The organism is Methylobacterium pseudosasicola (assembly GCF_900114535.1).
GTDB lineage: Bacteria > Pseudomonadota > Alphaproteobacteria > Rhizobiales > Beijerinckiaceae > Methylobacterium > Methylobacterium pseudosasicola.
In genome coordinates this window covers 55560-111417 of sequence record NZ_FOTK01000014.1, presented here as the reverse complement: position 1 = coordinate 111417, position 55858 = coordinate 55560, and the positions used below count along the sequence as shown (strand labels likewise).

Annotated in this window: 55 protein-coding genes (2 of these 55 only partly in view); 30 read left to right on the top strand and 25 right to left on the bottom strand. The window is 69.7% G+C overall.

Going from position 1 to position 55858, the window contains the following annotated elements:
- The 4 genes from BM228_RS15320 to BM228_RS15305 all read right to left on the bottom strand — a co-directional run.
- Positions 1–726 carry the 5' portion of a glycosyltransferase gene (locus BM228_RS15320; protein WP_092042021.1) on the bottom strand. 1248 nt of this gene lie to the left of the window's left edge, so 726 of the gene's 1974 nt are visible here — the first part of the coding sequence; its start codon is at positions 724–726; the stop codon falls past the left edge of the window.
- Between the two features lie 79 nt (positions 727–805).
- Positions 806–1852, bottom strand: coding sequence for a selenide, water dikinase SelD (gene selD / locus BM228_RS15315; RefSeq protein ID WP_092042020.1), 1047 nt, complete (start codon positions 1850–1852; stop codon positions 806–808).
- Positions 1853–1873: 21 nt separating this feature from the next.
- On the bottom strand, positions 1874–2593 hold the full coding sequence (locus tag BM228_RS15310; RefSeq protein WP_092042018.1) for a cytochrome c biogenesis CcdA family protein: 720 nt from the start codon (positions 2591–2593) through the stop codon (positions 1874–1876).
- Between the two features lie 132 nt (positions 2594–2725).
- Positions 2726–3472: a glucose 1-dehydrogenase gene (locus BM228_RS15305; RefSeq protein ID WP_092042017.1), complete on the bottom strand. Its 747-nt coding sequence runs from the start codon at positions 3470–3472 to the stop codon at positions 2726–2728.
- Positions 3473–3579: 107 nt separating this feature from the next.
- Here BM228_RS15305 and BM228_RS15300 point away from each other — a divergent pair, with 107 nt between their 5' ends.
- The 4 genes from BM228_RS15300 to BM228_RS34690 all read left to right on the top strand — a co-directional run bounded on the left by BM228_RS15300 (position 3580) and on the right by BM228_RS34690 (position 5211).
- Positions 3580–3933: an ArsR/SmtB family transcription factor gene (locus BM228_RS15300; RefSeq protein ID WP_092042015.1), complete on the top strand. Its 354-nt coding sequence runs from the start codon at positions 3580–3582 to the stop codon at positions 3931–3933.
- Positions 3934–4001: 68 nt separating this feature from the next.
- Positions 4002–4511: a metallophosphoesterase gene (locus BM228_RS15295; protein ID WP_092042013.1), complete on the top strand. Its 510-nt coding sequence runs from the start codon at positions 4002–4004 to the stop codon at positions 4509–4511.
- Positions 4512–4640: 129 nt separating this feature from the next.
- Positions 4641–4982 carry a hypothetical protein gene (locus BM228_RS15290; RefSeq protein WP_425284948.1) on the top strand — a complete coding sequence of 114 codons (342 nt, stop codon included), beginning with the start codon at positions 4641–4643 and terminating at the stop codon, positions 4980–4982.
- Between the two features lie 88 nt (positions 4983–5070).
- Entirely contained in the window at positions 5071–5211 is a 141-nt protein-coding gene (locus tag BM228_RS34690) for a hypothetical protein (RefSeq protein WP_167367742.1), read from the top strand.
- Between the two features lie 500 nt (positions 5212–5711).
- Here BM228_RS34690 and BM228_RS15285 read toward each other — a convergent pair whose 3' ends face one another.
- The 4 genes from BM228_RS15285 to paoA form a co-directional block, all read right to left on the bottom strand.
- Positions 5712–7253 carry a class I adenylate-forming enzyme family protein gene (locus BM228_RS15285; RefSeq protein ID WP_092042011.1) on the bottom strand — a complete coding sequence of 514 codons (1542 nt, stop codon included), beginning with the start codon at positions 7251–7253 and terminating at the stop codon, positions 5712–5714.
- A gap of 94 nt (positions 7254–7347) precedes the next feature.
- On the bottom strand, positions 7348–9570 hold the full coding sequence (locus BM228_RS15280) for a xanthine dehydrogenase family protein molybdopterin-binding subunit (protein ID WP_092042010.1): 2223 nt from the start codon (positions 9568–9570) through the stop codon (positions 7348–7350).
- A 21-nt stretch (positions 9571–9591) separates the two neighbouring features.
- Positions 9592–10566 carry an FAD binding domain-containing protein gene (locus BM228_RS15275; protein ID WP_092042008.1) on the bottom strand — a complete coding sequence of 325 codons (975 nt, stop codon included), beginning with the start codon at positions 10564–10566 and terminating at the stop codon, positions 9592–9594.
- A 10-nt stretch (positions 10567–10576) separates the two neighbouring features.
- Positions 10577–11239 carry an aldehyde dehydrogenase iron-sulfur subunit PaoA gene (gene paoA, locus BM228_RS15270; protein WP_092042007.1) on the bottom strand — a complete coding sequence of 221 codons (663 nt, stop codon included), beginning with the start codon at positions 11237–11239 and terminating at the stop codon, positions 10577–10579.
- 205 nt (positions 11240–11444) lie between these two features.
- Between paoA and BM228_RS15265 the strand changes: the two genes are divergently transcribed.
- Complete coding sequence (locus BM228_RS15265; protein WP_092042005.1) at positions 11445–12275, top strand: aldo/keto reductase; 831 nt, start codon at positions 11445–11447, stop codon at positions 12273–12275.
- Positions 12276–12334: 59 nt separating this feature from the next.
- Here the strand turns inward: BM228_RS15265 and BM228_RS15260 are convergent, their stop codons facing one another.
- On the bottom strand, positions 12335–13210 hold the full coding sequence (locus tag BM228_RS15260; RefSeq protein ID WP_092042004.1) for an oxidoreductase: 876 nt from the start codon (positions 13208–13210) through the stop codon (positions 12335–12337).
- A 448-nt stretch (positions 13211–13658) separates the two neighbouring features.
- Between BM228_RS15260 and nadA the strand changes: the two genes are divergently transcribed.
- The 10 genes from nadA (at position 13659) to lptB (ending at position 24529) form a co-directional block, all read left to right on the top strand.
- The gene (nadA, locus tag BM228_RS15255) at positions 13659–14669 is read left to right on the top strand and encodes a quinolinate synthase NadA (RefSeq protein ID WP_092042090.1); all 1011 of its coding nucleotides are present in this window, start codon (positions 13659–13661) and stop codon (positions 14667–14669) included.
- A 2-nt stretch (positions 14670–14671) separates the two neighbouring features.
- Complete coding sequence (locus tag BM228_RS15250; protein WP_092042002.1) at positions 14672–16195, top strand: L-aspartate oxidase; 1524 nt, start codon at positions 14672–14674, stop codon at positions 16193–16195.
- Positions 16192–17064: a carboxylating nicotinate-nucleotide diphosphorylase gene (gene nadC / locus BM228_RS15245; RefSeq protein WP_092042000.1), complete on the top strand. Its 873-nt coding sequence runs from the start codon at positions 16192–16194 to the stop codon at positions 17062–17064. Before BM228_RS15250 ends, nadC begins: the two co-directional genes overlap by 4 nt.
- A 175-nt stretch (positions 17065–17239) precedes the next feature.
- A complete protein-coding gene (locus tag BM228_RS15240; protein ID WP_092041998.1) occupies positions 17240–19225 on the top strand; it encodes a potassium transporter Kup in 1986 nt (661 codons plus the stop codon).
- Positions 19226–19303: 78 nt separating this feature from the next.
- On the top strand, positions 19304–19537 hold the full coding sequence (locus tag BM228_RS15235; RefSeq protein WP_208612040.1) for a DUF4160 domain-containing protein: 234 nt from the start codon (positions 19304–19306) through the stop codon (positions 19535–19537).
- The gene (locus BM228_RS15230; protein WP_139234096.1) at positions 19524–20057 is read left to right on the top strand and encodes a DUF2442 domain-containing protein; all 534 of its coding nucleotides are present in this window, start codon (positions 19524–19526) and stop codon (positions 20055–20057) included. The genes BM228_RS15235 and BM228_RS15230 overlap by 14 nt, the downstream gene beginning before the upstream one ends.
- Positions 20058–20151: 94 nt before the next feature.
- Positions 20152–21984 carry a molecular chaperone HtpG gene (htpG, locus tag BM228_RS15225; protein WP_092041997.1) on the top strand — a complete coding sequence of 611 codons (1833 nt, stop codon included), beginning with the start codon at positions 20152–20154 and terminating at the stop codon, positions 21982–21984.
- 312 nt (positions 21985–22296) lie between these two features.
- Complete coding sequence (gene lptC / locus BM228_RS15220; RefSeq protein WP_092041995.1) at positions 22297–23016, top strand: LPS export ABC transporter periplasmic protein LptC; 720 nt, start codon at positions 22297–22299, stop codon at positions 23014–23016.
- A complete protein-coding gene (locus tag BM228_RS15215) occupies positions 23013–23672 on the top strand; it encodes an LptA/OstA family protein (RefSeq protein WP_092041993.1) in 660 nt (219 codons plus the stop codon). The genes lptC and BM228_RS15215 overlap by 4 nt, the downstream gene beginning before the upstream one ends.
- Complete coding sequence (lptB, locus tag BM228_RS15210; RefSeq protein WP_092041991.1) at positions 23669–24529, top strand: LPS export ABC transporter ATP-binding protein; 861 nt, start codon at positions 23669–23671, stop codon at positions 24527–24529. The genes BM228_RS15215 and lptB overlap by 4 nt, the downstream gene beginning before the upstream one ends.
- Here lptB and BM228_RS15205 read toward each other — a convergent pair.
- Both BM228_RS15205 and BM228_RS15200 read right to left on the bottom strand, forming a co-directional pair.
- Entirely contained in the window at positions 24519–25700 is a 1182-nt protein-coding gene (locus BM228_RS15205) for an MFS transporter (protein WP_244537156.1), read from the bottom strand. The two genes, lptB and BM228_RS15205, sit on opposite strands and share 11 nt — an antisense overlap.
- A 526-nt stretch (positions 25701–26226) precedes the next feature.
- Positions 26227–27378: a dimethylmenaquinone methyltransferase gene (locus BM228_RS15200; protein WP_092041987.1), complete on the bottom strand. Its 1152-nt coding sequence runs from the start codon at positions 27376–27378 to the stop codon at positions 26227–26229.
- 226 nt (positions 27379–27604) lie between these two features.
- Here BM228_RS15200 and BM228_RS15195 point away from each other — a divergent pair, with 226 nt between their 5' ends.
- Positions 27605–28891 carry an MFS transporter gene (locus tag BM228_RS15195; RefSeq protein ID WP_244537155.1) on the top strand — a complete coding sequence of 429 codons (1287 nt, stop codon included), beginning with the start codon at positions 27605–27607 and terminating at the stop codon, positions 28889–28891.
- Between the two features lie 210 nt (positions 28892–29101).
- Here the strand turns inward: BM228_RS15195 and BM228_RS15190 are convergent, their stop codons facing one another.
- From BM228_RS15190 to BM228_RS15175, 4 genes are read right to left on the bottom strand one after another with little or no spacing between them, the layout of a single operon-like run.
- Positions 29102–30229: a glycosyltransferase family 4 protein gene (locus tag BM228_RS15190; RefSeq protein ID WP_092041983.1), complete on the bottom strand. Its 1128-nt coding sequence runs from the start codon at positions 30227–30229 to the stop codon at positions 29102–29104.
- Between the two features lie 2 nt (positions 30230–30231).
- Positions 30232–31602, bottom strand: a complete 1371-nt coding sequence (locus tag BM228_RS15185; protein ID WP_092041981.1) for a right-handed parallel beta-helix repeat-containing protein — start codon at positions 31600–31602, stop codon at positions 30232–30234.
- Positions 31602–32543, bottom strand: a complete 942-nt coding sequence (locus tag BM228_RS15180) for a glycosyltransferase family 2 protein (protein WP_092041979.1) — start codon at positions 32541–32543, stop codon at positions 31602–31604. Before BM228_RS15180 ends, BM228_RS15185 begins: the two co-directional genes overlap by 1 nt.
- Positions 32540–34030, bottom strand: coding sequence for an oligosaccharide flippase family protein (locus tag BM228_RS15175; protein ID WP_092041977.1), 1491 nt, complete (start codon positions 34028–34030; stop codon positions 32540–32542). Before BM228_RS15175 ends, BM228_RS15180 begins: the two co-directional genes overlap by 4 nt.
- Positions 34031–34158: 128 nt before the next feature.
- Here BM228_RS15175 and BM228_RS15170 point away from each other — a divergent pair, with 128 nt between their 5' ends.
- Positions 34159–34770, top strand: coding sequence for a serine acetyltransferase (locus BM228_RS15170; RefSeq protein ID WP_092041975.1), 612 nt, complete (start codon positions 34159–34161; stop codon positions 34768–34770).
- Positions 34767–35375 carry a serine O-acetyltransferase gene (locus BM228_RS15165; RefSeq protein ID WP_092041974.1) on the top strand — a complete coding sequence of 203 codons (609 nt, stop codon included), beginning with the start codon at positions 34767–34769 and terminating at the stop codon, positions 35373–35375. The genes BM228_RS15170 and BM228_RS15165 overlap by 4 nt, the downstream gene beginning before the upstream one ends.
- 22 nt (positions 35376–35397) lie before the next feature.
- Here BM228_RS15165 and BM228_RS15160 read toward each other — a convergent pair whose 3' ends face one another.
- The gene (locus tag BM228_RS15160; protein ID WP_244537154.1) at positions 35398–36585 is read right to left on the bottom strand and encodes a DUF1972 domain-containing protein; all 1188 of its coding nucleotides are present in this window, start codon (positions 36583–36585) and stop codon (positions 35398–35400) included.
- Between the two features lie 24 nt (positions 36586–36609).
- Between BM228_RS15160 and BM228_RS15155 the strand changes: the two genes are divergently transcribed.
- Entirely contained in the window at positions 36610–37347 is a 738-nt protein-coding gene (locus BM228_RS15155; protein WP_092041972.1) for a class I SAM-dependent methyltransferase, read from the top strand.
- 12 nt (positions 37348–37359) lie between these two features.
- On the opposite strand, the gene BM228_RS15150 is transcribed toward BM228_RS15155, so the two are convergent.
- The 5 genes from BM228_RS15150 to BM228_RS15130 are packed head-to-tail and all read right to left on the bottom strand — an operon-like array spanning position 37360 to position 43001.
- Entirely contained in the window at positions 37360–38292 is a 933-nt protein-coding gene (locus BM228_RS15150; RefSeq protein WP_092041970.1) for a glycosyltransferase family 2 protein, read from the bottom strand.
- Entirely contained in the window at positions 38289–39803 is a 1515-nt protein-coding gene (locus tag BM228_RS15145) for an O-antigen ligase family protein (protein ID WP_092041969.1), read from the bottom strand. Before BM228_RS15145 ends, BM228_RS15150 begins: the two co-directional genes overlap by 4 nt.
- The gene (locus BM228_RS15140; protein ID WP_092041967.1) at positions 39800–40438 is read right to left on the bottom strand and encodes a CpsD/CapB family tyrosine-protein kinase; all 639 of its coding nucleotides are present in this window, start codon (positions 40436–40438) and stop codon (positions 39800–39802) included. Before BM228_RS15140 ends, BM228_RS15145 begins: the two co-directional genes overlap by 4 nt.
- A complete protein-coding gene (locus BM228_RS15135; protein ID WP_092041966.1) occupies positions 40435–42006 on the bottom strand; it encodes a GumC family protein in 1572 nt (523 codons plus the stop codon). The genes BM228_RS15140 and BM228_RS15135 overlap by 4 nt, the downstream gene beginning before the upstream one ends.
- The gene (locus BM228_RS15130; RefSeq protein WP_244537153.1) at positions 42006–43001 is read right to left on the bottom strand and encodes a polysaccharide biosynthesis/export family protein; all 996 of its coding nucleotides are present in this window, start codon (positions 42999–43001) and stop codon (positions 42006–42008) included. Before BM228_RS15130 ends, BM228_RS15135 begins: the two co-directional genes overlap by 1 nt.
- Before the next feature lie 687 nt (positions 43002–43688).
- On the opposite strand from BM228_RS15130, the gene BM228_RS15125 reads away from it, so the two are divergent.
- The 5 genes from BM228_RS15125 (at position 43689) to BM228_RS15105 (ending at position 47063) form a co-directional block, all read left to right on the top strand.
- Positions 43689–44825, top strand: coding sequence for a helix-turn-helix transcriptional regulator (locus BM228_RS15125; protein WP_244537152.1), 1137 nt, complete (start codon positions 43689–43691; stop codon positions 44823–44825).
- A gap of 74 nt (positions 44826–44899) precedes the next feature.
- On the top strand, positions 44900–45100 hold the full coding sequence (locus BM228_RS15120; protein ID WP_092041962.1) for a hypothetical protein: 201 nt from the start codon (positions 44900–44902) through the stop codon (positions 45098–45100).
- A gap of 243 nt (positions 45101–45343) precedes the next feature.
- Positions 45344–45553, top strand: coding sequence for a hypothetical protein (locus tag BM228_RS15115; protein WP_092041960.1), 210 nt, complete (start codon positions 45344–45346; stop codon positions 45551–45553).
- A 155-nt stretch (positions 45554–45708) separates the two neighbouring features.
- Entirely contained in the window at positions 45709–46239 is a 531-nt protein-coding gene (locus BM228_RS15110; protein WP_092042084.1) for a GNAT family N-acetyltransferase, read from the top strand.
- 209 nt (positions 46240–46448) lie between these two features.
- Positions 46449–47063: a DUF2147 domain-containing protein gene (locus BM228_RS15105; protein WP_092041959.1), complete on the top strand. Its 615-nt coding sequence runs from the start codon at positions 46449–46451 to the stop codon at positions 47061–47063.
- A 16-nt stretch (positions 47064–47079) separates the two neighbouring features.
- Here the strand turns inward: BM228_RS15105 and BM228_RS15100 are convergent, their stop codons facing one another.
- Positions 47080–48303, bottom strand: a complete 1224-nt coding sequence (locus BM228_RS15100; RefSeq protein WP_092041957.1) for a serine hydrolase domain-containing protein — start codon at positions 48301–48303, stop codon at positions 47080–47082.
- 58 nt (positions 48304–48361) lie between these two features.
- A complete protein-coding gene (locus tag BM228_RS15095; RefSeq protein ID WP_092041955.1) occupies positions 48362–48871 on the bottom strand; it encodes a DUF427 domain-containing protein in 510 nt (169 codons plus the stop codon).
- Between the two features lie 118 nt (positions 48872–48989).
- Between BM228_RS15095 and otsB the strand changes: the two genes are divergently transcribed.
- The 4 genes from otsB (at position 48990) to BM228_RS15075 (ending at position 51513) form a co-directional block, all read left to right on the top strand.
- On the top strand, positions 48990–49733 hold the full coding sequence (otsB, locus tag BM228_RS15090; protein WP_092041953.1) for a trehalose-phosphatase: 744 nt from the start codon (positions 48990–48992) through the stop codon (positions 49731–49733).
- 81 nt (positions 49734–49814) lie between these two features.
- On the top strand, positions 49815–50822 hold the full coding sequence (locus BM228_RS15085; RefSeq protein ID WP_092041952.1) for a glucokinase: 1008 nt from the start codon (positions 49815–49817) through the stop codon (positions 50820–50822).
- Between the two features lie 65 nt (positions 50823–50887).
- On the top strand, positions 50888–51130 hold the full coding sequence (locus BM228_RS15080; RefSeq protein ID WP_092041951.1) for a type II toxin-antitoxin system Phd/YefM family antitoxin: 243 nt from the start codon (positions 50888–50890) through the stop codon (positions 51128–51130).
- The gene (locus BM228_RS15075; protein ID WP_092041950.1) at positions 51127–51513 is read left to right on the top strand and encodes a type II toxin-antitoxin system VapC family toxin; all 387 of its coding nucleotides are present in this window, start codon (positions 51127–51129) and stop codon (positions 51511–51513) included. The genes BM228_RS15080 and BM228_RS15075 overlap by 4 nt, the downstream gene beginning before the upstream one ends.
- A gap of 78 nt (positions 51514–51591) precedes the next feature.
- On the opposite strand, the gene BM228_RS15070 is transcribed toward BM228_RS15075, so the two are convergent.
- The gene (locus tag BM228_RS15070; RefSeq protein ID WP_092041949.1) at positions 51592–53064 is read right to left on the bottom strand and encodes an MFS transporter; all 1473 of its coding nucleotides are present in this window, start codon (positions 53062–53064) and stop codon (positions 51592–51594) included.
- Positions 53065–53223: 159 nt separating this feature from the next.
- Between BM228_RS15070 and BM228_RS15065 the strand changes: the two genes are divergently transcribed.
- On the top strand, positions 53224–53514 hold the full coding sequence (locus BM228_RS15065; protein WP_244537151.1) for a hypothetical protein: 291 nt from the start codon (positions 53224–53226) through the stop codon (positions 53512–53514).
- Positions 53515–53619: 105 nt separating this feature from the next.
- A complete protein-coding gene (locus tag BM228_RS15060; RefSeq protein ID WP_092041945.1) occupies positions 53620–54561 on the top strand; it encodes a 2-hydroxyacid dehydrogenase in 942 nt (313 codons plus the stop codon).
- Between the two features lie 212 nt (positions 54562–54773).
- Here the strand turns inward: BM228_RS15060 and BM228_RS15055 are convergent, their stop codons facing one another.
- Positions 54774–55858, bottom strand: partial view of an acyl CoA:acetate/3-ketoacid CoA transferase gene (locus tag BM228_RS15055; RefSeq protein ID WP_092041943.1) — the 3' portion only. 895 nt of this gene lie beyond the right edge of the window; only the last 1085 of its 1980 coding nucleotides appear in the window; its start codon lies beyond the right edge, outside the window — the gene reads right to left on this strand; its stop codon occupies positions 54774–54776.

Below are 55858 nucleotides of genomic sequence, written 5' to 3'. Positions count from 1 at the left end.
GCCGGCCAGCGCCAGCGCGTCGGCCAACCGTCTCTGGGCGACACCGGCGCCGCCCTGGGTGCCCGTGCCGGTGAGGGAGACGATCGACAGGCTCTTCGCCGCCGCCGGCGCCTCGCTCACGCGCTGGAGTAATACAGGGCGGCCGATGCGTCCGCGGGCGGATTCCGGCAGCGCCGACCAGGTGGCTGACGCGTCCAAGTGGCCCTCAGCGTGGAGCACGACATGAGCCCGCAGGGCGTCGCGTATCCACAGCACCTCGCCGCCGGTGAACGGCACGCCGCCCGGCGCGTCGGAGGCCGTGAGCCCCGGGATGTCCAATCCCAGGACCGTTTCAGCGAACAGCACCCGCAGGCCCGCCACCGCGACCGCGCCGGTCAGGGCGGCCTCCAGGGCCATGGCGGTGAGGGCACCAGGGGCCAAAAGATCGCCCGGGCGCAGCCACAGCAGGGCGTCGCATCCGGGCTCGGCCAAGATCTTCTGGATGTGGGAACGCCCCGAAAAACCCGGTGGCACGAGGTCGTGCCGGAGCTCCGGGTAATCCTGGCGCAGGACAGACGCGACGGTCCCGCCCGCCTCTGCGCCCGCCGTCATCATGGTGACGATGCGGATCCGCGGCCAAGGGCGTCCATCCGGCAGCGCGGTCGGCCGGGCGGCTCCGGGGGCGGCAGATCCGAACGGCCAGCCGGCGACGCCGTGGGCGGGCGGTGGGGATGCGGCGTTGGTCAAGGTCGGTTCGCGGGTCGGGCGGGACCGGCACTCTGCGCGCGAAGGATGAAAAAGATTGCCCCTCCGGTCCCGTGCCCCATCAGCCGTCGACGCGGATGCGGGCGGGGCCGGCCGCCATCCGGCCGATCCGGGTCGCCGCCGCGTAGCCGGCGTCCCGGATGCGCGCGAGCACGGCATCCGCCTGGGCCGCCGCGCAGGTCACCAGCAGGCCGCCGGAGGTCTGCGGGTCGGTGAGCAGGTGGCGGCGCCAGTCGGGGAAACCCGCGGGCAGATCGACCTCCGCCCCGAAGGCGTTCCAGTTGCGGTGCGAGGCGCCGGTGACGAAGCCCTCCTGCACCAGCGCCTCGGCGCGGGGCAGGAACGGCAGCGCGCCGGCCTCGAGCGCAAAGGTCAGCCCGGCGCCGCGGGCGATCTCGAGCCCGTGGCCCAGGATGCCGAAGCCGGTCACGTCGGTGAGCGCGTGCACGGACGGCTCGGCAGCGAGCGCGATGCCGATGGTGTTGAGCCGCGTGGTGGTGGCGATGAAGTCGCGGTAGCCGGCCTCGTCCAACGCGTCCCGCTTGATCGCCGCGGAATAGACGCCGACGCCGAGCGGCTTCGTGAGGATCACCGCATCCCCGGCCAGCGCATCGGCGTTGCGCCGCACCGCCTCCCGGCGGCAGGTGCCGATCACCGCTAGGCCGTAGATCGGCTCCGGCGTGTCGATGGAATGGCCGCCCGCCACCGGGATCCCGGCCTCGGCGCATTTTTCCGCGCCGCCCCGCAGGATGCTCGCGACGATCGCGGGCTCGATCTTACCCACCGGCATGCCGAGGATGGCCAGGGCGAAGATCGGCTTTCCGCCCATGGCGTAGACGTCCGAGATCGCGTTTGTCGCGGCGATCCGGCCGAAATCGACGGGATCGTCCACCATCGGGGTGAAGAAGTCGGTGGTGGCGATCACGCAGGTGCCGTCGTCCAGCTCCCAGACCGCCGCGTCGTCGGAGGTCTCGTTGCCGACGAGCAGGCGCTCGAACGGCCCGGCGGCCGGCTGCTCGGACAGGAGCCGGCGCAGGATCGCCGGATCGAGCTTGCAGCCGCAGCCGCCGCCATGGGCGAGACTGGTCAGGCGTGGGGCGTCGGTCATCGCGGGACTCCGTTCCGGATATCAGTAACGCGTGGTCACCGCGTTGAGCCAGTCCGGCGACGCAGCGACCGCCGCAGCCTCGACGCGCTTGTCCGTGCCCGTGAGGATCAGGAGGCCGAGCACCACCATCACGGCTCCCAGGGCGGCCTTGATGCCCTTGCCGGCCGTGGCGAGCCCGCCCCGCCAGCGCATCAGCGCCTCCCGGGAGACGAACCCGAGCAGCATCAGCGGCGCGGCGGCGCCGATCCCGAAGGCCAGCATCGTCAGCGCCACGCTCCCGAGATGCTCGCCCCGTGCCGCCAGCAGCGAGGCGGCCCCGAGGGTCGGCCCGACGCAGGGGCTCCAGGCCGCCCCGAGCAGCAGCCCGACGCCGAACTGCCCGGACAGGCCCCCGGACCGGAAGCCGCCGAACCGCTCTTCCGCCCAGGCCCCCACCGGCCCCGCGACCGTCGCGACCTGCGCCTGAAGCCGCGGCAGCATCAGCACGATGCCGAGGATCACCAGCAGCACCGCGCCGGCGCTGCGGAACACGTCGCCGTCGAGCCCGATGGAGAAGCCGATCGTCGCCACGAACAGGCCGATGGCGGTGAAGGAGATGGCGAGGCCCAGCGCCAGGGCCACCGGCCCGAGGCGATGCTCGGACGCCGCGGTCCCGAGCACGATCGGCACCAGCGGCAGCACGCAGGGCGAGAGCACCGACAGGAGCCCCGCCAGGAACGCGAACCCGACCGTCCCCAGCATCGCCGCGCTCCCCGCCGGTTCATGTTTGTTCGGTCGCAGGCTTCGCGCCGGTGAGCGCGGGCGTCAACCGGGCGCGATGTCCGGCCCGCCCGGGTGCCTCCAGGGCAGCCCGCGCGGGCGCGCCTCACGGCCTCAGCGGATGCCGCCGCTCGCCGTGATCACCTCGCCGGTCAGCCAGCGGGCGTCATCGGAGGCGAGGAAGGCGACGACCCCGGCGATGTCGTCCGGCTGGCCGGCGCGGCCCAGCGGCGTCTGCGCGACGAGGCTGGTCTCCATGTCGGAGCCGACGACCCCGGCCGTATGCGTACCCTCGGTCACCACGAAGCCCGGGCTGACGGTGTTGACGCGAATCTTCCGGGGCGCCAGCTCGTTGGCGAGGACGCCCGAGACCGCGTTGAGGGCGCCCTTGGTCCCGGCATAGACCGCCGCGGACGGCGTATGCACATGGGTGATGGCCGACGAGATGTTGATGATGGTCCCGCCTTCGCCGAGATGCTTTGAGGCCGCCTGACTCGCCAGCAGGACGCCCAGCACGTTGACGTCGAAGAGCCGGCGGTAATGGGCCTCGGTGATTTCCTCCAGCGCCGCGAATTCGTAGACGCCGGAATTGTTGACCAGCACGTCGAGCTTGCCGAACTGCTTCACCGCCGCTTCGATCAACCCCTGCGCCTGCGCGGCGTCGGACACGTCGCCCTGGACTGCGACCGCCCGGCCGCCGGCGGCGGTGATGGCGGCGACGACGGCCTCCGCGCCCGCCTTGCTCGACGCGTAATTGACCACGACCGCCGCCCCCTCTTTCGCCAATCCCTTGGCGATGGCGGCCCCGATCCCCTTCGACGCGCCGGTCACGACGGCGACCTTGCCTGCGAGCTTCGACATCTGTGCTAACCTTTGGCCGGGACAGGCGCCGGAATAGCAACCTAAGTCCCATAGTTCAGAACTTCGGAACTAACGAAGCGCGGTTCAAGCCCCCACATGCGGAAATCATGAGGCCGTTCGTTCACCCCGCGATCGAGGACGTCCAACCCGAGGCGATCCTGCACGCCCTGTCGGATCCGAACCGCGCGGCGATCTTCGCCAAGATCATGACGGCCGGTTGCGTCGAGGCCTGCTCGGCGGTCTCCGCGCTCGGGGATCGGGTCATCCCGAAATCGTCGCTGTCCATGCATTTCAAGGTGCTCCGCGAGGCCGGGCTGATCCGGAGCGAGCGCCATGGCGTCGAGATGCGCAACCATTCGCGCTGGGACGAGGTGGAGACCCGCTTTCCCGGCTTACTGGCCGCGATCATCAGCGCCTACGCGGCGGATGCCGGCACCGGTCCCTGCCGGTCCGGGGCGTGATTGCCGGACCGCCGATCCGGGTATCCAGCGACTAAAAAGGCGGGTCGAACACCGCACGGAGCGAACGCGTGGCCATCTTCTTCACGGGCGACACCCATTTCGGCGACCCACGCGCCCTGCGCTTCGACCACCGGCCGTATCCGGATCTCGACGCCCACGATGCCGGCCTGATCGCCGCCTGGAACGGCGCGGTGGCGCCGACCGACACGGTCTGGCACCTCGGCGATTTCGCCCTCGGCCCGAGCGGGGCGCGGATCCGCGAGATCCTCGACGGGCTCAACGGCGAGAAGCATCTGATCGTCGGCAACAATGACGGGGCCGACACGCTCCAGGCCCCCGGCTGGGCCTCGGTGCGCCACTACGCGGAACTGCTGGTCGAAGACCGGATGGTGGTGCTCTGCCACTACGCGTTCCGCACCTGGAACGGGATGGGCAAGGGCGCGCTCAACCTGCACGGGCATAGCCACGGCAAGCTCAAGCCGATGCCGAAACAGTACGATGTCGGGGTCGATCCGATGGGGCCGGCCCCCGTCGGCCTCTCAGCAATCCTCACCTCGCGCCTCCGCCGGAAGGCGTAGCCGGGCCGGAACCTTCACAGCAGCTTCACCGTTTGAGCGGACAGACAGGGGATGGATGCGCTCCACCCCCGAGACACCCGCCACCCCCGTCCGCGGGGCTGCACCAGAAACCGATACGCGAGTCAGCCCGTGAGTGCCTGTTCGGCCTCTCTGCTCCCTTCCGGCCTCGCCAAAACGGCGCTCGCCGGGGCCTTCGCGATCCTCGCTCTGACCTCCTCGGCGCTGGCCCTGCCGGCGTGCCTGGAGGCCCAGCGCAAGGTCGACGAGGCCAATGCCCTGCGCTTCCAGGCGCGCCAGGAGGCGCGTCTGGGTAATCACGACCGCGTCTGCGACACGCTGGACGAGGTTGGTGACCGCTACGACGACGCCCGCGACGCCTTCGAGCGCTGCGGCGAGGGCGTGGTGGCCATCGACCTCCGCAGTGAGCTGCGCGGCCTCCGCATCGCCAAGAAAATCAATCGTTGCGACTGACCGGGTGCGTCCGCGCACCTCATACGTTCAGACCCCGCAGCATCATCCCCACACAAGCGACGCACGTCGCCGACAAGGTTATGCGCCGATGACCACCGCCCTGCTGTCGTCCGACCTCGACACCGCCAGCGCCACCCGCACCGGCCCGTCCTTCGCGGCCGCCCTCTGCGGCTTCATCAGCACCACCGTCGCCACGACGATGCTGCTCGTGCTGATCGGGACGCTCTGAACCGGGCTGCGCTATTCGGTCGTCGCAGACGAGTTAGGGTCGGGAACAGGAGCACATACCTGTCCCTCTCCCGCACCGGCTACGATGTTCACACATCGTCGTCTGGAAGGCGGAACGCGCTCTCCTCCCCCTTGTGGGGAGGAGTTGGAGGTGGGGGTGGTGCAGAAGGCACCACTGAGCCTCATTCGGCACCACCCCCACCCCTGACCCCTCCCCACAAGGGGGAGGGGAGAAAGCGCGGTGTCTCTAGCGCTTACTGCCGAACGCGATATGTGAATCCGCTAGCCCGTACCGGAGAGGGGACCCGCGCCTTATGCGCCAACGGCGTGAAGCGGTTACGGTCGAAACCTGTGTAGGCCGCGGCGCAAGGGGGAAGGACGGCGCGTATCATCACTGGACCGCATGCGCTGTTGACCACGGATGATCCGCTTCGCGCCGTGTGAATGACAGCGCCAGTACGAGCGTCGGGGCGCCTCACGCATCGCAGAAGACGAACCCCGTTACCCCGCGGCATCCACCAGCCGCTTGCGCTGCACCTTGCCGTTGGCGGTCCGGGGGAGCGCGTCGAGAAAGCGGATCTCCCGCGGGCGCTTGTAGGCGGCGAGCCGGCTCTCGCACCAAGCGAGCAGATCTGCCGCGTCGGGCACGGCGCCGGGCTGGAGCACGACGAAGCCGCAGATGACCGAGACGTCGGCGCGCACCGGCAACTCGGCCACCCCGACCTCCGCCACGGATGGGTGGGCGGAGAGCACGACCTCAACCTCGTTCGGCGAGACCCGGTAGCCCATCGCCTTCATCAGGTCGTTGTTGCGGCCCTCGAACCAGACGTAGCCGTCGGCATCGAGCCGGGCGAGGTCGCCGCCGACGAACCAGTCGCCGCGCATCACCTCGGCCTCCTCGTCGGGGCGGTTCCAGTAACCGAGCATCAGCGCCGGCTCCGAGCGGTGGACGGCGAGCAGCCCGGTCTCGTTGGCGGGTAACGGCTCGGGCGGGCCCTCCACAGGCAGGATTGCCACGCGCCGCCCGGGCTGCGGCCGGCCCGGGGAGCCTGGGCGGACCGGGATGGTCGGGCCGCTGGAGATGTAGGTGGAGATCTCGCTCATCCCGAGGGCCTCGTAGAGCGGCTTTCCCGTCGCCCGGGTCCAGGCTTCCAGCAACTCCACCGACAGGGGCTCGCCAGCGGTGCAGCCGTGGCGCAGGCTCGACAGGTCGTGGTGGGCGAGGTCGCCGTATTTGAGGATCTGGCGGTAGAGGGTCGGCACCGCGGCGAACAGGGTGGCGCCGTATTCCGCGATCAGGCGCGGCCAGACCGCAGGGTCGCGGGGGCCGTTGTAGAGCACCGCGGTAGCGCCCACCGACCAGGGATCGCTCAGGCCCACGCCGAGCGTATAGGTCCAGTTCATGGTGCCGGCGTGGAGCATCACGTCGGATTCGGTGAGCCCGATCCAGTGTTCGATCATCGGCCAGCGGCCGAAAGCGGCCCGGTGGGCGTGCAGCACGCCCTTGGGCCGGCTGGTGGTGCCGGAGGTGTAGATCAGCATCGCCGGATCGTCGGCGGCGGTGTCGGCGTAATCGGGTAGCGGCGGCCCCGCCTTGAGGGCGGCGACGGCTGCGGCATCGAGCAGGAGCCGGTTGCCCAGGGCCTCCGGCGGGACCGTGCAGCCGCCGCCGACCACGATGGCCGCCGCACCGGAATTCTCCATCAGGAACGCAGCCTCGCCCTCGGTCAGCTGCGGCGAGGATGGCAGCGCCACGAGGCCCGCCGCAAGCGCGCCGAAATAGACCAGGACGTAATCGGCCTCGTTGCCCATCCGGATCATCACCCGGTCGCCGGGCTTCAGCCCGAGCCCGAGAAGGCCCGCCGCGATGCTCCGCACCGCCCGGTCCACCTCGGCGAAGCTGAGCCGGCTTGCGGTGCCGTCGCCGACCAGCACCAGGGCGGTCTTGTCGGGGCGCAGGCGCGCGTTCTCGGCCAGGCAGTACCGGGCGGCGTTGAAGCAGGCCGGCGGGTCACGAGGTTCGGGCTGTGTGGCGTCAGGCAAAGGGCGTCCCCCGGATCAGGGTTTTGCCCGGGTGTCCCGCATCGGCGCGCCGTCCGTCAACCGTGGGTCGCGACAGGCGCCGATGCGACCACCGTCAGGTCCGGCGCTGGGCCTGGCCCTCCTGATCCTCGAAACCCTTGAGCACCTTGTCGAGGGTCATCGGGTATTCGCGGATCCGGATGCCGGTGGCGTTGTAGATCGCGTTGGCAAGCGCCGCCCCGGCGCCGCAGATGCCGAGCTCGCCGAGGCCCTTGCTCTTCAACGGATTCGCCTTGTCGTCGAGCTCGGGCAGGAACACCGCCTCGATCACCGGGACGTCGGCATGGACCGGCACGTGGTACTCGGCCATGTCGTGGTTGACGAAGAAGCTGTAGCGCGAATCCACGACCGCATCCTCCATCAGCGCCGCGCCGATGCCGAAGGTCATGCCGCCGATCGCCTGGCTTCGCGCGGTCTTCGCATTGAGGATGCGGCCGCCGGTGAAAACGCCCAACATTCTTCGAAGGCGGATCTCGCCGGTATCGGCATCGACGCCGATTTCGGCGAAGTGGGCGCCGTAGGAGTACTGCGAGAATTTTTCCTTCATCTCGCCCGGCTTGATCTCGCCGGACGCCTCCAAACCATTCTTAGCGAGGTCGGTGAGCGACTCGGTGCGGTTTCCAGAGGTGACCGCCCCATCCCGGAACGTCGCGCCTTCCGGGTTGAGATCGCCCGCCTTCAGCAGCGCCTGCCGGAGGTTGTCGCAGGCGACGTAGAGCGCGGAGCCCGCCGAGCCGGCGCCGAACGAGCCGCCGGACCCCGCCGCGAACGGGAAGTCGGTGTCGCCCATCTCGACCCGGACCCGGTTCGGAGGCAGGCCCAGCATCTCGCCGGCGATCTGCGTCAAGATCGTGTAGGTGCCGGTGCCCGGATCGGTCATCGCCATGCGGACCACCAGCACGCCGTCCGGCCCGAGCCGCACCTTGGCCGAGGACGGCATCAGTGGGTTGAGCCGGGCGGCCGCCGACATGCCCATGCCGACGAGCCAATTGCCCTCGCGCCGGCTGCCCGCCGCCTGACGCTTGTCCCAGCCGAACAGGCGGGCGCCCTCGCGCATGCACGGCACGAGCTGGCGGGTGGAGAACGGCACCTTCTTCTCGGGATCCTCGGTGGGCTCGTTGCGCACCCGCAACTCGATCGGATCGATCTTCAGATGCTCGGCGAGCTCGTCCATGGCGCATTCGAAGGCGAGCTGCCCCACGGCCTCGCCCGGCGCGCGCATCGATGACGCGATCGGCATGTTCAGGTTGACGAGGCGGTGCCGCGTGACCCGGTTCTGCGCCGCGTAGAGCGAGCGGGTGACGTTGGCCGAGGTCTCGAAGAAGCCGTCGCCTTCGGCGGTGTCGGACCAGGATTCGTGGCCGATCGCCGAGAGCTTTCCGTCCTTGTCGGCCCCGAGCCGGATCCGCTGGATCGTGTCGGTGCGGTGGGTCGCGACGTGGAATTCCTGCTGCCGGGTCATCGCGACCTTCACGGGCCGCCGGATCACCTTGGAGGCCAGGATCGCCAAGGTCGCCTCGGGCTGAACCTGCAGCTTCGATCCGAAGCCGCCGCCGATATAGGGGCTGACGATCCGCACCTTCTCGGGCGCCAACTTGAGCACCGAGCCCAGGGCCTTCTGGCCGCGGTTCGGCATCTGGTTGGACGTGTGCAGCACCACGCCGTCGCCCTCCCAGGACGCGATGGTGGCGTGCGGCTCCATCTGGGCGTGGATCTGCGGCGGGGTCGTGTATTCGACGTCGAGCTTCACCGGTGCAGCGGAAAAGGCGGCGTCGAAGTCGCCGAGCTTCGAATCCGGGGGCGAGTTGACGGGCTTCGGCTCGTAGGCCACCGCCATGTTGTCCTTGAGTAGGGCCTTGGGCTTGGCCGCGTCGTAGCGGACCTTGACCAGCATCGCGGCGGCCCGGGCCTGCTCGAAGGTCTCGGCGACCACGAAGGCCACGGGCTGCCCGTAGAACTTGATCTCCTTGCCCTGGAGCTGCGGCCAGACCTGCTCCTTCTTCTCGCCCTGCTCGGGCACGTTCTCATGGGTCAGGACCAGGATCGTCCCCGGGGCCCGGCGGGCGGCCTCGGCATCGATCGCCTGGATCGTGCCGGCCGCAACGGTGGCCGGCACGATGTACCCGTAGGCCGGGTTCTTCAGCGCCTTGGTCTCGTAGGCGTAGGGCGCGTGCCCGGTGACCTTCAGCGGGCCTTCGACGCGGTCCAGCGGCTTGCCGACGAGGCCATCGGGCCGGTCGTCGAGGGGCGTCCGGCCGATCGGCTGGTTCATCTCCATGGGGTCAGTCCTTGCTGGATTTTACGCGCGAATCGCCTGCGCCATCACGGCGCGCAGAGTCCGCCGCGTCAGCGGGATCTTGAAGTCGTTGGCGCCGTAGCCGCGGGCGCCCTTCAGGACGGCGTCGGCGGCGGCATCGGCGGAGCCGGTCCGCATCAGCGCCTCCTCGGCCTCAGCTACGCGCCAGGGCTTGTGCGCCAGCCCCCCGAAGGCGAGCCGCGCCGTGGTCGGCTTGCCTCCCTCGGCGCCCGCGATGACCGCGGCCACCGACACTGTGGCGAAGGCGTAGGAGGCCCGGTCGCGGACCTTGCGGTAGATGTGCTGGCCGGCCACCGGCTTCGGCAGCGTCACCGCGGTGATGATCTCCCCCTTGCGCAGGTCGGTCTCGATCTGCGGCGTGTCACCTGGCAGCCGGTGGAAATCGGCGATTGGGATCCTGCGCGCTTGGCCCGCTGGATCTACGGTCTCGACTGTGGCGTCGAGCGCCCGCATCGCGACGTTCATGTCGGACGGGTTGGTGGCGATGCAGGCGTCGCTCGTGCCCAGCACCGCCATGATCCGGTTGAACCCACCGATCGCCGAGCAGCCCGAGCCGGGCTCGCGCTTGTTGCAGGGCATCGCGGTGTCGTAAAAATAGTAGCAGCGCGTCCGCTGGAGCAGATTGCCGGCGGTGGTCGCCTTGTTGCGCAGCTGACCCGAGGCGCCGGCGAGCAGCGCCTTCGCCAGGACCGCGTAATCCTTCCGGACCCGCGGGTCGGCCGCGAGGTCGGAATTGCGCACCAGCGCGCCGATGCGCAGGCCGCCCTCCTGCGTCGCTTCGACCTTGTCGAGGGGCAGCCGGTTGACGTCGATCAGCGTCGCCGGGGTCTCGATCTGGAGCTTCATCAGATCGAGCAGGTTGGTGCCGCCGGCGATGAACTTGGCGTTCGGCCGCTCGGCCGCGAGCTTGGCCGCATCCTGCACGGTGGCGGGACGCTCGTAGGTGAAAGCCTTCATGTCCGCCCCCTCAGAGGTTGCTGGCGGCGGTATCGCGGATCGCCGCGACGATGTTCGGATAGGCGCTGCAGCGGCAGATGTTGCCGCTCATCCGCTCGCGGATCTCGGCGTCGCTGAGGCTCGGCGTCGCCGCGATGTCCTCGGTGACGTGGCTCGGCCAGCCGGCCTTGGCCTCGCTGAGCATGCCCACCGACGAGCAGATCTGGCCGGGGGTGCAGTAGCCGCACTGGAAGCCGTCATGCTCGAGGAAGGCCGCCTGCATCGGGTGGAGCTTGTCGCCGGAGGCCAGGCCCTCGATCGTCGTGATCGCGTCGCCCTCGTGCATGGCGGCGAGCGTCAGGCAGGCATTGATCCGCCGGCCGTCCACCAGGACCGTGCAGGCGCCGCACTGGCCGTGGTCGCAGCCCTTCTTGGTGCCGGTGAGCGCGAGGTTTTCGCGCAGGGCATCCAGCAGGGTCGTGCGTGTGTCGAGAACCAGATCGCGCGGCTGGCCGTTGATCGTGAGCCGCACCGGCATGGTCTGCGGAGCGGGATCGCCGGGCGCCGCGGCTGCGGGAGCCGGTCGGAAGCCGAGGGCTCCTAGCGCACCCGCCACCGTGCAGCCTTCCACGACGGCACGGCGGGTCAAAGGAAGCGACTTGGCGAACGGCTTCGTCGGAATTTCGTCGGTCATGCTGGTATCCCGCCCATGCGCGACGCTCGGCGGCGCGGCGCAGCCTGGAATGCAATGTCCCAACTCCAGCATTTGCGGTTTAGATCCGGTCCAGACTGCGCCCCTTCACCGCGGGTTCGTGCTCGATCCGGGTCGTTCCGGCCTTGGTTGACGCTGCGTCCGAACCCCATGAACCTGTGGGAATAGATTCACCGGAGTCTTCAGAATGGTCGTCACCGTCCCGACCCTGCCCCTCAATGACGGGCGCCGCATTCCGCAGATCGGCTTCGGCTGCTGGCAGCTCTCGGATGCGCAGGCGCCCGATCTCGTCGGCCATGCGCTCAAGGCCGGCTACCGGCTGATCGATACCGCCGCCGCCTACGGCAACGAGGCGGGCGTCGGCCGCGGTATCCGGGAGGCGGGCGTGCCGCGCGAGGAGGTGTTCCTCACCACCAAGCTGTGGAACGACCGCCAGGGCCGCGACGCGACCCGCCAGGCCTTCGACGAGAGCCTGAAGCGCCTGGGGCAAGATTATGTCGACCTCTACCTCATCCATTGGCCGTGCCCGCAGCGGCGCCTGTTCGTGGAGAGCTGGCGCACGATGATCCAGATCCGCGACGAAGGCCGCGCCAAGTCGATCGGCGTCTCGAATTTCACGCCGGAGCACATCGCCACGCTGATCGGTGAGACCGGCGTGACACCCGCCGTGAACCAGATCGAGCTACACCCGCATTTCCAGCGCGCGGAGCCGCGAGCCGACGATTCCCGTCACCGGATCGTGACCGAATCCTGGAGCCCGCTGGGCCAGGGCAAGGAGCTGAACGACCCCGTGATCGTCGCCATCGCCAAGTCCCACGGCAAGAGCCCAGCCCAGGTGGTGCTCCGCTGGCAGGTGCAGATCGGCTGCGTGGCGATCCCGAAGACCGCCCGGCCCGAGCGCATCGTCGAGAACGTTTCGGTGTTCGACTTCGTACTAAGCGACACCGAGATGACGCAGATCGCCGCCCTCGACCGGCCGGACGGGCGGATCGGGCCGGATCCGGCGACCTTCTGCTGAGCGGACGGGCATCGTCGTGCTCTGAAGCGAGAGTCGATGATGCCCGAGTTTGCACTACGTCATTGTGCCGTCGTGTTTTCATTCGGGAAATCGGCACTCTTTGTCACGTCGGCCCATGTCTCAACATCCCGCGTCAAAGACTCTATTTTCGCGCGGGCACCTTCCAGAGCGACATTGCCCAGCAGCAGGCGCATCGGCGTGTTCTCGGAAGATGCTGCGTCGATGATCGCCGCGGCGGCGCGAAGAGGATCTCCGGCCTGTTTACCGCTTCCATTCCGGATTTGCTGCCGGCGAGCATGGGCTGTGGCAGCATAGTCATCGATCAAAGTGGTTGCTTCAGCAGCCGAACGGCCTGCCCAATCGGTTCGGAAGCCGCTCGGCTCGACAAGCATCACTTTGAGGCCCAACGGGAGAAGTTCCGCTGCAAGCGCTTCGGACCATCCTTCGACTGCGAATTTAGTCGCGTTATAGTAACCGACCGCTGGACCACCGCGTAAACCGCCGATCGACGATATATTGATGATGCGGCCTGCGCGCTGTGCCCTCATGGCAGGCAAGAGGGCACGTGTCACACGCGCCAGACCCCAAAAATTCACTTCGAACATGTCGCGGACCGCGGACTCCTCGCTTTCTTCGATCGCGCCGAAGTAGCCGAAGCCCGCATTGTTGACGAGAACATCAATGCGCGCAAAACGATTGTAAGCTTCCGCGACGGCGCGCTCGACCTCTACATCTGAAGTGACGTCAAGCTTTGCACGAAGCAATTTATCTTCGTCGAAGGAATGAATGTTTTCCAGATCCGCTGGCTTCCGCGCCGTCGCAACAACGCGGAAGCCTCGCGCGAGGGCAGTTGTCACAATGGCGCGTCCAAAACCGCTTGAACATCCGGTAATGAACCAGACAGGGTGTTTCACCATATTCGGTTGGCTGCTCATTTCGTCTTGAATCCAGACAAAAACGAATCTGTTGTCAAACGGCAACGGCAATGTTAATCAAAAGACATAACAATTATTCTTAAGATAGATCAATATATGCAATAAAAAATCTTGCATTATTAGAATTTTATTGTAGAAAATCGAGCCATAGGAATGCTAGATTGATTCGTCTTTTAAACTATCATTGAACATGTTTGCTGTCGATTGCCCGCCTGCACGATTTAAGATCCCTCCGAGAAACGTCTCTGCAGGCTACCGACATATCGTCCCGCATCGCTGATGCCGGACCCAAGCCGACGATCGTCGCTCGCCATCGTTTGTTTCCGCAGCGCAGCATAACACCGCGCCGCAAAAGATTTATGCTCAAGGCTAGCATATCTAGACAGGCGGGTCCGACGCCCATAAGTTAGACGGCACAATGCTCAAACTGAGCATAATGGAGGACGCCATGACGGCGACCGTGTCACCCGTCTCTCGTATGTCGGCTCCGGGCCTGCCGCTGCCGGATCTCTACGCCCGTGTCAGCCGCCACATCCCCGCGATTGAGTGGCCGGCGCTCGCCCCCGATATCGAGGCGATCCTGCGGCTGAAGCGCGAGCGCAACGCCGTGATCCTGGCGCACAATTACCAGGCACCGGAGATCTTCCACACGGTGGCGGACATCGTCGGCGACAGCCTGGCGCTGGCCCGCGAAGCCGTGAATGTCGATGCCGACGTGATCGTGCTGGCCGGCGTCCACTTCATGGCCGAGACCGCCAAGCTCCTGAACCCGGGCAAGACCGTCCTGATCCCCGATATGGGCGCGGGCTGCTCGCTGGCCGACTCGATCACCGCCGCCGACGTGCGCGGCCTGCGCGCCAAGTACCCGGGCGTGCCGATCGTGACCTACGTGAACACCTCGGCCGCCGTGAAGGCCGAATCGGACCTATGCTGCACCAGCGGCAACGCCGTCGCGGTGGTGCGGTCGCTGAACGCGCCCCGGGTCCTGATGATCCCGGACGAGTTCCTGGCTCAGAACGTCCAGGCCGAGATCCCCGAGGTCGAGATCCTGACCTGGGCCGGCCATTGCGAGGTGCACGAGCGCTTCACGCCCGGCGACATCCGCGACGTGCGCGACAGCTACCCCGGCGTCACCGTGATCGCGCATCCGGAATGCCCGCCGGACGTCGTCGCCGAATCGGACTTTTCCGGCTCGACCGCGATGATGATGGATTTCGTGCTCCAGAAGCGCCCGAGCCAGGTCGTGCTGGTGACCGAATGCTCCATGGCCGACAACATCGCGGCCGCGAACCCGGACATCGAGTTCATCAAGCCCTGCAACATGTGCCCGCACATGAAGCGGATGAGCCTGAAGAACATCCGCCGGGCTCTGGAGACGCTCACCCACGAGGTCACGGTCGATCCCGCTCTGGCCGACCGCGCCCGGGCGGCGGTCGAGCGCATGCTGCTGGTGCGCTGACGATGAACGCCATTTCTCCCAACATGGCCGACCGCGTCGTCGTGGTCGGCGGCGGCGTCGCCGGCCTCAGCGTCGCGCTGCGGCTCGCGCCGCGTCCCGTGACGCTGATCACCGCCTCGGCCCTCGGGCTCGGCACCGCCACCGGCTGGGCACAGGGCGGCATCGCCGCCTCGGTCGGGGCCGACGATGCCGCCGCGCTGCACGCCGCCGACACCGAGGCCGCCGGCGCCGGGCTGACCGAGCCCGACGTGGCCCTCCGGGTCGCCCAGGCGGGCCCGGGGCTGATCGACTGGCTGGTGCGGATCGGCGTCCCGTTCGACCGCACCGAGGACGGAGCCCTCGCCCTCGGCTTGGAGGCGGCCCACGGTCGCCGCCGCATCGTGCGTTCCGGCGGCGACGCCACCGGCGCCCGGGTCCTCGAAGGGCTGGTGCGGGCAGTCCTGTCCGCGCCCTCCATCGAAGTCGTCGAGGCCCGCGCCTGCGACCTGCTGCGGGACACACACGGCGCGGTGGCCGGCATCGTGGCCGAGCGCGACGGCGCCCGCTTCCGCATCCCGGCCAGGGCCGTGGTTCTGGCCACAGGCGGTGTCGGGGCCCTCTACGCGGCGACCACCAACCCGCCCGGTGCCATCGGCGGCGGGCTGGCGCTGGCTGCCCGGGCCGGGGCGGTGATGCGCGACATGGAGTTCGTGCAGTTCCACCCGACCGCCATCGCGGCCGGCGCCGACCCGATGCCGCTCGCCACCGAGGCTTTGCGCGGCGAGGGCGCCCGGCTGATCGACGAGACCGGCGCGGCCGTCATGGCCGGAATCACTGGCGGCGACCTCGCGCCCCGAGACGTGGTCGCCCGGGGCATCTTCCAGGCGCTGCAGCGGGGCCGGACGGTCTATCTCGACGCCCGCGGCGCCCTCGGAGCGGCGATGCCGACGCGCTTCCCGACGGTGGCAGGTCTCTGCGCCGCCGCCGGCATCGACCCGGCCGTGCAGCCGATCCCGGTCCGCCCGGCGGCGCATTACCACATGGGCGGCGTGAAGGTGGACGCCTACGGCGCCACCTCGGTGCCGGGCCTCTATGCCTGCGGCGAGGTCTCCTCCACGGGCCTGCACGGCGCCAACCGGCTCGCCAGCAATTCCCTGCTGGAGGGTTTGGCCTATGCCGGCTTCATTGCCGACGCCCTCGACGCCCCGCTCCCGGGCGCGATCGTGCCCGAGACGGCGGCGCCCCGGTCGGTCGCCGACCTGCCGTCGATCCGCAGGCTGATGGAGGCCAAGGTCGGCGTCGTGCGCGACGCCATCGGCCTCGCCGAGGCGGTGTCGGTCCTCGAGCCCCGTGCGGAGCACTGCGACGCCGCTCTGGTGGCGCTGATGATCGCCCGGGGTGCGCTGTCCCGCCAGGAGAGCCGCGGCGCCCATTGGCGCAGCGACTTCTCGCATATGGCCCCAGCGGCACACACGGAGACGACCCTTGCCGCGCTGAAGGCCGAAAGCCGCGAGACCATCGAAGCAGGGACGGAGCTGACGCCATGACGCAATCGGTCCTGCCGGACGGAATCCTGCCCCTGCCGCGGCTCCTGGTGGAGCCGATCGTGCGCGCCGCCCTGGTCGAGGATCTCGGCCGGGCCGGCGACATCACCACCGACGCCATCGTGCCCCAGGGCGAGCGGATGCGCGGCGTGATCGCCTCCCGTCAGGACGGCGTCATCTCCGGCGTCGACGCAGCGTCCATCGCCTTCGCGCTCATCGATCCGGCCGTGACCGTCACGGTCGAACGCGGCGACGGCGCCCGCGTGTCGCCCGGCGACGTGGTCCTGCGCCTCGAAGGGCCGGCCCGGGCGATCCTCACCGCCGAGCGCGTCGCCCTGAACCTGCTCTGCCGCATGTCCGGCGTCGCCACGGCGACGAACGGCCTCGTCGAGGCGGCGCGCCCGCACGGGAAGGCCTCGATCGTCTGCACCCGCAAGACCACCCCGGGCCTGCGCGCTTTGGAGAAGCACGCGGTCCGGGCCGGCGGCGGCTCGAACCATCGCTTCGGCCTCGACGACGCGGTGCTCATCAAGGACAACCACGTCGCGGTCGCCGGCGGCATCGTGCCGGCCATCGAACGCGCCCGGGCGCGGGCCGGCCACCTGGTAAAGATCGAGTGCGAGGTCGACAGCCTGGAGCAGCTGGAGGAAGCCCTGTCGATCGGCGTCGACGCAGTGCTCCTCGACAATATGGGTCCCGACCTGCTGACCCGCGCCGTGGCGATGATCGACGGCCGCGCCCTCTCGGAAGCCTCCGGCCGGATCACCCGCGAGACCGTGGGCCCGGTAGCGGCCTCCGGCGTCGACCTGATCTCCTGCGGCTGGATCACTCACTCGGCGGCGATCATCGACCTCGGGCTGGACGCCGCCTGACCGCCACGCCGCCCTCGCAGCGTGCTGCGAGGGCGTATCGATCTTCATTCCACTGTCATCACGTTCAGGTGACAAGTCTTCGTCGGGTTAGCGGCGGAGATGGTTTAACTCTTTCGCCCCGCATCCGGCTTGCTAAGGTCGCGCACGACAGCGACGCCATCGACCGGATACGCCCGTGCGCCAAGCCTTCAGTTCCGCGGCTGCCCCGGCGGTCGCCCTGCCTGCCGCGCCGGTGGCGCGAAAGCCCGGCGCGGTCCGGCACGGGCCCGGCCCGGCGCTGATGCTGGGAGCCCTCGGCGTCGTCTACGGCGATATCGGCACCAGCCCGCTCTATGCCTTCAAGGAGGCCGTGAAGGCGGCCGCCTCCGGGGGCGCCGCGGTGCCGGCGGCGGCCATCGGGGCGGTGTCGCTGATCCTGTGGTCGTTGATCCTGATCGTGTCGCTGAAATACGCGGTGCTGATCCTGCGGGCCGACAACCGGGGGGAGGGCGGTATCGTCGCCATGCTGGCGCTGCTCGGCGCCCGGCAGGCGCAACCGGGAACCTGGAAGGCGCTCCTTCTGGTGGTCGGCCTGGTCGGCGCGGCCCTGCTGTACGGCGACGGGGCGATCACCCCGGCGATCTCGGTGCTGTCCGCCATCGAGGGGCTCAAGGTCGACGCGCCGGTGCTGACCCCGTTCGTGGTGCCGCTCACATTGGCGATTCTGGTTGCGCTGTTTGCCATCCAGCACAAGGGCGTGGCGGTGATCGGCCGGGTGTTCGGCCCGGTGATGCTCGTGTGGTTCGTGGTCCTGGTCCTGCTGGCGATCCCCAGCATCCTGCGCGCGCCGGAGGTCCTGGGGGCGGTCAATCCCTGGCGCGCCGTGGACTTCCTGGCCCATGCCGGCTGGCATGTGAGCTTCATGATGCTGGGCGCGGCCTTCCTGGCGGTGACCGGCGGCGAGGCGATGTATGCCGATCTTGGCCATTTCGGCGCCCCGGCGATCCGCGTCGCCTGGTTCGGCCTCGTGCTCCCGGCGCTGCTGATCCATTATTGCGGCCAGGGCGCCCTGCTGATCGCCGATCCGAGCGCGATCGAGAACCCGTTCTACTTGCTGGCCCCGGAATGGGCGCATTACCCGCTGGTGGCGCTCGCGACGATGGCCACCGTCATCGCCTCGCAGGCGGTGATCTCGGGCGTGTATTCGCTGACCCAGCAATCGATCCAGCTCGGCTTCATGCCGATGATGCGGGTGGTCCACACCGATGAGGACGAGCGCGGCCAGATCTACGTGCCGGCGGTGAACTGGCTGCTTGCCGCAGGCACCCTCACCGCCGTCGTGGTGTTCGGCTCCTCCGACGCGCTCGCCGGCGCCTACGGCATCGCAGTCTCGGCGCTGATGGGCATCACCACCCTGCTCGCCGCACTGATCGCGCTGCGCTGGGGCTACAACCCGATCCTGGTCTTCGCGGTCAACGGCTTCTTCCTCGCCATCGACAGCGTGTTCTTCGCGGCCAACAGCGTGAAGCTGTTCGAGGGCGGCTGGTTTCCGCTGGTACTGGCCGCCGCGGTCGCCTTCCTGATGCTGACCTGGATGAAGGGTAACCACGTCCTCGAGGCGGTGCGCGAGACCATGCGCCAGCCCGAGGCCACTTTCCTGGCCCGCCTCGCCTCGCATCCGCCGGTGACCCTGCCCGGCACCGCGGCCTTCCTCACCGCCGCCACCGAGGGCATCCCGATGGCGCTGGGCCGGCTGGTCGAGCGCAGCCGGTGCCTGCACGAGCGCATCCTCCTGATCACCGTGATCTACGAGGAGGCGCCGGTGATCCCGGCCGAGGAGCGGGCGCAGGTCACCCTGGTCGCCCAGGGCATCCGCAAGGCGATCTCGAAATACACCCCCGGGATGGAGCGCGTCGTCCTGCGCTACGGCTTCATGCAGACCGCCTCGATTCCCGAGGGGCTGCACTGCGCGGTGAAGAGCGGCCTGCTGCCGCCGGAGTATCTGGAGGACCTGACCTTCTTCGTCGGCCACGAGGTGGTCATCCCGTCGAAGAAACCCGGCATGGCCCTGTGGCGCCAGGGCCTGTTCGCCTTCATGAAACGCAACGCCGAGCGCACAGGCGCCCATTTCTGCCTGCCGACCCGGCAGATCGTGGAGGTCGGGACCGAGATCGAGATCTAGCCGCGAAGCGTGGCCGGACGTTGATCGAGTGCATGACATGCACTATTTTCGATCGACTGGGTAAGCTTCAGGCCCAAAGTGCCGACCTTCCACCGCTTCGATGGCTTTCGGATCGAGGTGCGGTCGCGGGACCTTAGCCCGCCGCACTTTCACATGATTGGCCCCGATTTTCATGCTCTTGTCGAAATCCGCACGTTGCAGGTGATCCAGGGGACTTACAGCCGCAAAGCCCTGGCCGAGGTGGTGGATTGGGCGTCGGTACGCACCGAGGCGCTGATGACCGAATGGAGGCGACTCAATGAGCGCGGATGACATCGTCACCGTTGGGCGGGCATTACCGAAGCTGTCGAGCGTGGCACCGGCCGGAGGCGCCTTCGATGTCGTGGTGACCTGGGCCGCCGGCGACCGGATCGGGCGGACGGATCGGGTCGATCTCGCGCCGGTGATTTTCACCTACAAGGTGTTCCGACCCCTGCGCGATGGATCGATCCCGTTCGGTGCCGTCCGGCTCGGCGCCTGGGGCGGCTCAATCGTCTGGGAGGGCGATGAAGACCTCGATATCGGGGCCGAGACGATTGAGGATCTGGCCGCGGCGTCGATGAGCAATGCAGAGTTCGCGGATTTCCTCCGGCGCAACCGCCTGACCCTCGACGCGGCGGCGGCGCAGCTCGGTATCGCCCGCCGCCGGGTGGCCTACTTCGCCAAGGATCGGGAGATCCCACGCTACATCGCTCTCGCATGCCGTCAGCTGGACCGCATGTTGGGGCCGCCGATGGCCGGTGACATCGCCAACGGCTTGCACGCCGGACACGTCTCAGTCAGCGCCGCATAAGGGCGCCGACGCCTCAACTCCGCCACCGCATTGAAAACCGTCGGCCAAGCCGACATATCGGCCCCGCATTTTCCCCTACGCGGAGGCATTCCCTGTGAGCGAGACGATTGAGCGGCACGAGTTCGGGGCGGAGGTGGGTCGGCTCCTCGATCTCGTCGTGCACGCGCTCTATTCCGACCGCGAGATCTTCCTGCGCGAACTCGTCGCCAACGCCGCCGACGCCATGGACCGGCGCCGGTTCGAGGCGCTGACCTCTGCGGCGAGCGCCCTGCCGCCGGACGCCAAGGTCCGGATCGTGCCCGACAAGGAGGCACGCACCCTGACCATCTCGGATGCCGGCATCGGCATGACCAAGGAGGATCTGGCGTCCAATCTCGGCACCATCGCCCGATCCGGCACGCGGGCCTTCTCGCAGACGCTGGATTCGGCCAAGGCCGAGGATCGCCCGAGCCTGATCGGCCAGTTCGGTGTCGGCTTCTACTCGGCCTTCATGGTCGCTGACCGCGTCACCGTCACGTCGCGCCGCGCCGGCAGCGACGAGGCCTGGACCTGGGCCTCCGAAGGCCAGGGCAGCTACACCCTGGAGCCCGCGACCCGCGCTGAGCCCGGCACCGACATCGTGCTGCACCTCAAAGAGGATGCCGACGAGTATCTGGAGCCCTACCGGCTCGATCACCTCGTGCGGAAATGGGCCGACTTCATCACCGTGCCGATCGCCATCGCCCGCGACGGCAAGGACGAATCGGCCAACCAGGGCACCGCGCTCTGGCGCAAGCCGAAATCCGAGGTGACGGAGGAACAGTACGAGGCGTTCTACCACGCCATCGGCATGAACTTCGACAAGCCCTGGGCGACGCTGCACTGGCGCGCTGAAGGCCAGCTCGAATTCTCCGCGCTGCTGTTCGTGCCCGGCGCGAAGCCGTTCCAGGCGCTGGAGAACGACCGGCAGAGCAAGGTCCGCCTGCATGTCCGCCGGATGTTCATCACCGACGAGGCCGAGTTGCTGCCGCCGTGGCTACGCTTCGTCCAGGGCGTGGTCGATACCGAAGACCTGCCCCTCAACGTCTCCCGCGAGATGCTGCAATCGACGCCGGCGTTGGCCCGGATCCGCCGCGCGGTCACCGGCCGCGTCGTCTCCGAGCTGACCACCCGGGCCAAGGATGCCGAGAGCTACCAGACCTTCTGGGAAAACTTCGGCGCGGTGCTCAAGGAGGGCATCTACGAGGATTTCGAGCGCCGCGGCGAGATTGCGCCCCTGCTGCGCTTCCGCTCCTCGGCGGTGGAGGGCTGGACCTCGCTGCCGGACTACGTGTCGCGCATGAAGGACGGCCAGGACGCGATCTACTACCTCGTCGCCGACGATGCCGAGGCGCTGAAATCCTCGCCGCAGCTCGAAGGCTTCAAGGCGCGGGGCCTGGAGGTGCTGCTGCTCTCCGACCATGTCGATGCCTTCTGGCCCGACCAGCTCGGCAGCTTCGAGGAGAAGCCGCTCAAGTCGATCACCAAGGGCGGCCTCGACCTGTCGAAATTCGCCCCCGAGGGCGAGCAGCCGGAGGCGCCGGAGGGCATCGACGTCTTCGTGGCCGCCGTGAAGACGGCGCTCGGCGCCGAGGTCTCGGACGTGCGCACCACCGACCGGTTGGTCGATTCGGCCGTGGTGCTCTCGGCGGGTACGGTCGGGCCCGACCTTCAGATGCAGCGCCTGATGCGCCGCGCCGGCCGTGCCGGTGCCGCCCAGCCGGTGCTGGAGATCAACCCGCGCCACCCGCTGATCCGGGCGCTTGCCACCGCGCCCGAATCGGAGATCTCGAAGGAGGCTGGCACCCTGCTCGACCTCGCTCGAATCCAGGATGGCGACAGCCCGCGCGACCCGGCGGCCTTCGCCCGCACGATCGCGGCCGCCCTGGCGGCGGCCCGCAGCGCCTGACGCCAGCGATTCGCCCTTCAGGATCGAAGCCGGGCCCGACGCTTGGGCCCGGCTTAAAGCACGAAAACAGATGCGGGTGCGATCCGCGCAAATGGGCACTTCGGGGCTACGATGCTGCAACAGCGGCGCGTGTGCTCACGCACATTGGCGTCGAAAGTTTCTGAGTTCGGTTGATCATTCGGAAACGGGCGAGCCATAACTTCGCCACTGGTCGGGGCCATCCCCCGGTCGGAGGCGCGGGCGCGGTGGGGGCCGCAGGCGTCTGAGCCGATCCCTCTCGTGCGCGCGGCCTGCGCGCCTCACGGACGCTGCATGAACCCGGTCGAGGCTTCAGCCGGCAACGGACAGGCGGTCGCGGCGGCGCGCACGCGGGCTCACGCCCGGGCGTACCGCCACAGCGGCCGCGTGCGCACGATGCGCCGCCTCATCCCGGTCGCAGCCGGCGGCTCGGTGGCGCTGCTGCTCGCCTACCTGTTCAATCCCTTCGCCGCGAGCCTGCCCGGCGTCTCGGTCGGCCCGGTGACGGTGGCCGGCTCGAAGGTCCGCATGGAGAGCCCCCGGCTCGCGGGCTTCCGCCAGGGCAACCGCGGCTACGAGGTGACGGCCGACGCCGCCTTGCAGGACGTGCGCAAGCCGAGCCTGATCGAGCTGGAGCGGATGCGCGGCCACCTCGCCACCGACGACCAGGGCGGCATGGCCCGGCTCTCGGCCGCCTCCGGCCTGTTCGACACCGCCCGCGAGGCGCTGGACCTGAAGGACGACATCCGGATCTGGACCGACAAGGGCGAGGAGGCGCGGTTGCGCTCCGCCGCGGTGGTGTTCAAGACCGGCTCGGTGAGTTCCCAGGAGCCGGTCACCGTCTCGACCCCGCGCGCCACCGTCAACGCCAACGCCCTCGACGTGGTCGAGAACGGCAAGCGGATCTCGTTCGTCGGCAACGTTCACGTGGTAATCGTGAACGACGACCAAGCCGACAAGGCACCCCCGCGCATCCTGACCTCGAACGCCGAGCCCGCGGAAGGCGGCCGATGAGCGCGCGCGCGACGCTCTGCGCGGCCCTTGCCGCCTGTCTGGCGTTCTCCGGCTCGGCGCTTGCCGAGAAGCCATCCAAGAAAGATTCGCCCTTCGGCAATATCGGCGGGGGTGGCAAGGAGCCGATCAAGATCGACGCCGACCGGCTCGACGTGTTCGACCGGGAGAACCGGGCGGTGTTCGTCGGCAACGTCGTGGCCGTGCAGGGCGAGAGCACGATCCGCTGCTCGACCATGACCGTCTACTACAAGCGCGGCAAAGACTCTTCCGAGAAAGCCGAAGCGAAAGCCGCTGATGCCGCCGCCGAGGCCCCGGCTCCGAAAAACCCGGCCGAGAACGGCATCCAGAAGGTCGATTGCGCCGGCCCGGTGACGGTGGTCCAGAAGGACCAGGTCGCCACCGGCGATCACGCGGTGTTCGATCAGGACGCCAAGCGCATCGTGCTCACCGGCAACGTCGTGCTGAGCCAGTGCCAGAACGTCACCCGCGGCCAGCGGCTGGTCTACGATATGAATACCGGCCGGGCGAACATGGACCCGGTGGCGGGCGGGCGCGTCTCCGCCCTGTTCGTGCCCGGCGAGAAGGCCGAGGCCAAGGATGGCAAGCCAAAGGGCTGCGCCCAGCCGCCGGCCAAGCCGCGGGCCCAGGTCAATTGAGCGGCGCGGTCGCGTTCCGGGCGGAGCCGCAGGATGCGGCGGGCCGCCCGACGCTGCTCGGCCGCCTGTTCGGCCGGCGCGCGCGCGCGCCCGTTGCCGATGCTGACGAGATGGCCGCGTCGGAGGAGGGCGGCCCCGGCATCCTCAGCGTGCGCGGCCTGCGCAAGAGCTACGGCGCCCGCACCGTCGTGCACGAGGCGGGGCTGACGGTCCGGACCGGCGAGGCGGTGGGGCTGCTCGGGCCCAACGGGGCCGGCAAGACCACGATCTTCTACATGATCACCGGGCTGGTGGTGGCCGACCGCGGCCACATCACCCTGGACGGCCTGCCGATCACCCACCTGCCCATGTACCAGCGGGCGCGGCTCGGCATCGGCTACCTGCCGCAGGAAGCCTCGATCTTCCGGGGGCTCACCGTCGAGGACAACATCCGCGCCGTGCTCGAAGTGGTCGAGCCCGATCGCAAGGAGCGGGCGCGCAAGCTCGATGCGCTGCTCGAGGAGTTCGACATCGCGCGCCTGCGCAAGGCGCCCTCGATCGCGCTCTCCGGCGGCGAGCGGCGGCGCTGCGAGATCGCCCGGGCGCTCGCCTCCTCGCCGACCTTCATGCTGCTCGACGAGCCCTTTGCCGGCATCGACCCGATCGCGGTGGGCGACATCCAGAACCTGGTGAAGCATCTCAAGCAGCGCGGCATCGGCGTGCTCATCACCGACCACAACGTGCGTGAGACCCTGGGCCTGACCGACCGCGCCTACATCGCCCATTCCGGCCGCATCCTCACCGAGGGCACCCCGGAGGAGATCGTGGCGAACCCGGATGCCCGGCGGCTGTATCTGGGCGAGGATTTCAGGCTCTGACAATCAATTGAGCGCGCGGGCGGCGGCGCGCCAGCGCCAGAAGCGCGACCGTGGACGCCGCCATGAATCCGGCTGCGAGCACGAGCACCGCATCGCCGCCGAACCGGGTCAGCACGGCCGCGAGGGCTGGCGGCGACACGGCCGAGGCCAGGTTGAGCGGCAGCGCGATCTGGGATGCCGCCCGGGCATAGGTCGCCCGGTCGAAGAAGACGAGCGGGATCGTCGCCCGCGCCACCGCCATGGCGCCGCTGCCGAGGCCGTAGAGCAGGACGAACGCCCCGGCCGCGACGGGGCCACCGTCGCCCGCGGCGAGCAGCAGCAGCGCCGTGAGGACGGCGAACGCCGCAATCAGGCCGGTCGTCAATCCGTCCAGGCGCCCGCCGCCGAAGAAATTGATCGCTCGGGCGCTGATCTGGATCACCCCGAGGGCGGAGCCGTAGCCGATCGCTTCCGGGCGGCTCAAGCCCTCGACGATCAGCAATTCGACCATGATGGCGCTGAGGCCGAAGGCGACGAAGGCGCTGAGCGCGCTGCCGACGACGATCAGCGCGAAGGTGCCGGTTTCCGGGGGTGGCTCGGCCGGGATCGCGTCGCGCAAGGGGGGAGCGGCGGGCTCCGTCGACCGGCGCGGGACGCCGTAGAGGTAGAGCGGCACGCAGACGAGCCACATCGCCCCGGAATAGACGCCGCATGTGCCCCGCCATCCGAAAAAATCGTTCAGGAACGCCGTCGTCGGCCAGAACAGGCTGCTGGACAGGCCGGTCATGAGCATCATCGCCCCGATCGCCCGGCCGGCTGCCCGTCCGACCATCTCGGTCAGCAGGATGTTGGCGGCGGTCGACAGCGTGGCGCTCCCGGCCGCGCCGAGGATCACCCAGGCGGCGAGATAGGTGCCGTAGCCCTGCGCGATCGCCATGACAGCGAAGCCCGGACCCGCGACGAGACTGCCGGCGATCATGACCCGCCGGGCGCCGTACCGGTCGAACGCCCGGGCCAGGAACGGGGTGCACAAGCCCATGACCGCGTAATGGACGGCGTTGCCGGCAAACACCGCGGCGATGTCCACGCGGAGCTCGGCGGCGATCTGTGTGCCGACGATGGCGGTCAGGCTGGTGCTGCCCCAGCCCACGAGCTGGGCGATGGCGATGGTGACCAGGAGGCGGATGGGCACGCGATCCGGGTGCATGGATGTTGGATTGTCTCCGGCGGCCGTGTGCCGCCGAGATCGTGATCGTCACGACTCGGCGCTATCTCTTTAGGGAGATGTCTTTCAGCCGGTCCTACAAAGCACAAGCTTTACTTGTCGCCTCCACAGGCAGGGCAGCAATACGAAGCGTTTTGTCGTTCCAGAGGTTCGCTTTGGAAAAAATTCTTCTCTGCAGTCGCCTGCGCGGTTGGGGGGCGCTCGCTCATCCTCCGTGTCATCCCGGGGCCGCGAAGCGGAGCCCGGGATCCAGAAACGCAGATGGATCAAGATCTTGCGCACTCGGCGGCTCTGGATCCCGGGCTCGCCTGCGGCGCCCCGGGATGACGGGGCGGATCGCCTCTCTGGACGCTGTCGGTCGGATCGCCGGAATCAAGATCTCGGGCGCCGGCAAGACGATCGCCCCGGGACGGAATGATCCAAGGAAGTTCCGGCCGCGCTCGCAAAAGAATTTGTGAAAGACCACAGTCCAGCAGGCGTGGAACGCCCCGCCTCACGCCTTCCAGTTCTTCAGCGCCGCGAATGGGCTGTCCGCCTCCGGGGGCTTGTCCGGGTTCAGCACCGGCTCGACCTGCGCGATCGCGTCGGCCATCGAGAAGGCCGAGCCGCTCTGGAGCCGGCCGCCGGCGGCGTCGCGGTGGCCGCCGCCGCGGAACAGGCGGGCGCCGTCGAGGGCCGTGCCGTCATTGGAGCGGAACGAGAGCGTGCCCATCCGCTGGACGTTGACGACGCGCTTGGCCCGGCCGGCATCCATGATCAGGTCGGAGACGCGCTGGAAGGTGCCCGAATCGAGGGCGAAGGACAGGAGCGTGCCGTCCTTGAGCGGACGGAACAGGGCGTCGGAGCAGGCGAGCGCCCGGGCGAGGCGCATGCGCGTGGTGAGCGCCCGGTCATCGTCCGGCGCGTCGCGCAGCAGGGTCTCGGCCACGTCGGTGCGGAACGACAGGGCGCGGCGCTCCAGATCGGCCGGGCTCGCGCCCTCCCGCAGGGCGACAGCGGCGGCGAGCAGCAGGCCGGCCATGAAGGTCTCGTGCCAGGGATGGCCCACCGGCACGAAGCTCGACACGCTCTCCCAGAACAGCTCGTCCAGCGCCAGGCCCCCCGGGAAGGCCGGGCTGTCCTTGCGCCAGAGGTCCACAGCGTCGATTGCCGCCAGCAGGGCGGAAAGGTCGGTCTCCGGCTCGTGGGTGGCGAACAGCGCCCGGTGATCGAAGGTCATCCGGGTGGCGCAGACGTTCTCGTCGATCAGCAGGGTGCAATCCGGATCGCCGAGGTCGATCCGGCTCAGGCCGGCCCGCTCCGGATCGGCCACCGGCTCCAGCCCCTGGCGGCGCAGCTGGTCCAGCGAGGAGGCGTGGTGGTCGAGGACCACGAGCCGGTGCTTGCGGCCGTCCTCGCGGCGGCGGTTCATGGCGGCGAATTTCTTGAGGCCCGCGATGGTCTGCTCCTCAAGGCCGAGATCGGTCATGAGCAGGATCTCGCTCTCGCCCGCCCGGGCCAGGCGCTTGGTCTCGTCCTCGAAGACCGGGCCGACATCGCTGTAGCGCGGCACGTGGACGACGCGCTCGACCGCCGCGCAGGCGGCGGCGACCGTGGCGGCGCCGTAGCCGTCGAGGTCGTGATGGGTGATCTGGATCAGGCGCACGCGGGGCGGTCTCGGTCGGTGGCGGGTCCGGCTGGTCTACGACGCCCGGACCCGCGACGCGAGGGGGCGATCTGTTAGCCGGCAGCTTCCCCTCGGTGGCATTCGGTGCAGAATGCCGTTGGGCCGCCGTGAGTCGCAAACGATGCGGCGGACCCGGAGCACCGTGAAGAGTGCGCATACGTCAAAAAATCGGGGGGATTCCATGGGGCCGGCCGCATCGCCGCGCGTGAAGCGCATCCAGACGATCTCGCTCATCCTGCTCGTGACGGCCGGGGTGGTGAATTACGTCGATCGCGCCACCCTGGCGGTGGCCAACCCGCTGATCCGGCAGGATCTCGGCCTGTCGATCCCCGATATGGGCCTGTTGCTGTCGGCGTTCCTGTGGGCCTACGCCTTCGCGCAGCTGCCGGCCGGGGCGCTCGCCGACCGGCTGGGTCCGCGCCTGACGCTGACCCTCGGCTTGAGCTGCTGGTCGCTCGGCCAGATGCTCGGCGGGGTGGTGAGTTCGTTCGGGCAGTTCGTGGGCGCGCGCATCGTGCTCGGCCTCGGCGAGGCGCCGCATTTCCCGACCTGCGCCCGGGTCTCGCGCGACTGGTTCAACATTCGCGAGCGCGGCACCGCCACGGGGATCTGGAACTGCGCGTCCTCGCTCGGCACCTTCCTGGCCCTGCCGCTGCTCACCTTCCTGATGGTCAGCTTCGGCTGGCGGGCGATGTTCATCATCATGGGCGGGGTCGGGCTGGTCCTCGCCGGCATCGTCTACCTGGTGTTCCGCAATCCGCCCGAAGTGGACCTCACCCCGGCCGAGCGCGCCTTCCTAGAGGAGGGCGATGCGCCCAACACCGACCGGCGCGTCACCTGGAAGTCGTGGAAGCGGCTGTTCCGCTACCGGACCAGCTGGGGCATGATCATGGGGTATTTCGGCTGCATCTACATGACCTGGCTCTACACGGCCTGGCTGCCGAGCTACCTGGAGATCGAGCGGCACTTCACCCTGCAGAAGACCGGCATCATCGGGGCGATACCCTTCGCCTTCGGGGTTCTGGGCGGTGTGCTGGGCGGTCGGATCGTCGACATCCTGGTCCGGCGCGGAATCGACCCGATCCGGAGTCGCAAGATCCCGATGGTGCTGGGCCTGCTGGCGACCGCGGCCTGCACGGTGGTCGCCGCGCTGACGCCGAGCGACACGCTCGCCATGGTGTGCATCTCGGCGTCGTTGTTCCTCGTCTATGTCAGCTCGTCGGCGGCCTGGGCGATGGCCTCCGTGGCGGCGCCGGCCAACAGCACAGCCTCCCTCGGCGCCATGCAGAATTTCGGCGGCTATATCGGCGGCGCCCTGGCCCCGATGGTGACCGGTTACATCGTCGGCGGAACGGGCCATTTCTCCATGGCCTTCATCACCGGCGCGGTGATCGCCGTGGTGGCGGCGCTCGGATATTGGGTGCTGATCCAGGACCCGATCGCCGCCGAGACGCCCGCGGGGACCTTCGCCCCAGGCCTCACCCCCGCCTAATAGGCTGAGCGGATTCGCCAGTAAGCGCTTGAAGCACGGCGCTTTTCCCCTCCCCCTTGCGGGGAGGGGGCAGGGGTGGGGGGGTGCAGGATGGGGCACAGCGGTGCCTTCTGAGCCACCCCCACCTCCAGCTCCTCCCCGCAGGAGGGAGGAGAGCGCGTTCCGCCGTCCAAAAACCGATGTGCCACCTCGTAGCCGAGTAGGCGCAGCTCAGCCGCGCAGGTGCGGCACCGGCGCGTGGAGGTCGCGCGCCGGCGTCCGGGCCGGAAAGGTCCGGCGCATCAGGTCGACGAAGGTGGCGGCCGGCCCGTCCCAATCGTGGCGGGCGGCGTGCGCCCTTGCGGCCCCGGCGTCGAAGGGGAGGCGACCGTCGATCGCCGCGCGCATCAGCTCGGCCAGCCGCTCGACCCGGTCCGGGGCGTCCGGGTCGAAATAGCTCGCCGCGCTGCCACCCGCCTCGGGGATCGCTGTGAGGCTGGAGGCGATCACCGGCGTGCCGCGCGCGAGGCTGTCGAGCACCGGGATGCCCCAGCCCTCGCCGCGGCTCGGGAAGACCAGGGCGGCGGCTCGTCCGTAGAGGTCGGACAGGCCATTATCGTCGATGCCAGCGATATGCACCGCGTCCGGGGTCCGGGTCAGGCGGTCGAGGGTCTCGGGCCGCTCGCCGTCGCCCTTGCCGACCACGATCAGCCGGGCCGCGCCCGCGGGCAGGCGCGCGAAGGCGTCGAGCACGAGGCCGAGATTCTTGCGCGGCTCCAGGCGGCCGACCATCAGCAGGTAGGGGCGCCCGTCCGCCAGCGGGCTCCGCTCCGCCGAGGCCCGGGGCGGGGTCGAGCCGCAGCGCACTTCGGCGATGCGCTCGCGCTCGATGCCGTAGACCTTGGCGATCGAATCGCGGCTGTAGTCGGAGATGGTCAGGACCAGCTTGGCCCGCTTGGCCGAGAGCCGGGTCAGCACGCGGTTGCGCCAGCGCATCCGCCACGAGAAGAATTCCGGGTGGGTCTCGAACAGGATGTCGTGGACCACCACCACCTGCCGGCTTCCCGGCACCAGCGGCGGGGCGATGTAGGTGGTGAGCAGGGTGTCGAGCCGGTCGCGGAAGACCAGCCACGGCCAGATCGCCAGCAGGCGCACGCTCGCCGGCACCCGCGGCAGCCGCTGATGCTCGATGTTGGCGCCCGAGACGATCCGTGCGCAGGCCTCCGGGTCGCCGGAATAGACCACGTAGGTCGCCTCCGGGTGGCGGGCGGCGGCCCGCCCGATGATGTTCACGAGCCAGGTCCGGCTACCCTGTGGCTTGCCGGTGAGCACGTGCGCGTCGATGCCGATGCGAAGCATGGTTACGGGCTCCTGTACGCGCCGAAGGTGGGGGCCTCGCCGGGGGCGTAGGCACGGCCGGCGAGGTCGCGGGTCGCGCCGAGCGGGATGCTGGCGCGGGCGGGGGGCTTGGTCAGCGCGAGCCCGTCCGCGAACGGGTTGGCGCGGTCGCGGAAGGCGGGGGTGCCGGCGAGGTCGGGGCCCTGGCCGTTCAGCGGCAGGCTCGCCCCGTCGCTGGTGGCCTTGGCGGCCCAGCGGTAGAGCGGGGCGCCGACGCTGCTGCCGATGAAGTTCGGCCCGATCGCGTTGCCGTTGTCGGCGGTGGTCGCCTCGACCGCGATGGCGGCGATGCCCGGCCGCGTGGCGAAGGCGATGTTGTTGAGCACCCGGTTGCCCGCGGTGCGGTCGATGCTCTTCGTGTAGTCGGAGGCCAGCACGATTTCGCCGCGATAGACGTGCTTGCCGCCGGAATCGCGCATATTGCCGGTGACGGTGTTGTTCACCACCGTATTGGAGCCGGCATCGAACAGGTTGATGCCGGCGCCGTCATTGTCGGTGGCGACGTTGAACGCGACGATGTTGCCGTCGCACCATTGGTCGATCTGGATGCCGTTGCCGTCCTGGCCGGTGGTTTCCTTCTGACCGGTGACGATGTTGTACCGGATGGTGTTGCGGTCGCCCGCGTCCTGCGCGGCGTCCTTGGCGTAGACGTGGATGCCGGAGGTGCCCGACAACCCGACACCGTTGCCCGAGACCCGATTGCCCTCGACCACGTAGCCGGAGCCGTTGATCTCCATCCCGTGAATGCCGTTCCCGGTCACGGTGTTAGCCAGGATGTAGCTCGGGTCCTCCGGGGGCACGTTGATCACGTCGACGGCCACGCCGTGGGTCTTGTTGTCGGCGAGCGTGTTGCCGGTGATGCGGTGGCCAGCCCCGGCGCCGTCGCCGATCCAGATGCCGAGGCCGGATTTCGCCACGGTCGAGCCGGAGACGGTCACGTGATGCGAGCCGCGGCGGATGATGAAGCCGGAATTGACCGCGCCCTGCACGGTCAGGCCGCTCACCGTGACGTAGGCGGCGTTCTCGAACACCACCGAGTTCGACAGGACGGGCTTGGTCCCGGCCACCGCCGCCACGGTGACCGGCGCCTCGGCGCTGCCGCGGGCGCCGATCAGGGCGACGGTGTCGTAGCTGCCGCCGCGGATCAGCACGCTGGAGCCGGGGCCGAGGCTGGCGAACGGCACGTCGGCGAGGCGCGCCACCGTGCGGTAGTTGTCCATCGCGCCGCCGGCGGGATCGACCAGGATGTTCTGCTGCGACTGCGCATCGGCCGCGCCGCACGCGGCGAGCGCCGGCAGGACCAGGGCACCAAGGATGTGTCGGGTGTACCGCATCACGCCGCCAGCGCCCGGGCGATGGCGAGGCGCTTCTGGCGCTGGAACAGCCGGCGCCAGATCGTCCGGCCCGCTTCCGGGCTGATCCGGGTCAGGGCGCGCGCCGCCATCTGCCAGCCGGGCAGCAGGGCTTTCGGCATCGCCAGGTCGGCGACCCGGTGGCGCGGGGAGGCGGCCAGCGGCGGCGGGCCGACGAGACCGAGCCGGGTGAGATCGGCGGCGAGGTCGGGGCGCTTGCGGTACCACAGCACCAGGGCCGCGCCCTCGCGCTCGGCGATCCGCAGATAGGCCGCCTCGTCGAGGAGGTGGTGGTGATAGGCCAACGCCTCCGGGGCGTAGAACAGGTGCATGCCGCGGCGGGCCAGCCGCTCGCCGAGCTCGATATCCTCGTGCCAGGTCAGGCGCGGATCGAACCCGCCGGCCTCTTCCAGCAGGCGCCGGTCGACGCTGACGTTGCAGGTCAGGAAGGCGTCCCAGCCGACCTCAACGCGGCCTTCCAGCGCATCGTAGGAGGCGTCGTGGTGCAGGGCCGAGAACGGCGAGAACGGCAGCGCCGGATCGATGGTCATGCGCCCGAGGATCGCGGTCTCGCGCCCGCCCCGCTTGGCATGGGCGGCGAGATGCGCCGCGACGAGTCCGGGGGACGGGATCGTGTCGTCGTTGACGATCAGCAGCCGCTCGCCCCTTGCCGCCCCGATGGCGTGGTTGCGGGCGGCGTTGGCCCCTTGGTTCTCCTGGCGCAGATGCACCACCGGGACGCGGCCCGTGGTGACCGCGCGGCTGATCACCGTGCCGGTGGAATCAGCCGAGCCGTCGTCGCAGACGACGATCTCGAACGGCACGTCGGTCACCTGCCGGTCGAAGGCCCGCAGGCACAGACGCAGCGTTTCGGCGCGGTTGTAGGTCGGGATGATGACCGACAGCACGGGGACGTCGCTCATGACGAAGCTTCCGGGATCGAGAGGGGCAGGGATTCGACGAGATCGGCGGGGGCGCGGCGGCGCAGGCACAGCCATGCCGCGACCGCAGCGAAGAGGCCGGCAGCGATCGGCACCGTCACCGGGACGAGTGCTGCCGGGCCGGCGGCCCAGACGAGGGCGGTGACGAGGCCGGGGCCGAGCACAATCGGCGCGTCGGCCAGCGCGAGTGGCGCCCCCGCTTCCCGCCAGAAGGCGTGGGCGACGACTGCGAGCATCGCCACCTCGGCGAGCAGGGCGGCCCAGGCGGCACCGAGCAGCGGATTCCAGGGGATCAGTACGGCGCAGGCCGCGAGGTTCGTGGCGCAGGCGGCGGCGCTGCCGCGCACCGCGAAGCCGGTTCGGCCGAGGGGCACGAGCCCGGCGAACAGGACCGTGGCGGCGATCAGCAGGGCGCTCATGGCGGCGGCGATGCGCAGCACCGGCGCGGCGGCGGAAAAGTTCGGGCCGAAGACGAGGCGGACCAGGGGCTCGGCAACGGCGCAGGCCGCCACCGTCCCGGCGATCGAGGCCGCCAGGATCAGGGTCAGCGCCGGGCGCACGCTGGCCCGGAGCCGGTCGGTACCGGAGCGCGGGCGGGCGGCGTCGATGGGCCCCACCGCCCGGCCGAAGACCGGCACCAGCGGCGCACACAGGGTGATCGCCACCGCGGCGCCGAGCTCGAAGAAGCGGAAGCCGGCGGTGAACTGGCCGAGTTCGGCCGCCCCGGCCAGGGCCGCCAGCATGATCAGGCTGATGCGGCCGTTGAGCGAGCCCAGCGCGTTCGAGATCCCGACCCCGGCGGCGGCCCGGATGGTCGCCCAGCCGTGCGACAGGGAGGCGGGCCGCAGGGGCACGAGCCGGGCGGCCAGGATCAGGCCGGCCAAGCCGTAGACGATGCCGGAGGCCACCGCGACGACGCTCAGAGCGGCTTCGGGCATTTGCAACCAGAGCGCGAGCGCCGTGCCGCCGACCAGGGTCCCGGCATTGGCGAGCGAGGGCCATATAGACCAGCCCGGCCGGCCGCAGACCTGGAACAGGGAATCGAGGAAGCGCGCGGCCGCGAACGGCATCAGCACGGCCGCGAGCGCCAGCGCGGGCCGGATCTCGACGGGCAGCAGCGGCAGCGCGCAGAGCAGGGCCACCCCCGTGACGAGGCCGAGGATCAGCCGGGCCGAGACCATGCGGCCGAACTCGACGGCGCGCATCTCCGGCGCACCGGCGCCCAGCCGCGATCCGAAGGTGAGCGTGGTGCCGAAATCGGCGGCGATGAGCGCCACCGCCAGCACCGCCAGCGCGAGACCGTAGCGGCCGAGTGCCTCCGGGCCGACCCCATGGCCGACCATCACGAAGGCGGCGAAGCCCGCGGCCAAGTAGACGCCGCGCCCGGCGGCCTGCCCGAGCAGGTTAGCGCCGTATCGCAGGCCGCCGGAGCGACGGCCTCCACGCAATCGGTTTACCAAGCCGTACATCTCCCGGTGAAGCCTTACTGAAAACCGCGACCTACGATTGCATCGTGGCAGGGTGCGTATGGCTTGCAACCGTATCTTCAATTTATGGTTGCAGAGATGAAGCGTCTGAGGAAACCGGAGGACTGCGTATGTCCGAGCGCGCCGAGACTGACGCCCGCGGGATTCCCATCGCGGATGCGTCGGAATCCACCGGGGGGCGACGAGCGAACTGGGCGCAGCTGCGCGCGGCGCTCGCGGCCGACCGGGCGCATTGGGAGCGCCGGGGCCAGGGGCCGGCTGCTCTGCGCCGGGGCTATCACGCCGTCTGGCTCTATCGGCTCTCGCGCTACAGCCATGAGCGCGGCTGGCGCATGGCGGCGTGGCTGCTGTGGCTGGTCAACGGCTGGTGGACAGGGGCCGACATCCCGCCGTCCAGCCGGATCGCCGGGGGGCTGTTCCTGCCCTATCCCCACGGCGCCGTGATCGCCGGAGCGGTCGGGCGGGACGCGGCCTTCGGCGTCCAGGCCTCGATCGGCGGCCTGCTGAAGGAGCCCGACCAGGATATCGGCGGCGGTCCGGGCCTGCCGGTTGTGGGCGATGCCGTGGTGCTGGAAGCCGGTGCGATCGTCCTCGGCGCCGTGCATATCGGCGACCGCGCCCGGCTCGGCCCCCGCACGATCATCCTCAAGGACGTGCAGGCCGGCGAGGCGGTGATGCCGCAGCCCTGGCGCGCTCTGCCCGGCCGCGGGGGCGCGGCATGAGCGGTATCGCCTCGACCACCAATTCAGGCGGTTTCGCGGAGTTGCGCCGGCTGCTGTCGGCAGATTTCGCCCGGGTCCTGCGCCAGACCACCGGCGGCAAGCCGACCTCCCGGCTGCGCCGTCTGATGCACCTCACCTTGCCGGCCATGCAGGTCGCGATCTTCCACCGGACTGCGCATTACCTCTATGTCCGGGGCTGGCGCCGCTGCGCCGCTGCGGTCGCGGACCTGTCGCTGCGGCTGACCGGCGCGAGCCTGCATCCCGGCTCGCCGATCGGGGCCGGCCTGTTCGTGCCCCATCCGGCCCGCGTGGTGTTCTGCGGCAGCGCGGGGACCGATCTGATCCTGCTGCCCGGGACCCTGGTGGGCCCGCGGGACTGGGTGTTTCCCGGGCAGCCGTTCCCGGCGGATGCGCCGCGCCTCGGCGACGGCGCAGTGGTCGGCGCCCACGCGGCCGTCCAGGGCGCCGTCGCGGTGGGCGCCGGGGCGACGATCGGGATCGGCGTCTGCACCCTGCGGGACGTCCCGGCCGGTACTGTGACGATGCTGGCCCAGCGGCAGACGCGCAGCCTCGAAGCGGGCGCCGGGGGCAGAGATGCGGCTTAGCCCCGAACGCTCGCCCTTCGCCTCACGCCGGCCCGTGCTCATGCCGGCGGATCGCCCCCCGACCGGCAGTGCGCCGGGACGGGAGCTGGCGACGGAGCACGCTCTCGTAGGCGTCGACGATGCCCTGCCAGCCGAAGGCGTCGGCGTGCCGGCCGCGGGAGGCCGCCGACATGGCGTCGAGCCGGCTTGGCGCGGCGCGCACGAGGTTGAGGATGCCCCGGCGCAGCTCGGTCTCGTCGCCGAAATACACGGCCCCGTCGCCCGCCACCCAGCGGTTGAACGGATTGTCGTGGGCCAGGATCGGCGAGCCGGCGCCCAGGGCCTCGACCAGAGACGGGTTCGTCCCGCCCACCGTGTGGCCGTGGATGTGGAAGCGGGCATGCAGCCGCAGGGCGGCGACGCGCTCGGATTCATAGATCGCGCCCGCGAAGATCACCTCGGGGCCGCCCGCGGCCTTCACGGCCCGATGGTAGGGATCGGACTCCATCAGCTTGCCGAGGACGACCAGGGGCAGGCCGGGGCGGATCTCGCTCCAGGCGCGCACGATCTGGAGCACGAGGTTCTCCGGCACAACTCGGGCGATCAGCAGCCCGTAATCGCGGGGGCGCACGTTGAACGCGGCCAGCGGCGTGGTCGGCGCCTCCAGCACCGGGTCGGCGCCGTACGCGATGGTGGTGATCCGCTTCGCCGAGGTGTTGCGGGCGAGGTGCCGGGCGATCTCCGGGTGGTCCGCGATCAGATGCGTGGAGAACAGGCTGCCCAGCCGCTCATTCAGCCAGAACCACGCCTTGGCGGGCTTCGACCAGCGGTCGCGCTTCCACTCGATCCCGTCCATGTTCATGACGCTGCGCTTGCCCGTGAGCCGGTACAGGATCGAGAACGCGGCCGTGTTGTAGCCGAGCACGAGCGGCTGGGCCGGCCGGAACGCCGCCTTCAGCGTGCATTTCAGGTCGAACACGATGGTCGCGAAGGCGCCGTCGCCCCGCACCGCCACGGGGATCAGCGCGATGCCGCGCCAGACGCTCGGCGGGGTCGGTTCGCGCACCTGGCAATAGACCTCCACCCGCCAGCCGCGCGCGACGAGGTCGAGCGCGAGGCGTTCGGCCAGGGTCTCGAACCCCCCATGCGCGGCCGGCACCCCGCGGGTGCCGAGGATCGCCACCGCCGGACGCCCGTCCGGCTCGTCCCCCTTCACCACAACCGCGCGCATCGCGCCGTCAGAGGAGCCTGAAGCATGGTCACCGTCGAACAGCGCCTGTTCCGGGAGATGGGGGCCGGGGGTTATTCCCGGCAGGATCACCGGATGGAGTACATCGTCCGCGTCAACGCGCTGCTCCGGCCGGACATGCGGGTGATGGAGTTCGGGGCGGGGCGCGGCAAGTGGAGCGATGACCCGGTCCCACTGCGCCGGCACCTCGGCGATTTCCGCGGGCGCTGCGCCCACGTCATGGCCTGCGACGTGGACGAGGCGGTCCTCGAGAACAAGTCGGCCGACGAGGTCCGACTGATCGGCCACGACGGGATCCTTCCATTCCCGGACGGGAGCTTCGACCTGATCTCGGCCTTCTCGGTGCTCGAACATATCGAGCATCCCGAGGTCACCGCGGCCGAGCTCGGCCGGGTCCTCGCCCCGGGGGGCTGGCTCTGCGCGTGGACGCCCAACCGCTGGGGCTATGTCGGGGTCGGCGCGCGGCTCATCCCGAAGCGGCTGCACGCGCAGGTCCTGCGCTGGGTCGAGCCGCGGCGGGTCGAGATCGACTCGTTCGTGCCGCTCTACACCATGAACACGGAGGCGGCGCGGCAGCGGCTTTTCCCAACTGATCGGTTCGAGCACTTCACCTACAGTTTTGACGGGCAGCCGTTCTATCATGGCGAGAACATCGTCCTGGGTAAGTTCTGGGAGCTGCTGTTCCGGCTCACGCCGGGTCCGTTGAAGGGCTATCACATGGTCTTCATCCGCAAGCGGCCGTGAGGATCGGGCGGGTCAGCTTCGAAGACTGCGCAGGTGGGCGGAGAACCTGCGCATGTCCTCGGCCTTGTGAGCGAGGTCCGGCCGGCGCTTCAGCCGGCCGGCCAGCCCGTAGGCGAGCGCCCGCAGGGTAAAGCCGAGCCGCAGCGGGCCGGAGAAGAAGGCGGGCGAGGACAGGAACCGGCCGGCATTGCGCAGGCGGTAGATCCCCGCCAGCCCGTCGAGCCAGCGGGCCGAGCGCGTGCCGGCCGAGCCGCCCTGGAGATGGACCACCGCGATCGCCGGCAGGTAGGCGACCCGCCATCCGGCATCGCGCAGGCGGCACCCCCAATCCACGTCCTCGCCGTAGAGGAACATCGGGCTCTCCAAGCCGCCGATCGCCTCGACCGCCGCCCGGCGCATCAGCACGAACGCGCCGCAGACCCAGTCCACGTCGAGGGCGGCGCGTCCTCTGGCCTGCCGGCTCGCCAAGTAGAGGCCGCGCAGGCCGAAGCGCCCGGACAGGCCCGCGGCATGGACCAGGGTCGAGAGCGGGCGCGGCTCGTAGCCGGCATCGCCGACCTGGTGCCGGCCGTCCGGGAAGATCAGCCGGGGCCCGAGCGCACCGACATCCGGATGCGCGTCAAGATGGGCGAGCGCTGCGGCTAGCGCCTCCGGATCGCGGAGGAACGCGTCGGGATTGAGCAGCAGGATCGTGTCGTACTGCGCCGCTGCCAGGGCGACGGCGTTGCCGCCCGCGAAGCCGTGGTTGGTGCGCTCGGCGATCAGCCGCACCCAGCGGTAGCCATGGGCGATCCGCTCTGGCGTACCATCCGTGGAGGCGTTATCGACAAGGATCACCTCGTAGGGGCGGTCGATCCGGCTCGTCGCCAGGAGTTGCAGGCAGGTCTCGATATCGGCGCCGGCATTGTAGGTGACGATCAGGACGCTGAGGCCGATCCCGCTCATGGTCGGTATCCTTCCCGGCGCCGGTCGGCAGCCGCACGTCTCTGCGCTGCCCGGACGCCCGCGATCAGCCCGAGGCCGGTGTAGAGCAGCTCGGCGATGCCGAGATTCAGGCGGAAGCCCGGGTCGACCAGGCCGTGGAGCAGGTGGGCGATCAGGCCGACCGCGCAGGCGGCCGCGATGGCGGCCAGGGGATCCCCGACCGGGGCGCGCCAGGCCGCCCGGAAGCCCCGGACGATGCCGACCAGAAAGACCAGGGCGAAGGCCGTGTAGCCGACGATCCCGACCTCGGTGAGGATCAGGATGTGCAGGTTGTGCACCACGTGGTTCGAGCGGTCGAACAGGCCGGCGAGGCGGGACAGGCCGGTCTGGTCGAGCACCGCGAACTGGTTGCCGAAATTGTTGAGCCCGACGCCGAAGATCGGGAATTGGGCGAACAGCGCCAGGGCGGCGGCGTTGAGCGGTCCGCGCTGGGCCGCCGAGCCGCCGTCATCCGCGGTGAATCGTTCCCAGACCAGCGGCCCGGCGACGATCGCGGCGATCCCGGCCAAGACGACGAGAAGCCCGAACACGATCAGGCTCGCCCGGGAGAACAGCCGGTCCCGGTAGACCAGCACCACCACCAGGGTGGCCGAGAGCGGGTAGGTCAACCAGGAGGCGCGCGACAGGGTCAGCACCACGCCGACGACCGCCGATCCGGCGCCGGCCGCGCCGATAAGGCGCAGAAGTTTCGGACCCCGAGAGAGGGCGAGCGCGAGGGCCAGCGGCCAAACGAACTCGTAATAGTACCCAAGAATATTCGGGTGGACCTTCAGCCCGCCGGCCCGGCGCTGCGCGGTGAAGTTGATGTTCTCCTCGACGATCTGCTCCTCGCCGAGCACCGAGAGGCCGAGTTCGGAGCCGGAGACGTATTGCAGCCCCGCCACCGCGGTCTGCACGAGGCACAGGGCGCAGATCGCCAGCGCCAGAGTGCGGATATCGGCTCCCGACAGGTTCGAGACCGCCACCGAGACCAGGAGCAGGCCCAGGAACCGCCAGGCATCGAACCAGAGATAGGCGGTATCGGTGGCGTTGCTCAGGGAGAGCAGCCCGGCCGCCAGGAAGCCGAGCTGCGTGAGGACGAGGGGCCGGTCGAGGCGCAGGCCGCGGACGCGCTCGCCGATACCGAACAGCTTCGACAGGATCAGCGTCAGCGCCACCAGGAAGGCGACGCTGACGGTCAGCCCCGCCCCACCGCCGATGCTCGGCAGGTATTGGCCGACCGCCTCGAAATGCTGGAAGAAGCTGACATCGAGCTTCACCGTCAGCCCGACCGCGAGGGCGACGAGGAGCAGGGGCGTCAGGCGGTAGCGCTGCCCGGCGATCAGGGCGCCGACCCCGCCGAAGGCCGCGGCCAGCCCGACCACGGCGAATTTCAGCGGCGCCGCGCTCAGCGCCACCGCGCCGGCCGCCGCCGCGAGGCCGAGGCCGGCGATCGGCAAGGCGCGGAGCGCGCGGAACGTGTCGCTGCTCATCCGAGCCACCGGTACAGCCATTTCGGGATCGGCCGGCGGGTGCCGTTGAGGACGATGCCGAGCGGCGCGCCGCCGGCGGCCTTCAGGTCGGCCAGCGCCCGCTGCGCCACGGCGCGGCGGGTGCGCTCGGCGCCGATCACCACCACGAACCCGTCCACGAAGGGGGAGAGCGCCGCGGCGTCGCCGATCTCGGTGATCGGCTCGCAATCCAGGATGGCGAGGTCGAAGCGCTCGTCGACCAGCGCCAAAAAATCCTCGACGCGGCCGTCGTCCAGGGTCGCGCGCCGGATCGCCGCCGCGTTGCCGGCCGGGACCACGCTGAGGCCGTCGGCGACCGGATGGACGCCGAGGCTCGGCGCCACGTCGCCGGCGACGATGTCGGCGAAGCCCGGCCGCCCGGTGAGCCCGTAGGCGGCGGCCAGCGACGGCCGCGACCAGTTCGCCTCGATCAGCGCCGCGGTGCGGCCCCGGCGGGCATAGGCGCCGGCGAGTTCCCGGGCCAGCGTGCTAACCCCCTCGCCGGGCTGGACCGCGGTGATCCCGACCCGGCGCAGCCGGGTCTCGTGGCGGCTGAGCTGGACCAGTGCCGGCTCCAGCACGGCTGGGTCGATCATCGGGGTGGCGGCGGTGATCATGCGGCGGCTCCCCCGAAACGGGGCCGGCGGGCAGTGCCCGAGCGCAGCGGCACGGCGGCCAGGACCGGCACCCGCAGCGAGCGGGCGACTTCGGACGCGCTGCGGTAGGTCTGGGCCAGGATCTCCGCCAGGGCGACGTAGGCGAGCGCCGCGAGCAGGCCGAGCCCGGCCGCGAGGCCGAGGATCAGCGGCCGGTTCGGGCCGGAGGGCAGGCGCGGCGGCACGGCCCGGGCCACCAGGGCCGAGGAGGTGATCGCCTGGGCATCGAGCCCGGTGCCGGTGCGCAGGGCGTCGATCCGCTTCTGCGTGTCGGTGATCTCGTCGGTGAGCAGGCCCTTCTGCTGCACGAGCCGGCCGTAGGCGAGGGCGGCGTCGCTCTGGCCGATGGCGGCCTTGCGGCGGTTGGCCTCGATCCCCGTGATGGTCTGGATCTTCTCCGCCAGCACCGCGAGCCGGGCCGTGTCGGCAGCGATCAGCGCCTGATACTTCTGCCGGGTCAGGGCGGTGAGGTCCCGGTCGAGGCTGACGAACTCGGGCGCGGTCGGCCGGAACCGGACGGCGAGCTCGGCCCGCTTGGTCCGGAGATCCGCCCACCGCGTGTCGAAGGCCGCCACCGTCGGGTCGGCGTCGGGCGGCGTCGGCTGCCAGCGGTCGGGACCGGTCTCGCGGGTGCGCTTGAGCCGGGACTCGACGCCTTCCCGCTCGATCTGGGCCGCCGATTTCTGGCGGGCGAGGTCCGAGAGGGTGCCGAGGTCGTTCTGCTGCTCGATCTCGAAGCTCGCGGTGTTGTTGCCCTTCAGGGATTTTGCGAGCTGCGCGTCGATGGCGGCGAGGTCGGCCCGCGCCCGCTCCAGCTTGCCCTGGTAGAAGGTCGCCGGGGTCTCGTCGGCATAGACCTCGACATGGCGGCGCTTGTAGGCGTCGAGCAGCCGGTTCAGGGCCTGGGCGGCGAAGTTCGGGTCCGTCCAGGTGAAGCCGGTCAGGATCACGTCCGTCTCCTTGACGAACACGACCTTGAAGGAGGCGAGATAGGCCTCGAACAGCTTCTCGTCGGGGCTGAGATGGCGCAGCAGGCCCAGCGCCTCGAACGGGATGCGGACGGTGTCCACCACCCAGGTCTTCACCGCCTTGGCCTCACGCAGGGCGACGCGGCCCTGGTAGATCAACCAGTCCATCCAGTCCTCGGGGGGCGGTCCGAGATCGCCGACCGGCGTCATCGCCTTCAGCGCCGCGAACTCGCCGCGCACGATGCTCGGGTCGCGCAGGATCTCGATCTCGTTGTTCACGTTCTGCGCGCGCTCGGAGAACATGTAATTCTGGTTGGCGCCGCTCTGGATCGGGGCAGCCGATTTCTCGCGGCCCAGGCGGATGATCAGCTTGGCGTCGGCCGTGTACTCGGCCGGCGTCAGCAGCAGGTAGATGCCGGCGCCGAGGATCGCGGCGGTCAGGATCAGCAGGGCGGCCCGGATGTGCCGGAACAGGGCTGCCAGGGCGTCGCGAAGATCGAAGGCGATATCCTCGAAGGCGTCGGGTGCGGTCCGGTCGGGTCGGGACAGGTCGGGCTTCATCACGTCCCGGACCTCACGGTGGCGCTGGTGGAGGTGTTGGCGGACGGGCCGGTGATGTAGTTCACCCCGAAGCCGGTGCCGTTGAAGAGCAGGATCTGGCGGACCACGAGGTCCACGGCGCGGGCGGTCTTGGCCAGCAGCGAGGGCGGCACGTAGACCGTGGCGTTCGGCGGCACGATGATCGTGTCGGCGAGCCCCGGCTGGCCGATATCGACGATGCGGACGCTGCCCGCGGCTTCCGCGTCGAACCGGATGATGCGCACGGCCTCGCCCGCGGCGGTCGGCAGGATGCCGCCGGCCGAGCCCAGGACCTGCGCCAAGGTGCGGGCGCCCTGGAGGGTGACGGGCCCGGGCGCCCGGACCTCGCCGAACACCATGGTGTTGGCCGGCACCAGGCTCGCGAGCCGCACGCTCGTGCTCACCGTCGCGAGCTGGCGATGGTAGGCGGCGGTGAGGTTGCCGGCGAGCTCGGTCACGGTCTTGCCGGCGGCCTGGACCGGCGGCACCATCGGCAGGTTGATCTTGCCGTCCGGCTCGATCGCCAGCACCTTCACGCGGCCCATATCGGCCCGCTGGGTGAGCTCGCGGAAATCATCGGTCACGGTGCGGAATTTGCGCAGCATGATGGTGACGACCGGGTCGATCAGCACGTCGTCGTAGGTGGTCTTGATCAGCGCGGCCGCGGCCTCGGGCGACAGGCCGGCGACCTTGATGCCGTTCTTGCCCGGCAGCGAGATCCGGCCATCCGGCCGCACCAGCACCGTACGGTTGTATTCCGGGTGGGTGCGGAAATCGACGTCGAACTCGTCGCTCGGGTTGAGCCGGTAGGTCGGCTGAACCACGCTCGAGTCGATCAGGAACGAGACTTCGAGGTTGTCGCCGACATTGAGCCGGTAATTGGCGAGTCCCAGGCGCATGGTGCGCCCGACCTCTTCCTGGGCTGCCGCAACCAGGGCGGGCGGCAGGCCCTCGGTGATCGAGCCGGTCTGGGCCACGTCTGGAGTTGAACGTCCAGCGGTGTGGGGCTTGCCCGACATGCAACCGGACAACAGCGGTGCGCAGGTCAGGACCGCCAAGGCGGCAGCGCGGCTTCGCGGATGGTCCGCGAGGCCGGATGCCCGGGAGACGCGCCGGGTCGCCGCGCCGAGGAACGCAGACAGGAAAAACGCCATCGACCTTCAGCCGCACCATGCTCGACTGCGCCCGTCCGATGACAACTCGTGATCGAACCGCGCAGAGCGATACAATCGACGGGTTTGGTTAACGAGGCTTGAACCTGGCTGACCAGAACTCTATCAGAAGTTGTGATGGCGCCTGCGTGGTAAACTGCGGAGCTGTGGCCCGGGGCCGTTGGAGGCCGTGAGGTCCTGCGCGGCTTCGCCTGCGCCGACCGCCTGACGGATGGCGCCGGACCGCGCCAGCGCCGTGAAGGCTCCTGCTCGGCTCGGCCTCGGTATCATGAAATCGGCCATGGTGCGTCAGAGGGCGGCGTATTGGCTCGCCTCCATCGAGCCGCCTGACCTGTTGTGACAACCTACGGTCGGAGCAGTCCATCGCCCAGGCGAAATCAATCGAAAATGCCGTTTCTTCAAATGCTTGCTCGAGCTTGAGGGTTCGATTAATAAAAAATCCGATCAATCCGTGAGCGTTGTTCTCGTAGGACCGACGCGGTGCGGTCCTGAATGCCGGTCTTCGCCGGCCCGGAGTCGAGCACCATGCCCGGCCTGAACCAGACGCTCTTCGCGCGCCTACGCGACGACCTGGAGGTGACCTTCCAGGAAGACCTGGAGGAGGCGGTCGTCGATCCGGCGCGCTGGCCGGACTTGATGGAGCGGGTGTCGCGGGCCTCCGGGAGCGAAGGCGCGCTGCTGCTGCGCACCGACCGGACGGGGCTGGACGCGATCACCACGGCGTCCCTCGCCGAATCCTCGAAGCGCTACTTCGAAGAGAATTGGTATCGCGAGGATCACCGCTTTCGCGGGCTGCCGATGATCCGTGCCCGGGGCATCGCGGTCGATCAGGATTTTACGACCCCCGAGGAGATCGAACGGCTGCCCTTCTACCAGGACCTGCTGGCCCCCAGCGGCCTGCGCTGGTTCGCCGGCATCGGCTTCGAGGTGAAGGGGCGGCTCTGGTGCCTGGCGCTGCAGCGGACGGTGGCGCAGGGCCTGTACGAGCCGCACGAGCAGGCGCGTCTCGCCACCCTGTCCCCGCTCCTCCGGCGCGCAGCCCTCCTCACCGCGATGGTCGAGACGGCGCGGCTCGCCGGGCTGACGGAGGCGTTCGATGCCATCGAGCGTCCTGCCATGATCCTCGATTCCGAGGGGAAGGCCCTGCGCTGGAACGCGGCGTTCGGTGCCCTGCTCGGGCGCGACCTGAAGCTGGCGGCCGGACGTCTCACCGCCGAGGAGGGGGATGCCGCCCGGCAACTCGAAGCGCTGTCGCGGCCATCCGGGCGGCCGCCGATCTCGGCAATCGTCGTGGCGCGTCGGGACGCATCGCCGATCGCCCTCCATGTCGTGCCGCTGGTCGGTCCGAGCCGAGGCGTCTTCGCGGGCGGGAGCACGCTGCTGCTCGCCAGCGTTCCCGGGAACGCGCCGGTCCCCGCTGCCGCCATCCTCCAGGCCGCCTACCGCCTGACGCCTGCGGAGGCACGGCTCGCCCAGGCCCTGTCCGGCGGCGCCACGCTCGCCGAAGCGGCGAACCGCTTCGCCATCACCGCCGCCACCGCGCGGTCGCAGCTGAAGGCAATCTTCGCCAAGACCGGGGCGACCCGGCAATCGGACTTGCTCCGGCTGGTAACCGGGCTGGCCCGGTAGGTCTCCCCCGCAGTCTACCCGCGGAACGGGTCGGGTCGCGAGGTCGTTGCAACCCACACGATTGGAGAACTGCAATGACATATCGGATCGCACTGGCTTCCACGCTGACGCTCGGCGCTCTCGTGCTCGGCGCGCCGGCCGAAGCGAAGGGCTGTCTCAAGGGCGCGGTCGTCGGCGGCGTCGCCGGCCACATGGCCGGGCACGGCAAGATGGGTGCCGCCGCCGGCTGCGCGGTCGGCCACCACCGGGCCAACAAGAAGGATAAGCAGAGCTGATCGCACTCTGAGATCGTTGGAAGGACCGCGCCTGAAGGGACGGTGACCTGAAGGCACCCACGGCCTCGTGAAGCCGGATCCCCGATCGGGGATCCGGCTTCACGCGTTTTGGAGATGGGTCTGCGTCCACACGCGTCGCGGCCGGACGCTTGACCGTTCATTGGAGCTGTTCTAATTAAGAACTGAGAGCGGGTGGCCTTCCTTCGGGTCCCGCTGAAGCCTTCACGACCACGGAGAGACACGATGACCGGTACCGCAAACGCCGCCTGCGAGAGCTGCCGCTTCTTCGACGATCACAAGCTCAACGGCGCCCAGGCGCAGGGCGACGAGGGTCTCTGCCGCTTCAACCCGCCGATCAGCCAGCCGGCCCCGCAGTCCAAGGGCCTGTGGCCGGTGGTGGCGTCCAAGGATTGGTGCGGCCACTTCACCGCCGAGATGACCGCGGCCGAGTAATCGGATCGCGCGGCGCACCGATCGCGGGTAGGGCGGCGTCCATCCCCGCGCAGCCCCGCAACGCGATCGGCCCGTGACGACCCGCGCGCGATCACCCGGCCCCACGGGGTGGTCGCGCATTGCCGTTCGGGGCGCGGCGCCGTTATGTTCGGGCCGTGACCCACGCGATCCGCCCGGCGACCGAGGCCGACATCCCGGCCATCGCATCCATCTACGGCGATGCCGTCAGCACCGGCACGGCCAGCTTCGAATTGGAGCCGCCGACCGTCGCCGAGATGGCTCGCCGGTTCGCCGTCCTGCGCGAAGGCGGATTCCCGTATCTCGTGGCCGTCCGGGACGGCGCGATCGCCGGCTACGCCTATGCCGGCCCCTATCACCAGCGCGCCGCATACCGCTCGACCCTCGAGGATTCGATCTACGTCGCCCGCTCGGCCCGGGGCGGCGGCGTCGGCCGCGCGTTGCTGGCCGCGCTGATCGCGGAGAGCGAGCGTATCGGCGGCCGGGCTATGATCGCGGTCATCGCCGAGAGCGGCTCCAACGCGTCCGTCGCGCTGCATGCCGGCCTCGGATTTACGCCGGTCGGGACCCTCTCCGGAGTCGGCTACAAGCACGAACGCTGGCTCGACGTGACCCTGATGCAGCTCCTGCTCGGACAGGGCCGCAGCACACCGCCGACGCGGGTCTGAACCGTCCGCGGCCGATGCGAAGACTTGCCAATACCCGTCAGCCCTAGGCTGCGCCGTCATGATGCGGACAACTTCGCGCGGGAGAGGGCGGGCAGGACGCGCAGGTCGCCCGGCTCTCGGCCCGGCGCGAGCGCGATGACGCGATCGAGGGATGATCCGCGGCAAGCGGGCTCGTCCCTTCAGAACGCGCGAGGCATGGGAGTTCGGGTATGACGGTATCTTCGATCGGTCGGCGGTTCGCGCCGCTCGCGGTCCTGGCGCTCGCCGCGCTGGCGGCCCCGGCGCAGGCCGCGGCTCCGACCGACCCCAGCGGCACCTACCTCACCGAGGACGGCCGCGCGCGCGTGCGCCTCGAAAAGTGCGGCACCGCCAACGACCGGCTGTGCGGTTACGTGGTCTGGCTGAAGGTCCCGCTCAACGACAAGGGCGAGCCGCGGGTCGACTTCAAGAACCCCGACCCGAAGAAGCAGGCGCGTCCCTCCCTGGGCCACCAGCTTATCATGGGCCTGAAGCCGAACGCCGACGCCCATTACGAGGGCAAGATCTACAATTCCGAGGACGGCAAATCCTACGACGTGACGATCTGGACGGATGCGCCGAACGAGCTGACGGTGCGCGGCTGCCTGATCGCCTTCCTGTGCAAGTCGCAGACCTGGAACAAGGTCGTCGACCTCGCCCCCGGCCAGCTCCCCGGCCCGACCAACGCGCCGAACGGCCCCCGCAGCGACCCGGAATTCGTCACCGCGCCGCCGCCCAAGACCACCGCCAAGGCGGCCCCGAAGGCGCCGACGAAGCCGGCCGCGGACGCCCCCGCTCCGCAATAAGCAGGAGGCGCGGCCCTCAATCGTCGAGGGCCGCGTAGGTCAGGACCCGCAGCTCCCGCCGGATCGGCAGGGCCGAGGACGGCACGAGCTGCGTCATGAGCACCACCGAGAGATCCTCGGCCGGGTCGATCCAGAAGGCGGTCGAGGCCAGGCCGCCCCAGGCGACCTCGCCGGGCGTGCCGAGGATCTGGGCCCGGGCCGGGTCGAGCATCACCGAGAAGCCGAGGCCGAAGCCGATCCCGGTATAGGAGGTCTCGGCGAAGCGCGGTGTGCCCATGGCCGCGAGATCCCCGGACAAGTGGTTGGCCAGCATCAGCGCGACGGTCTTGCGGCCGAGCAGCCGGTTGCCGTCGAGCGTGCCGCCGTTGAGGATCATCCGGCAGAAGCGGTGATAGTCGGCCGCCGTGGAGACGAGGCCGCCGCCGCCCGACGCGATGGCCGGCGGCTGCGCGAAGACGGTCTCCACGGAATCGTCGAACTGCCTGAGCTTGCGCGCGCGGTCATACGCGTAAGTCGCGCAGAAGCGCGGCATGAGCTCCGGGCGGACATAAAAGTCGGTGTCGACCATGCCCAGCGGCGCGATGACCTCCTCCCGCAGGTAGTCGGCGAAGTGCCGCCCGGTGAGAGCCGCCACGTACTGGCCGAGCACGTCGGTGGCGACGCTGTAGTTCCAGGCGCTGCCCGGCTGGGCCAGCAGCGGCAGGGCCGCGACCCGGCGGGTCATCTCGGCGAGGCTGCCCTCGCGGGCCAGGAAGTCGATCCCGTGCTCGCGATACTGCGCATCGACGAGGGTCGCCTCCATGAAGCCGTATGTCAGGCCGGCCGTATGGGTAAGGAGGTCGCGCACGGTGATTAGACGGCGGGCCGGCTCGGTCTCGATCTTCGCCCGGTTGCCACCCACTGCGACGCGCATCTCGGCGAATTCGGGCAGCACCCGCGCGACCGGATCGTCGAGCTGGAACCGGCCCTGCTCGTAGAGCTGCATCACCGCCACCGAGGTGAGCGGCTTGGTCATGGAGTAGATGCGAGTCACCGTGTCGAGGGTGAACGGCGTGTTGCGGGCTAGGTCGGCCTGGCCGCAGGCGCGAGCGTAGGCCACGCGACCCCGGCGTGCCACCGTCACCGACAGGCCGGCAAGTCGGCCCTCATCCACCAGCCGATCCATCCACGGCGCGATCCGCGCCAGCCCATCCGGGCTGAACCCTGCGCCTGTCGGGTCGATCTCGGTCAGCGCGCCCATGACGTCTCCTTCGGCCGGTCAGACTCGGCGAGGAACGATAAAGCGCGCCGGAGCGAAGTTACCAGCCCATCGTGCCCGGGCCGCCCTTGAACGGGCCGACGATACCGGGGGTGATCCAGCCGCCGTAGAAGGTCCCGGGCTGGGGCGTGACCTGCGCGTCGCCGACGAAACACGCATCCATCGGCAGGGCGTAGAAGGCCACGTAGCCGGCAATGGCGTCGAAGCCCGACGTCGGCTCCGGGTAGGACCACGCGGCGCTGGGGGCCAGCCGGTCGCCGCCATGCACGTCGAACAGCACGGCTTGCCCCTTCCACTCACAGATGCCGCCGCGCCGCGGCCCCGTGAGCACGCCGGCCATCACGTCGGCGGGCGGAAAGTAATAGGTCGGGGGATGGGCGGTCTCCAGGACCCGATAGCCGGCTTTGGTCTGCGCGATCACCGCACCGCCGAGGACCACCCGCAGCGGCTCCGCCACCCGTTCCAGCCGCGGCGGCCGCGGATAGTCCCAGACACTCTGGTCTCCGGGTTTGGTCGGGTCGGGGATCGGACGGGAAAGAGGGCGGGCCATGGCTGGGTCGAGGTATATCGTATCCCTTGTGAGCGATAGGTTGATGCGTATCACCGTTCCTCGCGCCGTCGTCGCATGCTAGCGCGTGCCCGACGCTCACCGCCCGGGACCGACCGCGATGGACATCGCCCTCTTCCTCGACTTCGACGGCACCCTCGCCGAGATCGCACCGCGGCCGGATGCCGTGCAGGTCGAGCCCGGCCTGGTGGAGACCCTCGAACGCCTGCGCGACCGCTTGGGCGGGGCGCTGGCGATCGTGACCGGCCGTCCAGTCTCGGTGATCGACGGCTTCCTGGCGCCCGCGCGCCTCGATGCGGCCGGGCTTCATGGCGTCGAGCGCCGGGTCGGCGGGGCGCTGTCGGGCGGCCGCGCGGAGGACCATCCGGCGCTGCGCCGTCAGGTCGAGCGCCTGCATGCGGAGAGCCGGGCGCTCGCCAACGTGCTGATCGAGGACAAGGGCGCCTCGGTGGCGGTGCATTGGCGCTTGGCGAACGCTGACGATGCCGGCCGCGCCGAGGCGCTGGTCAAGGACGCGGCCGAGGCTCTCGGGGGCGCCTACCGGCTCCAGCTCGGCAAGGCGGTGGGCGAGATCGTCCCGGCCCAGGCGACCAAGGCCCACGCGATCCGCGCCTTCCTGGAGCAGGCCCCCTATGCCGGCCGCCGGCCGGTCTTCTTCGGCGACGACCGCACCGACGAGATCGCCTTCGCGTCGGTCAACGAGGATGGCGGCATCGCCGTCCGGGTCGGCGACGGCGACACCGTGGCGAGCCGGCGCCTGCCCGACCCGGCCGCCGTCCGCGCTCTGCTGCGGGACTGGGCGGAGAACGGCACGATCGATCCTGAGGCCCTGCCACCGGCCTGAGGCCGCCCTATCCTTCGTGAAACGACGGCAGGCACGCGTCCTGCCTCGCGGTGGACCCGCTCAGGAAAAGGCTATGCGTCGATGTTCGAATTCCCGGTTCTGATCGGTGACATCGGTGGCACGAACGCCCGCTTCGGCCTGATCGCCGAGAAGGGCGCCGAGCCCCGGCTGCTTTCGCACGAGGCGACCGCCGACCATCCCGATCCGTCGCACGCCATTAAGGCGGCGCTAGCCAAGGGCGGTGATGCCCTGCCGCCGCCGCGCTCGACCATCCTGGCGATGGGCGGGCGGGTCGATGGCCCGGAGCCCCAGCTCACAAACGCGCATTGGCGGATCGGCGGCGAGCGTATCGCGAAGGATTTCGGGCTTTCCTCGGCGGTGGTGGTGAACGACTACGTGCCGGTCGCGGCCGGCGCGGCCGATATCGAGCCCCACGACCTCACACCGGTCGGGCCGAGCCCGACGATCCCGGGTGGCGCCCGGGTCGTGCTCGGGCCGGGTACCGGCTTCGGGGCTGCGGCCCTGGTGCCCTACGCCGCCCACCTCGCCATCGTCTCCACCGAGGCCGGCCACACCGATTTCGGTCCCGCGGATGCGTTCGAGGAAAAGGTCTGGCACGCCCTGGAGCGGGTCGAGGGGCGCATCACCGTCGAGGCGGTGCTGTCCGGGCCGGGCCTGGCGCGGCTGCACGCGGCGGTGGCGCATGTGCGCACCGGCCAACCGCACGAGAAGCTCGATCCCGCGGCGGTGACCGAGGCCGGACTCAAGGCCTCGGACCCGCATGCGGCGGAAGCGCTGGAGCTGTTCGGCCGCCTGCTCGGCCGCGTCTGCGGTGACCTCGCCCTGACTTTTCTCGCCACCAGCGGCGTCTATATCGGCGGCGGCATCGCGCCCCGCATCGTCAAGGTGCTGGAGGAGAGCGGGTTTCGCGAGGCGTTCGAGCGCAAGGCGCCCTTCGCCGAGATGATGCGCCAGATCCCGACCAGCGTCATCACGGTCCACGACCCGGCCTTCAAGGGCCTGGCCGCCCTCGCCAACGAGGGCCGCCGCTTCGTCTACCACGGGCAGGTTTGGCGGAAGGACGGCTGAGGGTTTACGATCACTCAAGCTGTCGTCGCGCGGCGGCAGGCGCGTGTGGGATTGGGACCGGATCGATGCGGACGGTCACGTTGAAGGACGCCAAGACCAACCTTCCGCGCCTCGTGGAGCAGGCGGCCTCGGGCGAGCCGTTCATCATCGCCAAAGACGGCAAGCCCTTGGTTCGTGTCGTCCCGTTCGACGCACCAGCGCCTGCCAAGACCTCGCGGATCGGATTTCTGGCTGGGTCCATCCGCATCCCGGACGATTTCGATCGGATGGGTAGCGAAGAGATCGCGGCGGCGTTCGAAGGCCGGTGAGCTACCTGCTCGATACGCATATCCTGCTCTGGGCTGCGGCAGGATCCGACCGGCTGACATCTGCCGCACGCCGCCTCATCGACGATCCTGCGAATACCCACGTGTTCAGCGCAGCAAGTCTGTGGGAGGTCGCGATCAAAAGCGGGCTGGGCCGCAACGACTTTCAGGTCGATGCGCAGCGCCTGCGGAAAGGCCTGATCGACAGCGGCTATGTCGAGCTTCCGGTGACGGGGGCTCATGCTGCCGCTGTTGCCGGCCTTCCGCCCGTTCATCGCGACCCGTTCGATCGGCTCTTGATCGCACAGGCCCAAGTCGAAGGGCTCGAATTTGTCACGGCCGACCGGATCCTCGCACAATATGGCGGCCCGATCAGGTTGGTTTGAGCAGCTATCGCTCACCCGTTCGGCCGGATCTCGATGCGTTGAACGCAAGGAGATCCGGCTTAGGGGGCTGTCTCCTGCCTACGCCGCCGCCAGCGGCTTCGACACGTCCTCCAGGGACTTGCCCTCTGCGGCCGTGCCCCAGACCCCGCCGACCACGGCGGCGATCAGCATGAGCGCGGCGCCGATCCCGTAGCCGAACAGCACCCAATCACGGGAGCCGGTCTCGACCAAGCTGCCGAACAGCAGCGGCCCCGAGACGCCGCCGATGCCGGTACCGACCGCGTAGAAGGCCGCGATGGCGAGCGCGCGGATCTCCAGCGGGAAGGTCTCGGAGACCGTGAGGTAGGCCGAGCTCGCCGCCGCGGATGCGAAGAAGAACACCACCATCCAGGCCGCGGTCTGCCCCACCGGCCCGATCACGTCGAGCCGGAACAGCAGGCCCACGGCGACCAGCAGCACCGCCGAGATGCCGTAGGTGAAGGCGATCATCTGGCGTCGGCCGATCGTGTCGAACAGCCGCCCGAGGAGCAGCGGGCCGAGGAACGAGCCGAGGGCGAAGGGCAGGAGATACCAGCCGACGCTGTTGCCCGGCACATCGTAGAACCGTTCCAGCACCAGAGCGTAGGTGAAGAACAGGGCGTTGTAGAAGAAGGCCTGCGCCACCATCAGGGCGAGGCCGACCATTGTGGCCAGCCGGTTCGTGACGAACAGGGCGTGGAACACCTCCGAAAGCGGAGTGTGGTCACGGGTGCGGACCTTCATGCGCTTGCTCTCATCGATCGGCGGCAGCGTGACGCCCGCGTCGGTGAAGCGCTTCTCGATCCCGGTGACGACCCGGTCGGCCTCCGCGGCGTAGCCGTGGGTGGCGAGCCAGCGCGGGCTTTCCGGGATCCAGGTGCGCAACAGCAGGATCACCAGGCCGATGGCGCCGCCGGTGAAGAAGGCGACGCGCCAGCCCCAGGCCGGATCGATCACTTCGGGCTTCAGCAGCACGATCGACATGAACGAGCCGAGCGCCGCGCCGATCCAGAACGAGCCGTTGATGACCAGGTTGGTCCAGCCGCGCACCCGGGCCGGGACCAGCTCCTGGATGGTCGAGTTGATCGCCGTGTACTCGCCGCCGATGCCCGCGCCGGTCAGGAAGCGGAAGAAGCAGAAGCTCGCGACGTTCCAAGACAGGCCGGTCGCCGCCGTGGCAACGAGGTAGAGGGCGAGCGTAATAAAAAAGAGCTTTTTGCGTCCGATCCGGTCGGTCAACCAGCCGAAGCCGAGGGCGCCGGTCACCGCGCCGACAAGGTAGCAGGAGGCCGCCAACCCGACATCGAATTCCGAGAACGACATCGGCGCCTTGCGCAGGGCGCCGACCAGGGAGCCGGCGAGCGTCACCTCCAGCCCGTCGAGCACCCAGGTGATGCCCAAAGCCACGATGACGAGCACGTGGAAGCGGCCCCAGGGTAACCGGTCCAGCCGCGCGGAGATGTCGGTGTCGATGACTCGGCCGATCTCCGCGCGCTCGGGTGTCCCGGCGCTTCCCTCAACCTTGCTCACCATGCCCGCGCGTCCTCCCGGTCCGTTCGTTTACCGTGCCTCAAGACCCGGCGTTTACCGAAACTCCAGACAGGTGTTGGGAACGGGTTGGGAATCGATTCGGTTCGATCCCGTCTTCACGCCCGACAGGCAGAACAAGCGTGTCCACGCGGGTTCTCTGCCATGTCCGTCCGTTCGCCTCGCTCCCGGCCGCTTCGCCGATACCGTTACGGCCTCCTCGCCGTCATGACCCTGGCGGGGCTCGCCACCGTGCCGACCGAGGGCGCGGACCGGCACCTCGAGCGCCCGAAACCGCCGGTCCCGATGGCGAGCGCCGAGCGTTGGCGCCTGCGGCCCACGGAGGTAGTTGTGCCGGTCACCACCGGCAGCCTGCGCAAGCGTGCCGAGACCGCGATCCCCGAGGAGCGGCGCAACGTCCGCTTCGTCTACCCGGCGCTCGTCGAAGCGCGCTGACGTGATGGCCGACTTGCCTACCTGACTTGGCGAACGCCTCTCGGGCAGGCACAGCGCCTGCATCGCCCGCTCGGGCGCAGCCTGAGACGCGTACGGAGTTCGAGGATGGCCGAGGTTGTCGCGCTGGTCGGGTGCAAGAGCCCGGCGCAGGAGGCGGAATACCTGCAGATCCTGTCGGCCGCGATGCCCGGTGAGCGGCTGGTCCCGTTCCGCCGGATGACGGATGCGGAGCGCGCGAGCGTGCAGGTCGCCATCGTGGCGAACCCGGATCCCGCCGAGGTCGCAGCCCTGCCGGCCCTCGTCTGGGTGCAGAGCCTCTGGGCCGGCGTGGAAAAGCTCGTCGGCGCCTTCGACCGGCCGCTGCCGATCGTCCGGCTGGTCGATCGGGAGATGGCCCGCACCATGGCCGAGGCGGTGCTGGCCTGGACCTATTACCTCCAGCGCGACATGCCGGCCTATGCCCGCCAGCAGCGCGAGCGGGTCTGGCAGCCGCATCCCTATCGCAAGCCCGCCGACACGATGGTCGGACTGCTCGGCCTCGGAGCGCTCGGCACCGCGGCGGCCGAGCGACTGATTGGAGCTGGGTTCTCCGTTACCGGCTGGAGCCGCACGCCCAAGACCGTCTCGGGCATTGAGACATCTCACGGCGCGGATGGCCTCCCGGCGATGCTCGGGCGCTGCGACATCCTCGTCTGCCTGGTGCCCCTGACGCCGGAGACTCGTGGCCTCGTGAATGCCGCGCGGCTCGCTGCCCTCAAAGACGGGGCGGCGCTGATCAACTTCGCCCGCGGTCCGATCGTGGTGACCGAGGATCTGATCGCGGCGCTCGATGCCGGTGACCTGTCGCACGCGGTGCTCGACGTGTTCGATGTCGAGCCGCTGCCGGCCAAATCGTCGCTCTGGACCCATCCGGGCGTGACCGTGCTGCCGCACATCTCCGGCCCGACCGACATGGATTCGGCCGCCGCCACGGTGGCGGCTAACCTGCGGGAGTACCGCAGCACCGGCCAGCCGCCGCAGGGCGTCGATGCCGGGCGGGGGTATTAGGGTCTGTTTGGGGGCGAGCATCCACCCCTCGACCTCATCCTGAGGAGCTTGCGTGTAGCGCAAGCCTCGAAGGAGCCCTCCAGCAGCCGCGCGATCCCTGGAGGCCTCCTTCGAGGCCTCCGCTGCGCTCCGTCACCTCAGGATGAGGGGGTTGGAATGGAGGAGGTGGGATCAGACAGAGGCTTCGATCAAGATGCTGACGCCTCGATGCCCTACGCCGCCGAGGCGACCGCCGGGGAGATCCGCTTGCGGGCCTTCTTGTCGGTGCTGCCGAGGAAGGCCTGTGCCTCCTCCTTGCGCTCGAACACGTGGGGGGCGACGCCGCGCTTGGTCAGCGCCTCCTCCATCTTCAGGCGCAGGAACGCGCTGGTGACGTAGCGGGTCGTGGTCGCGTAGTAATTCGCCTGGAGATACTGGATCATCCCGGCATAATCGTCGATCAGGTTCTCGTTGAGCCGGAAGCCGTCGTGGTTGATCACGGCGTTGACCCGCTGGCCGGCCTTGCGGCAGGCCTCGACGATGGTCATGCGCAACTCGTCCATGTCGCTCTTCACCCGGCAATACCAGCCTTCGAGGTTGATGAAGAGGATGTTCCGCTCGCCGTCGTAGCTGATGCGCGAGGCCAGATCGAGGTTGAGTAGGTCGGAGAGCAGCTCCATCGGCTCGTCGCGGAAGATGCGCGGATCCATCGGGACCGGATTGCGCACCACCGGCATGAAATCCATGTGGGCGAGGATGTCGCGCTCGATGTCGATGCCCGGCGCCACCTCGACCAGTTCCAGCCCGTCGGCGGTGAGCTGGAAGACGCAGCGCTCGGTTACATAGAGGACCGGCTGCGCCCGCTCGACCGCGTAGGGCCCCGAGAAGGTGTTCTGCTGGACCTGGGTGACGAATTTGCGCGAGCGGCCCTCGCTCACGATCCGCACCACGCCGTCATCCACGGCGATCTCCAGCCCGCCCGCCGTGAAGGTCCCGGCGAAGACCACCGTGCGGGCGTTCTGCGAGATGTTGATGAAGCCGCCGCAGCCGTTGAGCTTGCCGCCGAACTTCGAGGTGTTGACGTTACCGGCCGCGTCGCACTCGGCCATGCCGAGGCAGGTCATGTCGAGGCCGCCGCCGTCGTAGAAATCGAACATCTGGTTCTGGTCGATGATGCAGTCGGCGTTCGTGGCGGCGCCGAAGCTCGAGCCCGAGGCCAGCACGCCGCCGACCGCCCCGGCCTCGGTGGTGAGCGTGATGTAGGGGGTGATCTTCTCCTCGTTGGCGACCGACGAGATGCCCTCCGGCGCGCCGACCC

Excerpts from the sequence above, each read along its gene's own strand:
- BM228_RS15280 (WP_092042010.1), bottom strand. The coding sequence starts at position 9,570 with ATGGAGATGAACCAGCCGATCGGCCGGACGCCCCTCGACGACCGGCCC.
- BM228_RS15185 (WP_092041981.1), bottom strand. The coding sequence starts at position 31,602 with ATGCGGTACACCCGACACATCCTTGGTGCCCTGGTCCTGCCGGCGCTC.
- BM228_RS15155 (WP_092041972.1), top strand. The coding sequence starts at position 36,610 with ATGGTCACCGTCGAACAGCGCCTGTTCCGGGAGATGGGGGCCGGGGGT.
- BM228_RS15085 (WP_092041952.1), top strand. The coding sequence starts at position 49,815 with ATGTTCGAATTCCCGGTTCTGATCGGTGACATCGGTGGCACGAACGCC.
- BM228_RS15190 (WP_092041983.1), bottom strand. The coding sequence starts at position 30,229 with ATGCTTCGCATCGGCATCGACGCGCACGTGCTCACCGGCAAGCCACAG.
- BM228_RS15080 (WP_092041951.1), top strand. The coding sequence starts at position 50,888 with ATGCGGACGGTCACGTTGAAGGACGCCAAGACCAACCTTCCGCGCCTC.
- paoA (WP_092042007.1), bottom strand. The coding sequence starts at position 11,239 with ATGACCGACGAAATTCCGACGAAGCCGTTCGCCAAGTCGCTTCCTTTG.
- BM228_RS15120 (WP_092041962.1), top strand. The coding sequence starts at position 44,900 with ATGACATATCGGATCGCACTGGCTTCCACGCTGACGCTCGGCGCTCTC.
- BM228_RS15260 (WP_092042004.1), bottom strand. The coding sequence starts at position 13,210 with ATGAGCAGCCAACCGAATATGGTGAAACACCCTGTCTGGTTCATTACC.
- BM228_RS15300 (WP_092042015.1), top strand. The coding sequence starts at position 3,580 with ATGAGGCCGTTCGTTCACCCCGCGATCGAGGACGTCCAACCCGAGGCG.
- BM228_RS15275 (WP_092042008.1), bottom strand. The coding sequence starts at position 10,566 with ATGAAGGCTTTCACCTACGAGCGTCCCGCCACCGTGCAGGATGCGGCC.
- BM228_RS15100 (WP_092041957.1), bottom strand. The coding sequence starts at position 48,303 with ATGGGCGCGCTGACCGAGATCGACCCGACAGGCGCAGGGTTCAGCCCG.
- BM228_RS34690 (WP_167367742.1), top strand. The coding sequence starts at position 5,071 with ATGACCACCGCCCTGCTGTCGTCCGACCTCGACACCGCCAGCGCCACC.
- nadA (WP_092042090.1), top strand. The coding sequence starts at position 13,659 with ATGACGGCGACCGTGTCACCCGTCTCTCGTATGTCGGCTCCGGGCCTG.
- BM228_RS15305 (WP_092042017.1), bottom strand. The coding sequence starts at position 3,472 with ATGTCGAAGCTCGCAGGCAAGGTCGCCGTCGTGACCGGCGCGTCGAAG.
- BM228_RS15105 (WP_092041959.1), top strand. The coding sequence starts at position 46,449 with ATGACGGTATCTTCGATCGGTCGGCGGTTCGCGCCGCTCGCGGTCCTG.
- BM228_RS15060 (WP_092041945.1), top strand. The coding sequence starts at position 53,620 with ATGGCCGAGGTTGTCGCGCTGGTCGGGTGCAAGAGCCCGGCGCAGGAG.
- lptC (WP_092041995.1), top strand. The coding sequence starts at position 22,297 with ATGAACCCGGTCGAGGCTTCAGCCGGCAACGGACAGGCGGTCGCGGCG.
- otsB (WP_092041953.1), top strand. The coding sequence starts at position 48,990 with ATGGACATCGCCCTCTTCCTCGACTTCGACGGCACCCTCGCCGAGATC.
- BM228_RS15140 (WP_092041967.1), bottom strand. The coding sequence starts at position 40,438 with ATGATCACCGCCGCCACCCCGATGATCGACCCAGCCGTGCTGGAGCCG.
- BM228_RS15115 (WP_092041960.1), top strand. The coding sequence starts at position 45,344 with ATGACCGGTACCGCAAACGCCGCCTGCGAGAGCTGCCGCTTCTTCGAC.
- BM228_RS15070 (WP_092041949.1), bottom strand. The coding sequence starts at position 53,064 with ATGGTGAGCAAGGTTGAGGGAAGCGCCGGGACACCCGAGCGCGCGGAG.
- BM228_RS15150 (WP_092041970.1), bottom strand. The coding sequence starts at position 38,292 with ATGAGCGGGATCGGCCTCAGCGTCCTGATCGTCACCTACAATGCCGGC.
- BM228_RS15170 (WP_092041975.1), top strand. The coding sequence starts at position 34,159 with ATGTCCGAGCGCGCCGAGACTGACGCCCGCGGGATTCCCATCGCGGAT.
- BM228_RS15175 (WP_092041977.1), bottom strand. The coding sequence starts at position 34,030 with ATGTACGGCTTGGTAAACCGATTGCGTGGAGGCCGTCGCTCCGGCGGC.
- BM228_RS15250 (WP_092042002.1), top strand. The coding sequence starts at position 14,672 with ATGAACGCCATTTCTCCCAACATGGCCGACCGCGTCGTCGTGGTCGGC.
- BM228_RS15135 (WP_092041966.1), bottom strand. The coding sequence starts at position 42,006 with ATGAAGCCCGACCTGTCCCGACCCGACCGGACCGCACCCGACGCCTTC.
- BM228_RS15265 (WP_092042005.1), top strand. The coding sequence starts at position 11,445 with ATGGTCGTCACCGTCCCGACCCTGCCCCTCAATGACGGGCGCCGCATT.
- BM228_RS15095 (WP_092041955.1), bottom strand. The coding sequence starts at position 48,871 with ATGGCCCGCCCTCTTTCCCGTCCGATCCCCGACCCGACCAAACCCGGA.
- BM228_RS15215 (WP_092041993.1), top strand. The coding sequence starts at position 23,013 with ATGAGCGCGCGCGCGACGCTCTGCGCGGCCCTTGCCGCCTGTCTGGCG.
- BM228_RS15180 (WP_092041979.1), bottom strand. The coding sequence starts at position 32,543 with ATGAGCGACGTCCCCGTGCTGTCGGTCATCATCCCGACCTACAACCGC.
- BM228_RS15230 (WP_139234096.1), top strand. The coding sequence starts at position 19,524 with ATGAGCGCGGATGACATCGTCACCGTTGGGCGGGCATTACCGAAGCTG.
- nadC (WP_092042000.1), top strand. The coding sequence starts at position 16,192 with ATGACGCAATCGGTCCTGCCGGACGGAATCCTGCCCCTGCCGCGGCTC.
- BM228_RS15145 (WP_092041969.1), bottom strand. The coding sequence starts at position 39,803 with ATGAGCAGCGACACGTTCCGCGCGCTCCGCGCCTTGCCGATCGCCGGC.
- BM228_RS15065 (WP_244537151.1), top strand. The coding sequence starts at position 53,224 with ATGTCCGTCCGTTCGCCTCGCTCCCGGCCGCTTCGCCGATACCGTTAC.
- BM228_RS15165 (WP_092041974.1), top strand. The coding sequence starts at position 34,767 with ATGAGCGGTATCGCCTCGACCACCAATTCAGGCGGTTTCGCGGAGTTG.
- selD (WP_092042020.1), bottom strand. The coding sequence starts at position 1,852 with ATGACCGACGCCCCACGCCTGACCAGTCTCGCCCATGGCGGCGGCTGC.
- BM228_RS15125 (WP_244537152.1), top strand. The coding sequence starts at position 43,689 with ATGCCGGTCTTCGCCGGCCCGGAGTCGAGCACCATGCCCGGCCTGAAC.
- BM228_RS15310 (WP_092042018.1), bottom strand. The coding sequence starts at position 2,593 with ATGCTGGGGACGGTCGGGTTCGCGTTCCTGGCGGGGCTCCTGTCGGTG.
- BM228_RS15160 (WP_244537154.1), bottom strand. The coding sequence starts at position 36,585 with ATGCGCGCGGTTGTGGTGAAGGGGGACGAGCCGGACGGGCGTCCGGCG.